This window comes from Bacillus yapensis, assembly GCF_005280205.1.
GTDB classification, from domain to species: Bacteria; Bacillota; Bacilli; order Bacillales; family Cytobacillaceae; genus Robertmurraya; species Robertmurraya yapensis.
Genome location: NZ_SUND01000004.1, coordinates 1 through 56900, shown reverse-complemented (window position 1 = coordinate 56900; position 56900 = coordinate 1). Strand labels below are relative to the sequence as shown.

Here is a 56900-nt window from a genome sequence, read left to right as displayed (position 1 = left end):
TTCTGTGCAATCACCGTACCTTCACGATATCCAATAGCCCGGTCAAAATTGCTGTAAATCGGAAGCACCTTCGTACCACTGTTATGAAGAAACTGCACTTCATCTTTCGTTAAAACATCTACCTTTCCTGGGATAGGAGCTAAATATCTTCCCCAATAATTCGGTTTTCCATAATTCTTCAAGACGCAATCATACACGTCCTTCGTTGCTTTTGTCGCAGAATCCACTCCCCAATAATAAGGCAATGTTCTTTCTCCTTTCTCATATCACCAAATCGCGTTCACTCTATATTTTATTAGCAGTGAAGGTTGTCATAGACTAAGAAAATTCAGGGGAATCACAGAATGAAAAAGACCCTGCGTGATTTGCAAGGTCTCATCCATTATTGATATGGAAACTGAGAGGAGTAATTACTAAATTGCTGGTACGCTTGATCGATTTTTTGTTGCTCGGCCGCCTCTAACTTGTACCATCCATTTTGGAACATGAGATTGAACAAATTTCTGGCACTATCATGCGTTTCTTCAAGCATTTGTAAAAGTTCCTTGTATAGCTGTTCATGACTAGCCTCACGTACTGCGATGTTAAGACTATCCGTTAAATATTTACAAGTCGCAAGTCCATCATTAATAAAATCTCGATCATTCATTTCGGGAGTTTTCACTTTTGGTAGTTGCCCAGTAGATGGATTCGCAATCTGATTATTCTGTTGCTGATTCTGCATAATATGTATCCCTCCAAGTTAATGTTGCTGTTGCTGTTGTGATTGATTTGGTTGCGGGACTGTGGACATTACCGAAGTATTGTTTACCTGAAGGTGAGATAACAATCTTTCATAATGGTTCTGATGCATTTGGCCAGCTTGATCAAGGGCTTGTTTTATGCCTTCATTCGTCACATGCTGAGCATAGAAATTGAATTTTTTAAAAGCAAGTAGCTCCCAAGACATCGCATCCTTTAAATACGTCAAATCCTTCGTAGTAACCGCTTGAGGCGGGCTAGACATTGGTGCTTGTTGTTGGTCCATAAAAATCGTCTCCTTTTTCATTATGTAATATGCAACTATTTATTTTCTACTTTTCCATCGTTCCCTTTATCAAGACCAGTGGCATTATTTATCACTTGAGATATAAGATTAGTCCCTTGATCCATCGCATTCATGGTATTTGCTTTCTGTCCCACAGTCGATTTATCTTCTTTTCTCAATCCTTATTCACCCCCACATTTTTAGAATGCCAATTTGAAATGGAAGTATGTATGAATGTGCCTCTTCGCGAATATATTACCGTGATCCACTGCAAAAATGAGGTGTTAAAATGGAGTTCACTCGAGAAAAAGCACAGTTTTTAGCAGAAAATGTAGCTTCCTTTGTCAAATTTGTAAATCGACAATATGAGGTAAATTCCGTTCTTTCTGATCCAAATATGTTATTTCGCTTAAAAAGTCTTGTTGAAGAATACCGTTTGCAATTATTAGCAAGTGAGCTTCTGAGAGTGAATCGTTTTGTTTGGGAAAAAAGAGATTCTGAGATTTTAATTGATCGGATAAAAAAGGGGATCACTAGTATCGATGAGTATGTGGAAAATAATCATGACGGTTTATTTATTTTCACAGCTAGACTTTACACATTAAAGTCAATTTGCCCATCCATTAATGAATAATTCTAGCTTCCTATTGGATTGTTTCTGTATAATAGATACGGTACAAAACGAGAAGGGGAGTTCAGACTTGAAAACAAAAAGAATTACTTTGATGATGCCGATCATGATTATAGTGGGGATCGCCGCTTTTTGGATGCTTGACACTGGATATTCAGAAATCAGTTCATCGATTCAGTTAATAATCACTCTTGGTGCTGTTGTATTATCAGGAATCATTTCCTATTTTTTATTCCCTGAAAATGAGAAAAAGTAACTGGATGAAACTTTTTGTTTTATCCTTTTTTGATTTTTGGAAAGGCTTTTTTGCAAATATTACTGCATTTGCGAAGTTGTCGATTCGAACATTTAGTTTTTTTCGAAAGTAAAGAAGAACCGCTTAGGAAAAATGTGATTCAAGTTTCCTATTAACCTTAAACGGATTGCTTATGTAACGATAGAACCCCCATTTACAAATATAATTTGTCCAGATATGTAGGAACCATCATCCGAAGCAAGCAACACATAGGCCGGAGCAAGTTCAAAAGGTTGAGCCGGTCTTCTTAGTGGCACCTCCGTACCAAAAGTGGTAACTTCTTCTGATGTGAATGCAGAAGGAATTAACGGGGTCCAAGTAGGGCCTGGCGCAACTGCGTTCACTCGAATACCTTGATCAGCAAGGGAGAGAGCTAAAGAGCGAGTAAAAGAAACGATCGCACCTTTGGAAGCTGTGTAATCTATCATAAAGCTCATCCCTGAAAAGGCAGTGTCTGAAGTTGTATTAATAATAGAGCTTCCTGGACGAAGATAGGGGAGTGCAGCTTTCGTCATATCAAAAAAAGAAATGATATTTGTTTGGAATGTGTTCATCAGTTGCACTTTTGTGATTTCCAGTATGCTATTTTGATGATACTGAACGCCATGATTATTGACGAGTACATCCAATCGACCAAAATTCCTCAATGCCGTATCCACAACATAATGACAGTTTTCCTCATATCTTAAGTCGACAGCTAATGTTACACATTGACGTCCTAGTTGATTAATGAAATGTTTCGTATCATTCGCATCCTGATGCTCGTTTAGATAGGGAATGACAAGATTTGCTCCTTCCTTCGCAAAAGCAATAGCTACAGCCCGCCCGATCCCACTATCACCACCTGTAACAATCGCTACTTTATTTTTCAATTTTCCGCTTCCTTTATAGGCTGGATTATGCGATAAAGGGGGAGGATTCATTACATATTCCAATCCTGGATGTCTGTTTTGATGCTGGGGTGGAAAGACAATTGGAACCATAGTGCATTGTTGTTGCCAACTTATATACGGATACATGAAATTTGCCATACTAGACTCCTTTCAAAATCATTCTCTTATTACAAGATCATATTCCTTTCCTTTTCGAAAATTCGTGGAGTATAAGAATCATTTAGTTCTAAAATAACTAGACCTTTTAAGTTTATTTTTGTACACTAATGACTGAAATGTTGAAATAGAGAGGATGATGTTATGTTCAACCTAGAAAAGATAGACTGGGAAGGTCTTTCCATAGATGCAGGATTGATCGCTCTAAAAATCGTCGGGGTCATCGTTGCGTTTATTTTAATAAGAAAAATTGGTTATAAAATTATCGACCGAACGTATGACAGAATCTTGAGTCGAAAAGAGATTACCGAAGGTAGAACATTAACCTTACATAAGCTGACGGAGAATATTTTCTCTTATGCTTTAATTTTCATTGTCGCTGCCACATTATTTAGCATTCTTGGAATTCCAGTAGCTAGTCTAATTGCCGGAGCAGGGATCGTCGGACTTGCAATTGGTTTTGGTGCACAAGGTCTTGTCAGTGATGTCGTTACAGGATTTTTCTTGTTACTCGAAAGACAAATTGATGTAAGCGATTATGTCACAATTGGCAATTTTGATGGTGTCGTCGAAGCAGTTGGATTAAGAACAACACAGTTACGTGGACTTGATGGTACGTTACACTATATTCCTAACCGTGAAATTCTAACTGTAAGTAACCATTCACGCGGAAATATGAGAGCCCTTGTCGATATCAGCGTCTCCTATAATGACGATTTAGACAAAGTCACCGATGTGATGAAAGAAGTATGCGATCGTATCGCATCTACAAATGATAAAATTGTTGAGGGGCCTAATGTTCTTGGTGTACAAGCCTTTGGAGCGTCCGATGTTGTGATCCGAGTCATTGCGAAGACCGTAAATGGCGAGCAATTTGAAGTCGAGCGTCAATTGCGTAAGGAGTTTAAAGAAGCATTTGAACAACATGGGATTGAAATACCGTTCCCACACCAAGTGTTTGTTCATAAAGACGGTGGGAGTAAAGAAAAATCATTAGGATAATAGAAGAGGGGATAGGCCACTAATGGCTTATCCCCCTAATTTTTACTAAGTCGGAAGCTTCCGATTCTTATTGGAACGATTTTTAACTTCATCCATTTTTTCATAAAACGTTTCTTCCAAATCAATTTCAAAGAAATTAGCGAACTTACAAATATAAGCTATACAATCAGCTAATTCCTTACCTACATCTTTTTTGATAAGCGATTTTGCTTCGGCAAATGCCGCATTTGGATCCATTCCATTTTCCGCTTCCTTGTACACCATATTAAATGCCTTTCTGAATTCCTCAGCAACCTCTGCGACCTCGGTTGTTAAAAGCATATAGTTATGTAAAAGGGATTCCTTCGTTTGCTGATAATTTTCGTCGTTTATATGCCAATTTAATTCTCTCTGATAGCTTTCAGTAAATTTCTGTAGTTCTCGCATGTTTTCACCTCTGAAAAATTAATGAATCTCATAAACGAGCCATTCCGATAGTTGACCGCCCATCTTATTATACAAGCCTTGAGCAACAACATTATCCTTAGCTGTTTCCCATGTCATTGAAGCAAAATCATTGGCACGAATATAGTCTACGTTTTTTTGAAAAAGAGCTTCTCCGATCTTTATACCTCTTGCACTCGGAGAGACGAACAGGTCGTTTAAGATAGCCGCTTTTTTCACCTTTAACGTGCTAAAAGTGAAATACAAAGTAGAAAAACCAAGCAGCTCACCATTCTCTTCTGCCACAAACTGTAATCCTGAAGAAGGATTGTTGATTAAATGGTGGATTAACCCAACTAACTCATCTTCATTTGGTTTCTGTTGATGATAAAAATCAACAATGTACGAAAGCATTAAGTCCTTTAATTGAGGAACGTCTGCTGTTGAAGCTTGTCTAATCATGAAACTAGTCAAATTCTATTTTCCTCTCTTTCTATAAGTAAAGGCATTTCTTAATATCTAGTATCACTTGCAAATGCATGCCCTCATGAAAAATCGTACGGATTAAAACTTGTTCAATCGTATGCATCCCCATTTCAGTAGGTGCCAGTTCCTCCTCTAACCGCTCCCCATAAGCTTCTCTAATATCTTCTGGTTGCTTCTGGAGTATTTGAATTAACTCTTCCAATGATGGAGTTTCCTCAGTAAAGTCAGCAGGGGAAGTGCCGTAACCAAACCAACTTTGAAATCCAGCAGGTACGCTTGCCTTTTCTTTGGTTACCGCTTGGATCCAGAGATACTGATCCAAATAGACATGCCCCAAATTCCAACGTATGTTGTTATTAAAGCCATTCGGAATACTTTCCGCTTCCTCAGCAGTAACCGATTGTGCAACACCGATTAACTCACTCCGGTAAGTTGCCAATTGGTTAAATAAAACTTCGTGCCTTTCATTCATCTTTGAACCTCCATGACATTTTTCATTTATCTTACAGGAAAAACTATCCATTTTCTAGAATATTTAATCAAAAGAGAATATTAAATTAATAGGAGGATGCAATGAAGGATATTAATGAGGTACTTGTCGATTACACCCAAGCATGGAATAACGGTTTTATAAGTAAGGACGGAGATATGATTCGAGAATTCATGTCCAAAAATTTTATCGGATACTGGTGTCACGGTAATTTAAATAAGCCCGACGAATATGATTACCATTATGATATTAATGGAGTTTTACAGCAATATGAGAATGCTGAGAAAAGCTTTGAACCATATTCCATTACAGAACGAAAAAATGGTGAGGAGTATTTAATTTTGGGTAGAGAGTTGAATCGAATAAACGGAGAGCCCTTTCCAGCACAATGTATGTTCATTTGGAGAAAAGAGCAAGAAAACTGGAAATTACTTAGAGAATATATTGAATTAGAAAGATGAAAGAATGGTTGAGGCCAAACTTGGTGATTCAGTTCATCAAGTTTTTTCATTTCAAACCATTTGACATCAATAGACGAATATGGTCCTAATATATTATAGGAAAACATTGGAGGGAAGAAAATGGCAGATTTAAGTACGTTGATGACATGGACTTTTTATGAAGAAACACAAGTACCTACTGATATCTATAACGTCTTAGTTGATGGAGAAAAACCAGAAGTAGCCTACAAGACAGTGCGCGATGTAGCTGTGGTTACAAATAAACGTATCATTATCGCGGACCGACAAGGAATTACAGGAAAGAAAGTCGAAGTCTATACCATTCCATTCAAATCCATCATCATGTATTCCTCTGAAAATGGAGGCATGCTTGACTTAAATGCAGAGCTCGAATTATGGACGAAAGCAGGAAAATTCAAACTGAATTTAAACAAAAAAGTGGATGTTCGAAAACTAGATCGAATTATCGGGACATATATTTTATAACAAGAACTTTAAAAAGGAGTACACTTATGCAAACATACAAATCTAGAGAAGAAGTACCAACAGCAGAAAAATGGAACCTCGATGATATTTATTCTGACATACATAAGTGGGAAGATGATCTAAAAACGATTGAGCAGCTCTCTAATGAACTTAAGAAATTCGATGGAGCTATTCAAACAGGGCAGGACTTGTTTCAGTTTTTGCAAAAGCAAGAGGAACTATCGTATACATTTAATCATGTCTTTGCATATGCAATGTTAAAAGTGGATGAGGATACGAGAAAAACAGAATCCCAATCGTTATTGGATCGAGCGCGAAGCCTCAGTGTGAAGGTAAGTGCAAACACTTCCTTTTTCATGCCATTTTTACTAAGTCTAGATGAAGCAACTTTAAAAGGATATATCACTGAGGAAAAAGGTCTCGAATACTTTGAAAAAGATTTATTCGAATCCTTCCGTTATAAAGAGCATGTTTTAACAAAAGAACAAGAGGAGATTCTCTCCCAGTTGGGCGAAGCACTCTCAGCACCTTCAACAACCTTTGGCATGATTAACAATGCTGATATTAAATTCGGTGAAGTTACGAATAAAAAGGGAGAATCGGTTGAACTGACAAGAGGGATGTATTCGAAGTTGATTGAAGATGAGGACCGTGAAAAACGAAAACAAGCGTACAAAGCTTACTATAAGCCTTATCTACAAATGAAAAACTCGATTGCTTCAACTCTATCAGCTGCTATTAAAAATAATGTCACCACATCAAAGATTCGTCACTATCCGTCCGCTCTTGAAAAATCGCTCTTTGGAGACATGGTTCCAAAAGAAGTATATGAAAATCTTATTAAAGCAACTAAGGAAAATATTGCACCTCTTCATCGATATACCGAGCTTCGTAAAGAAATACTCGAGCTTGATGAGTTAAGACAATATGATATGAGTGTTCCATTGGTGAGTGGAGTGAAGCAGGATATTTCTTTTGACGAAGCCTATGAAACAATGCTAAAAGCATTAGCGCCACTAGGTGAAGATTATGTCGAGACACTGAAACAATTTAAGAGTTCTCGTTATTTTGATGTAAGAGAAACACCAGGGAAACGTTCAGGTGCCTACAATTTAGGTGTTTACGGTGTTCATCCGTTCATTTTACTAAACCATCAGGATGATCTGGATAGCCTATTTACGCTTGTCCATGAATGCGGACATGGTGTTCACAGCAAACTGAGCTCTCAGTACCAGCCACAAATTTCAGCGCGCTATAGCATCTTTGTCGCAGAAGTCGCTTCAACAGTGAATGAAGTGTTATTAATTCATTACTTGCTCGAACAAGAAAAGGATGAAAAGCTCAAGCGATATTTATTAAATCACTTTATTGATAAATTTAGAGGAACATTCTTTACGCAGGTTATGTTTGCAGAATTTGAAATGCTTACACATGAAAAAGCCGAGCAGGGCCAACCATTGAATGTAGAGGTATTCAATCAAATTTACGAAACCTTATTCAAGGAATACAACGGAGATGCATTAGTATTTGATGAGGAAGTAAAGTATGGGTGGTCTAGAATTCCACATTTCTACCGACCATTTTATGTCTATAAATATGCAACAGGATTTGCTTCAGCCATTCATATTGCGACAAAACTGCTTGAAGGTGATCAAGAAACGCTAGAATCTTATCTTGAGTTTCTGAAAAGTGGAAGCTCGGATTATCCACTAGAATTATTGAAAAAAACAGGTGTCGATTTGACAAATCCTGAGCCGATCAAAAATACATTAACGAAGTTTACAGAACTAGTAGAAGAGTTTGCAGGACTCTAAAGACGAACCGAGCCAAAGTCAATGAACTTTGGCTCGGTTTATTTAATATTCAATCTTGGTCGAGTACCATTTAATACGACTTCAGCCATAAATGGGGAGTAAGTTTTGATTAACTTACTAGATTCATCTTGCAAAATACCACCCATATAGTGATATAGTCGTTCTTTAATATAAGGATTTGAATTGATAAACAGTTCCATTTTCATATATTTGTCTTCGACCGAAAAGACAACGTGGCGGATGTTTGCCATGACAATCGTTGTTAGACACATAATACATGGCTCAACAGTTGTATAGATGACGCATTCTCTAGCATGTTTATTTAAAAAGGCAGCACAGTTATGCATCGCGTTTGTTTCAGCATGAGCAATATTACTAGATTTTGTTTCAATTCGATTAGACCCTCTCGAAATGATCTTTCCATCGTAAACAATGACTGCTCCAATTGGTCGATCGCCACGTTGTCCTGCTTCATTCGCTTCCTTTAACGCTTCGCCCATATAGTACTGGTGATCAAGTTCATCAAATGCGAGCATCTTAATATCCCCCTCGAAATATATATGGGAATATTATCCTATAAAAACTACACTCGCTCAAGCACAATCGTTATTTATCTTTCTCTGAACCATCGTGTACCATATTCTTCACATCCTCTACCATTTCATCAAAGGTTTGATTGACCTTATCCATCAACTCTTGTTCATTATTTTCGTTATCTTTCTTCATTTAGATCACCTCCATCTTTATTTTTCCATCAGGAGGGTAAAATTATTTCTCAGTCATGTTATACTAACTTTCATGAAGCATGAGGAGAAATATTATGGATAGAAAAAATAAATTATATGAAGTCGATCTCTTTAAACCGGTACAAAAACATTTTAATAGTCTGGGGTACGAAGTCTATGGGGAAGTAAACGATTGTGATGTTGTTGCCGTAAAGGATGAGGAGCTCGTCATTATCGAATTGAAGCTGAATTTAAATGTGGATTTACTCATTCAAGCAGCCAACAGACAACGATTGACGGATCAAGTCTATATCGCCATTCCCAAACCGAAATATAAGCGAAATTCTAAGAAGTGGCATGATATGTGTCACCTCATTAAAAAACTTGAGCTTGGACTTATTATGGTCACCTTTTTAAAAACGAGTGCAAAGCTAGAAGTAATTTTTCCACCTGGTCCTTTTAACAGTAGATACAGTGTTCAAAGCTATAAACGAAAGCGGCAAAAGCTTCTTGAAGAAATTCAGGGCCGTAATCTCAATGATAACGTTGGCGGGAGTAATAAAACGAAGCTAATGACGGCGTACAAAGAAAGTTGTATACATATCGCCTATTGCTTACAGAAATATGGACCATTGGCTCCCAAAACTCTTAGACAAATGGGAACAGGGGAGAAGACCCTTTCCATACTTCATCAAAACTACTACGGCTGGTTTAAAAAAGTCGAGAGGGGAATTTATACTCTCAGTGAGCAAGGGAAGAGAGAGTTAAAAGAATTCCCACAGGCGATTGACTACTATGCTTCAAAAACAGATGAATTAGATACTAAAAATCCTTAGCGAATACTAAGGATTTTTTTAATACTTCCAACGATAATGTCCTGCGATGGGGGTTTTAAAGGAACTGAGTTTCACTTCTGCAGCAAATGGGGGATTATTATGTATGAAGTATGGAGTTCCATCTTTTGCTCGCTTATCCGATACAATTCCGACATGATGATAGCCATCCAGAAAGACAATAATATCTCCTGGCTGCCATTGTTGCAAATTTTCCACATCACCAGCTTTAAGCTCGGTTGTTAACGATTCTGCAAATCTTTCAAAATAAACGTATTGATTGGGCACTCTGCGAAAATCAATATTCGGATCAGGAATTCCATCCACTCGTGGATATAGCTCTAAATTGTTGGCAATGTCTTTGTCGATCAAATCCTTTAAGAGAATGTTTGCGCCCATTAAACCTCGCCAAATGACATCCGTACAGACACCTTCACCATCAGGAGGGTAACCACCATCATAATAATTGCTTTCATACTTGGTCCGTTCCTTTACTTCTTTGCGTGCTGCATAAACAATATCAAGAGGGTCTGGGATATCATTATGATTCCTGTCCACTTCGGCATAAAGAGCAGGTACCTGAATTTCTTTAACAAAAGGATTTTCTAGATGAATCCCGACATAATCAAGAATGATTCCTTTGCGAAACAATACGATTGTCGATATTAAAAGGATAAGAACAACTGTTATGATTTTGGATTTTATTGACAAAAGATCACCTCCAATAATAAGACGTACCAAGACATATAATAGTTTCGTGAAGAAAATCTATAATATTTTTATTATTTATAGTATAGTAATAATCTCGGTCTTTTTTCATATAAATATAGTAAAATTATGCAATTCTAAAAATATTCAATATATTTCAGAATAATATATTGTTTTTTCTGAAAAATAAATGTAAGATAACATTATTCAAAAATGTTTTAAAACTAAGGAGTTATTTTTATGAAAAACAAGCTATCATTCTCATCTTATTCTGTCATCGGAGTTATGCTATTTGCCTTATTCTTCGGCGCAGGAAACCTTATTTTCCCTGCTCAATTAGGGCAAAACGCAGGTTCAAATATTTGGCCAGCAGTGATTGGATTTTTGGTAACAGGAGTAGGGCTGCCACTATTTGGCCTTTTAGCCATCGGTTTTTCTGGAAGTTCCAATCTACAGGAGCTAGCAAGTCGAATTCATCCAAAATATGCTGTCTTTTTTACAGCGTTACTATATTTAACGATTGGACCGTTTTTTGCAACACCACGAACAGGGACTGTTGCTTACGATATCGGGATTGCACCGTTCATAAGCGATGACTTCACACAAATTGGATTATTAATTTTCACATTCGTATTCTTTGGCATCACACTTTGGTTATCTTTAAATCCAGCGAAGATTGTTGACCGTGTTGGGAAAATTCTATCGCCAGCGATTATCGTGCTTTTGTTTGTACTACTTGTGATGGTGCTAGTAAACCCAATGGGTTCGATTGAAGCACCGCAAGCTGCTTATTCGAGTGGAGCATTTGCAAAAGGATTTATTGAAGGTTATAACACAATGGATGCCTTAGCATCACTTGTATTTGGAATTATTGTCATTAATGCGATTCGGGGAATGGGCATCACATCAAAAAATGAAATTCTATCGGCAACGGTTAAAACAGGTATCATTGCAGTTTCTTTACTAGCTATTATATATGTAGGTGTTGCTTACTTAGGAGCAACAAGTGTAGGAAAAATTGGCTTATTTGAGACTGGAGGACCAGTTCTTAGCGAGGCATCGTCCTATTACTTCGGAACATTTGGTTCTATCATGTTGGCTGTTATTATTATCTTAGCTTGTCTTACAACGAGTATTGGTTTAATCACAGCTTGCGGCGAATATTTCCATACCCTTTTTCCAAAGGTAAGTTACAAAGCCTTTGTATGGTTCTTTTCTGTATTCTCATTTGTCATTGCGAATTTCGGATTAGCGAACATCATTACATTCTCAATTCCTGTATTGATGTTCTTATATCCATTGGCCGTAACATTAATGATTTTGGCATTTTTATCACCACTTTTTAATCACGCAAGAATCGTCTATGTAGCAGGTACGGCTGTCGCATTTATGATCAGTTTTGTAGATGGACTAAAGACTTTATGTGATTCTCTAGAGATTGCTTACTTCAGTTGGTTACAAGCAATCATTAATTTTTATGAGAAAGTACTACCGTTGTACAACCAAGGGCTTGGTTGGTTATTGCCAGTCTTAATTGCAGTTGTCATCTTCGGTGTCGTTCCTCGTATTCAAAATTTGAAACCAGTTGAAATCAATTAAATATATACAACAAAAATGACGTATAGCTTTATGCGTCATTTTTTGTTGTATTTAGATTGGCAACTCAAGAAATAGAGAATATAGTAAAATAAAAATAAATGGGAATAAAGGAAGCGAACAGATGGAAAATATCGTTCAAAAACTTAATGAAATCAAAAACAAGTTACATCGACCATTTCCATATCGTGATTGCGATCGTATACACGAAGATTTTCAAGCTGAGTTTTTAAAATTAGCCGAAGAGGAGAACTCTTTAAATGCTGACTTTAATACCTATTGTGCAAATATTGAAGGCACGTTAAGTTATGTTCTAAAAGGGAAAACAGCTGAAATTCCTGAAGGACAAATAGCTCTTTTAGAAATCTCATTCTTTGACTTCTTTCAACAGTACAGATTTTTCGAAACTCATATTATACGTTATACAGACTTCTTAGAACAATATAAGTACCACGAAGAGGCTAGAAAATTATTATTACAAGTAGTAAGAAGTTAAGGAGGCAAAATGGAGGAGCTATTCAATATACTTAAGAGCAAGAAAATGAGAATAACAGAAATCGATAGATGGGGGACATACTTAAGAAAACAATGGGAGAGTCATTTTGTTGGTCATTTAAGCAATAAGGAGAAAAACAAGATCTTTTTATACGATGATAGATGGGCCTGTGGATACCTTTGGCATGTTTTCAGTTATAAAAGAAGAGAATGCCTAGAAGGCGAAAGAGCCGAGCAAGCCTTTGACCTAGAACAAAAGGGAGCGTGCTACATTTTTTATCAGCATTCAGATTACGCTTTACTGATTGAGGATGCTAGACTTTTAAAAGCCTCCGATTTAGCCAATGAAGAAGATGTGTTCGTAGTTGATAAAGGTTTTAACTGGACATTTGTTAATACTCATGAAAGAGGTTGGCTCGGACCATATTTTAGCCGAAATAAATAGAACAGAAGAAAGCTTGCCAATCTAGCGGTAAGCTTTCTGCTCCATTAATCCATATGACTAACATGATTAGCCTCGGGCCATTTCTTCTTGATTAATTCATAATAGAGCGCGGTTGTTGTTTGAACAATTAGGAAAACAACGACTGAGTAGTAAATATGATAGCCACTTTGATAGTGAGTAACCCCCATAAAGGAAGAGACTTTTTCCATCACTAACCCGATACAAGTCCATCCAAGTATATAGAAAATAATCTTTACGTTCTTAATGCGAAGCACCTTGTAAAAATAAACAAAAAAGTAACTAAAGGTCGCAAATAGGAAGTAGGTTAATAAATCCGATAGCTCATATTTGTTTGAATCATTGACTTTGTAGTAATCAAACAATCCTCCCCCAAGGGTAAAATCAAAGATAGTTGATGTCGCAAAGCCCCATACTAAAAATAGGAGCATAAGGGGAGGTGAAAGTTTTTTCGGAAAAATATAAACGGCTAAATAAGCACCGAGCAACATCATAATAATGTAGATCTCATTTTTATCATACGATTCCCACAGCATCATATTCCTTCCACCACACCCTTCATCACTCGATGCATTATTTTGTAAGCCCCAATAGCACATACCATTAGTACAAAATAATAGATGAAATCAAAGCCATAATTCCAGTTCAAGTATTTAGTAATCTTCAAGCTTGTCGATATACTCGCTAACGCAACGAATAGGATAACCGCAGAAACAAGTAGCATCGCTTTTTGAATAAGCGTTGGAATCCTAGTGTATAGATTAACAAATATGAGCGTAAGAATCGGAATCCCTATGCTTCGATTTATTAAATAGGCGAGATATGGAGCTCGCTTTTCACTAAGGCTTATGACATTGAATTCATCTATCACTAGCCAGGAGTAGTTAATACTAATAATAAGAATGACGAGATACACAAATGTATTCTCAACGATATTTAATCGTTTATGGAGTACCGCAAATATAGAAATATATAGCCAGACGAGAAAGAAATAGACAACGAATTCCATTGATTCCTCCACCGCTTTTTATTCTTTAGTATGGCAATATGACAAAAAAGGAATGCATTAAAAATGTTAGTGTATTCCAAAGTCTGCAAACTTTTCTTTCTTGCTAACTTCATGTATGATAAAGACTGATTCATTTAGTTTAAAGGAGTTGTCATTATGGCGAAAAAAGGATACATACAAATGCAAAGTGGGGAAAAAATCGAATTTGAATTGTTCCCAAATGAAGCACCAGGAACTGTTGCAAACTTTGAAAAGCTAGCAAACGAAGGATTCTATAACGGTGTAACATTCCACCGTGTTATCCCAGGCTTTGTAAGCCAAGGGGGAGATCCTACAGGCACTGGAGCTGGCGGCCCAGGTTACACAATCAAATGTGAAACTGCTGGAAACCCACATACACATGGAGTAGGAGCTCTATCTATGGCTCACGCTGGTAAAGACACAGGCGGAAGCCAATTCTTTATCGTGCACGAGCCACAACCACATTTAAATGGCGTTCACACTGTTTTTGGTCAAGTTACTTCCGGAATGGAAACAGTACTTAACCATAAAGCAGGAGATGTTATGGAAAAGGTCGAAGTATTCGACGCTTAATAACATAAAAACGAGAGAGCTAATGAGCTCTCTCGTTTTTCGTTAACAATTAATACCTTGCTGTCTTCCTTGCCCATTCCGAAATATAATCCGAAATCCACACAAGAATTAAATAACACAATAACAGTAAAGTAATGTCCGTATAGTGGAAGAAGCTCATGCTCAGCTTAAATTGCTGACCAAGCCCACCAGCACCGACAAACCCAACAATAATCGTTGTTCTCATGATGACTTCCCAGCGGTATAAAATATATGTCAAAAACTGAGGCAAAACAGAAGGGAGGACACCGTATAAGAGAATCTGCGCCTTACTTGCCCCAGCTGAGGCCAAATGACGAATCGGACGAGCATCCAAATCTTCAACAACCTCTGCACAAAGTTTTCCGAGAATCCCGAAATTATGTAGTGCAAGTGCAAGTGCTCCTGGTAAAATCCCTGGTTTTAGAATGAAGATAATCGCCATCGCCCAAACAAGTTCAGGAATTGCACGACTGAAAATATAGCTTAAACGGATGATACCAAAAGAGATCCATTGATACCAACGACTTGTTAAAGTTAATTTTCCATTAGCCACATTACGTGCTGCAGGCAATACCGTTAAAAACATAACAATGGTAGCAAATCCAATTGCCATTACGCTCATACGTAACGTATCATACGTTAACGACAACGCAGTCTTCCAGCTTTCCCAATTGAAGAATGCCGGATTTTCTTCACCAACACCAAACATCCCCGAGAAAAACTTTTTCGCATAAGCCACATTCTTTTCTGAAAAAAGCTCCAAAAAGCTTGCTTTGTCCACCACATAAATATAGCTCCAAGCTCCAATTAACAAGACAAGCGTTAACAGAGAAGAGAAGGGAATAAACCAATGCTTCGTTGTATGATTCAATTTGCTTCGTAAATGACTACTCCACCAATCAATTAACACTACGACCGCAATCAAGAAAAAGATAAACGTCCACACTTCATGATAGTGCAAATCATTTAGTGACAATTGAATTTGATAACCAAGCCCACCAAGACCAACAAAACTCATAATCGCAGAGGAGCGAATTCCGCATTCAAATCGATACATCGTATAGCTAAGAATACCTGTTCGCACATTCGGAAAATAGCCATAAAAGAATAATTGCCACCTTGAAGCACCTGTTGATTTAAGAGCTTGAATCGGTTCTTCAGGTACATCAGCAAGCATATCGGCAAATATCCGACCTAGAATTCCACCAAAAGGTAGAGCGAGGGCAAAAACAGCCGCATAAGGAGACAGTCCAAAGGAGGCCACAAACAACCAAGCCCAAACTAACTCATGGATCGCTCGTAAAAATCCGAGTATCCCGCGAAAAATGGCCTTCAAAATGCGATTTTGAAAAAAGATGCCAGATGCCAGGATACCTAGAAAAAACGCGATAATAATTGCTAACATCATCCCAGCAACTGCATAAGAAACGGTAATCCACGTCGATTTTAACGCTAATAATAAAATTTCACTTGATAAATCAGGAGTAAACAACGCACCTAGCATTTGACCTAATGTGACGAAGCCACCAGAGTGGAGGAGGTCACCGTTCCAATTGACGGCAAACAAGCTCCAGACAAACACGCCCACTAACACTACGGTTAAAAAAGATTTCTTGTGTAGCTGAAAAATCGATTTTCCCATTACATATGCTCCTTCAACTGATATAAAGAAGCCAAATCTTCAGCTTGTATTTCATCAACAGGTAAATCAAAGAAAACCGCTCCATCACGCAAGGCAATTATTCTTGTGAAATATTTCTTTGCGTATTCAACAGAATGGAGGCTTGTGATTAATGTTTGATTTTCTTCCATAACAAGCTTCGTCAACATCGATAAAACATCTTCAGCTCGCGCCGGGTCAAGAGAGGCCACAGGTTCATCTGCGAGTATGATTTCAGGAGATTGCACGAGTAACCGAGCTAACGCCACGCGTTGCTGCTCACCACCTGATAGATTTGCTGTTTTTTCATAGAGCTTGTCCTTTAATCCGACACGTTCTAAAGCGCGAATGGCAATAGCTTTCTCTTGTGGAAAAATCAATGACCATAAGGATTTAAAAAATCCCCATTGTCCTAATTTACCTGCCAACACATTATGAACAACAGGAAGCTGATGAACTAAATCAAATTGCTGCCTAATCATCCCAATTTTTCTGGCAAGCTTTTTACGATCATTCAACTCACTAGAATCTACTTGATCTATCACAAGTTGGCCATCACTTGGCTTAATGAAAGTAGCAATGGTGTTTAAAAGGGTTGTTTTACCAGCACCACTAGGACCAATTAGGGCAACACGTTCTCCTTTTTTCACAGAAAAAGAAAGGGAAGATAAGGCTATCTTCCCCTCAAAGTTGATTGTGATATTTTGTACTTCAATAATCTTTTCAGATGCCATTGCATCCTCACCTCTATACTACTTTATAATCCCCAACTGCTTGGCCACTTTTTCAATAGCAGCATAGTTTTCGTTCTTTGTTTCAATAAATTTATCCGTTTCAAAAATATCGAGCATTTCCTGTTGCTCAGCACCCATAGAAAGGAGGGCTTCCTTTACTTTATCCTTCGTTCCATCACCGAATACATCATCAACTGTATTAATTGTCCAGTTATAATCGAAGTAAGAAGGAGTTGTGTAGAAAACATCAACCTTCTTTAAGTCAACTAGACCATCTTCAACAGCACCTTCCCAAACAGCCTCGTTCAATGCACCTGTTTGGAACGTACCAGCTTCTACAAGCTTATACGTTTTATCATGAGAACCCGAATAATTCGGTTCACCATCAAAATCCTTCTCAGGATCAATGCCATTTTCCATTAAATAATATCTAGGCATTAAATGTCCAGAAGTTGAGCTTTCACTACCAAATGTAAAGCTTAAACCTTTAATATCTTCAATCCCCTTTAGGTTAAGACCTTTTTGCGCGATAAAAACAGAATGGAACTCTTCATCACGAGGTCTTTGAGCGATAGCTTCAGAACCATCCACTAAACTCATTGCTTGTACACTTGTTAATCCACCAAACCACGCTAAATGAATTTCACCCCGTTCAAAAGCTGTTACTAGAGCAGCGTAATCGACAGAGGGAACATACTCAACCTCTAAATCCGTTTTTTCTGCTAAATATTCCGCAATTTGATCCATGCTTCTATTTAAATCCGCAGCGTTCTGATCAGGAATAGCACCAATTTTAAATACTTCTTTTGGTTTTGATTCTTCTGTTGCTTTCTCATCTTCTCCAGAACAAGCAACTAGCCCGAACATAACAAGAAGAATAAGACTCATAGATAATAATTTTTTCATATAATCCTCCACTAATGTATAAATTCATCCCCTTTGTCATTATAGAAGAATAGAGTTTAGGTGAATAGAATTTTTCTATCTTTACCCATAGGAATTATCGATAGGTTAAAAAGTTACGCACAGATTTTTTCGATACCGTCTAAATAAAGTAGGGAGGAATGACATAAATGCACCTTCATTCCTCCAAATTCATCCTTTGTCCAAGCAGTCTGAAAGAATCAACATAATCTGTTACAAAATTTTAAAAAGGCAGGTTATATTAAATGGGTCTTTTGCTCAGTCATATATGTACCAATCCTAATTGTAACAGTCTTCCATTAAAAGAAAGACCAGAATCCATACTTTGCTACTTCGATGCACATGAATATCATCCAGGCATCATCATCCCCGTCTCCGAAAATACGATTACAATGATGGAAGTAGAAATTATAACAACAACGAACGACCAACGAGTGAGAATCGATGGGTCTTTGAATTTGGATATCATTACGATATCAACGCTAACATCATTAGGAATGAATGTGACATTACAAAGGAATGAAGTAGAACTATCAAAGATATGCATCCTTGGAAACTTCGAAAAAACTATTTATCCTTTGTTCTATTATGAATGGAAACCACACTTCACTTTTATTGATAAACCTGGCACAACAGGAACTTATCGTTACCGAATACTAGTATCTACTCATGAACCAAGTTTCAATGTAACAGGGAGTATCGTTTGGAATCGACAACTAAAAGCCATGTTATATCCGCCTAAGCCAAATGAATAGTTCCCTACAAAAAAATCTGTCCAACACTAACTTTTGGACAGATTTTATCATGCGTGCAACTGTCCATTCCACTTTTCCTGAATCATGGATTAATTGCTTGGTGATAATATTCATTAGCGTGGATTTGGATTTACCGACACCATTCGTACCAACCAGTCACGTGATCTTCAACTAAATGACGAAATGATAATATCCAAATATTTAAGAAAACCTACATATTCCATACTAGATTCCGCTGGGGATGACTAAACTGTTCCACCAATTTACAAAAAAATACAATTAAAAACCGGTCAAATTTCTGTCCTTTTTAAGTGTACTTCTGAAAAATTTGTGATAAAGTATATTATCATAAACATAATCATATCAAGGGTTACAAGAATTAGGAGATGTCTACATAGCGTGGACAGTTGTCTATATATGAACAAATAGGAGGAGTTATGTATGTCTAGTAAAAGCTTAGATTCATTTTTACAACAAAACTTGGATGATTTAAAGGATAAGGGTCTTTATAATGTCATCGATCCTCTAGAAAGTCCAAATGGACCAATGATCACAATTGGCGGAAGAGAATTAATCAATCTGTCTTCAAATAACTACTTAGGACTTGCTACTGATCAACGCTTAAAGGATGTAGCAAACCAAGCAATTGAAAAGTACGGTGTAGGAGCAGGAGCTGTTCGTACAATCAATGGAACACTAGACCTACATGTTCAATTAGAAGAAAAACTAGCTGAATTTAAACATACAGAAGCGGCGATTGCTTATCAATCAGGCTTCAATTGTAATATGGCTGCTATTAGTGCGGTTATGGATAAAAATGACGCCATTTTATCTGACGAGTTAAATCATGCATCCATTATTGACGGATGCCGTTTGTCAAAAGCAAAGATCATTCGTGTTAATCATTCGGATATGGATGATTTACGTGCAAAAGCAAAAGAAGCGACTGAATCTGGCCTTTACAACAAAGTCATGGTTATTACGGACGGAGTATTCTCAATGGATGGGGACATTGCGAAGCTACCTGAAATTGTGGAAATAGCTGAGGAATTCGATCTAATTACTTATGTTGATGATGCTCACGGATCAGGTGTACTAGGTGAAGGTGCAGGAACGGTTAAGCACTTCGGTCTATCAGATAAAGTTGATTTCCAAATCGGAACATTATCAAAAGCCATTGGTGTTGTCGGTGGATATGTAGCAGGGAAGAAGGACTTAATCGACTGGTTAAAGGTTCGTAGCCGTCCATTCCTTTTCTCAACATCATTGACTCCAGCCGATGTAGCTGCAAGTAAGAAAGCCATCGAAATCCTGATGGAAAGCACTGAGCTTAATGAACGTTTATGGGAAAATGCTAATTACTTGAAAAAGGGCCTAGTTTCACTTGGCTTTGATATTGGTGCAAGTGAAACACCAATCACTCCTTGTATCATTGGAGATGAAGTAAAGACTCAAGAGTTCAGTAAACGATTGAATGAAGAGGGAGTATATGCGAAATCAATCGTATTCCCAACTGTACCAAGAGGAACTGGCCGCGTGCGTAATATGCCATCTGCTGCACATACGAAGGAAATGCTTGACAAAGCAATTGGCATCTATGAAAAAGTAGGAAAAGAATTAGGCATTATTTAATCTATTTTAATGAGGAAAGCAAGGTTTGGAGGACTAGCAAGATGAAACGAATTCTAATTACTGGGGCGCTCGGACAAATCGGTTCAGAGCTGACCGTTAAACTAAGAGACATTTATGGAACAGACAATGTTATTGCCACAGATATTCGACCTACTGAAGGGGAAGAGACAGGACCTTTCGAAAGACTTGATGTGTCAGATGACTATAAAATGTATGAAATCGCAAAGAAGTACGAAGTGGATACAATCATGCATATGGCTGCCCTTTTATCCGCAACGGCAGAAGCAAGACCAGTATTTGCTTGGAACTTAAACATGGGTGGACTGATGAATGCCTTGGAAACGGCTCGTGAGTTAAATTTACAATTTTTCACACCAAGCTCTATTGGCGCTTTCGGTCCAACAACGCCTAAGGATAATACGCCACAAGACACGATTCAACGACCAACAACGATGTATGGCGTTAATAAGGTTGCTGGAGAACTACTAGCAGATTACTATTATCATAAGTTTGGTGTCGACACGAGAGGTGTTCGATTCCCAGGATTAATCTCATATGTTACGCCTCCAGGCGGCGGAACTACAGATTATGCTGTTGAAATTTATTACGAAGCAATTAAAAACGGCAAATATACTTCTTATATCGACAAAGGCACATACATGGATATGATGTACATGCCAGATGCTTTGAACGCTATTGTAGATTTAATGGAAGCAGATCCAGCTAAGCTTAAACATCGCAATGCCTTTAACGTGACAGCGATGAGCTTTGAGCCTGAGCAAATTGCAGCTGAAATTAAAAAGCATATCCCATCATTCGATATGTCCTATAATGTTGATCCAATTCGCCAAGGAATTGCCAACAGCTGGCCAAATTCCATCGATGCAACATCTGCTCAAGAAGAATGGGGCTTTAAAGCAAAATACGACCTAAAAGATATGACAGTCGATATGCTCGAAAAATTAAAATTAAAACTAGTTTAATATAACTTGAAAACAAGTCTACCTCGTGTAGGCTTGTTTTTTTGCTTTTATGCTATGTTAAAGTTAGTTGCTGTTACGATAATCTGCTGAATAAGTTGGCAATGCATCTCTCGTCAGAGCATTTAACAAATGAGTTGCATTATAATCATTTTCTATAACAATCCCAAAGTTTTCATAAATTTCTCTATTTCCTCATTTGTTTCTTTAAAAGGCTTATTGTCAAATGTTCCATAATTAAAGAAACCATGTGACATTCCTTCATAAGTATGAAAAGTGCATTGGTTTCCATATTCAATCCATTTTTCATAAAATTCTTTATTACTTCCATATATAATGTCATCCGTCCCTATAAACAAGATTAAAGGTGGTAAGTCGCTTACAATATTATGTAAAGGTGACAAGTTTTCTGCTTTATCACTTAACTCTGGGAAAAGTCTATTCAATACCTCTACACCATCTACTCCTGGATTGAACATAACTAAGGCATCGGGGATATTATTCGTATAGTCTCCTTCCAACTCAAACACATCTTTGACTAACACAGAACAAAGCACTGTAAAACCACCAGACGAAGCTCCACAAATAATTATTTTGTTGGAATTAACCCCTAATTCTTGATGATGTTGCCGAACCCATTGTATGGAGGATTTTGCATCAGATATAGCATAAAGAGGAGAAAAGGCTTCAGTATCATTAGTTGTTCGATAATCTACACAAATTGCTACAATACCTTTTGAAGCATATAGTTCAGCATGATGTTCAAAAGCTAAAGGTGTTCGATCACTCTTAACATAGCTACCACCATGAAAAAATAGAATAGCCGTCCTATCTAAGAGTAAATTTTGAGGATTAAAGATATATAACTTTAAATCTCTATTTTCTACATTTTTATAAATCCTTTCTTCCACTGTAAATTCGAATGATTTCACTAAAAACATTCCTCCTCTTCTAAGCTAAATTTTTATAGAAAATATAGTAGACTTCTTTTCTAACCGATTTTAACATATTGTTCAAATTATCAAAATTAGAAAATTTTCTATATGGTCGAATACTGTTTTTTTTCAAAAAAGATAGATTTTTATAAAAAAAAGAAATATGATATAAACATAAGTTTAAAAATATAAACAAATGTTTGGTGGTGAGGTGAGAAAATGTCAGAACAATTATCAGAAAAAGAACAATTTTTGCTGAATGAAATTCGAAGGAATCCCTATATTACACAACAAGAGTTGGCTAATTCCTTAAATGTTTCACGACCGACCGTAGCCAATATGATTTCAGGATTGATCAAAAAAGGAAAAATTATTGGCCGAGCATACGTAATCGCTGAAAACGAACCGATTGTTTGTATTGGCGGGGCGAATATCGACCGAAAATCCTACTTAAATGAAATGGTTCGGATCGGGACTTCCAATCCGACAAAAACGACGCAAAGTGCTGGTGGTGTGGCAAGAAATATTGCCGAGAACCTCGGTCGATTAGGTATGGATGTTTCCTTAATCACTTGTAGCGGGGAAGATGCAGACTGGAATTATATCAAAGAAGTTTCGTCTCCTTATATGAACTTAGACCAAGTTACACAGATTACTGACGAATCTACGGGTTCCTATACTGCTGTGCTAGATTCCACCGGAGAAATGGTCATTGCATTAGCCGATATGGAAATCTATGAAGCTATTACTCCAGAACTATTATACAAGCAAGATGCCTTGCTAAGGCGGGCAAAATGCATTATCGCAGATTTGAATATTCCTAAAAGCACGCTGGAATACTTGTGCGATTTTGCAAAAAGGGAGGAAAAGCCACTTATCCTTATCCCAGTATCCTCACCGAAAATGAAAAGATTACCAAGTGATTTAAGCTGCGTGACATGGTTGATTGCCAATCGCGATGAAACTGAAGCCTATTTTAATAAAGATATTCGCGGTCATGAGTCTTGGAAACAAGCTGTAGAAAAGTGGTTATCTTTAGGCATCAAGAATGTCGTGATTACAAAAGGAAAAGAAGGGGCTATGATCGGAAATCAAAACGAAGTCATTCATATCCCAGCGATCGTATCAGAAAAAATTGTCGATGTAACAGGAGCGGGAGACGCGTTTAGCTCAGCGGCAATTTACGCATGGCTAGAAGGAAAAGACCTAAGGGAAATTGGGCAAACCGCAACGGTAAATGCTTCTAAAACATCTCAATCACCATATACGGTACGGCCAGAACTTTCAGCAATTCAATTACAACAAGATATGGAGGAAATGAAATAATGGAACAATATATCGTGTTATCAGAAGAGGTAAAAGCTGCCAAGGAGCAAGGAAAACCAATTGTCGCGTTGGAATCAACGATTATCTCTCATGGAATGCCTTATCCACAAAACGTGAAAACTGCTCGTGAGGTAGAACAAATCATTCGCGAGAAAGGAGCAGTTCCAGCAACCATCGCTTTAGTAAACGGGAAGATCAAAATTGGACTTTCTGATGAAGAGCTCGAAATGTTTGGAAAAAGTACAGATGTGGCCAAAGCATCTCGACGTGACTTACCATACTTACTCGCAACGAAGAAAATGGGGGCAACTACTGTAGCCGCAACAATGATTTGTGCTGATTTAGCAGATATTCGCATTTTCGTAACTGGTGGAATCGGTGGCGTTCATAGAGGAGCGGAGACTACAATGGACATTTCTGCTGACCTTGAAGAATTAGCAAACACAAATGTGGCAGTTATTTGTGCAGGTGCGAAATCCATTCTTGATTTAGGTCTAACAATGGAATACTTAGAAACTAAAGGCGTACCAGTAATCGGCTATCAAACTAATGTATTACCTGCGTTCTATACAAGAACGAGTGATTTTGCCGTCAATTTTCAAGCTGATACAGCGGAAGAAATTGCAGCAACCTTAAAGACAAAATGGGAGCTGAATTTGAAGGGGGGAGCGGTCATCGCCAACCCAATCCCAGAAGAGCATGCAATGGATGAAGAGGAGATTACCGAAGTAATTGAATCTGCCTTACAGGAAGCTGAGGCAAATCATATTTCAGGGAAAGATACTACGCCATTCTTACTTGCGAAAGTGAAGGAACTAACAGATGGTAAGAGCCTATTGTCGAATATAGAATTAGTGAAAAACAATGCTCGCTTAGGCGCAGAGATTGCTTTAAGCTTTTATACAAAATAATCTCTAGTTAAACAAATATTTATGTTCAATTTACAATAGCTAAATATTTTCATGTTACATTTAAAATGTAATCGGCATAATATTCTTTAGAGAATAGGATGTGTTGGATAAAATGGCTATTAAAGTGGGCATTAATTTTTTCCTTATCATGATGCATTTTTACTTACTTTAGATTCTAAATTATCAATAACGTCATGTTATAAGTCAGCAGTTAAACTGCTGGCTTTTTGTTTTGATATAATAAGAAAGAACCCTGCACGGTTTACAGAAGCAATCGAAAATTTTGATATAATATGTATAGATGGCGTTCAGACCGGCATCAAAAACATGTTAAAACTTTACTTTATATACGAAACGTAACTAAGATAGGTTTTACCTATAATCTATTTTTCCATATCCATTAAATTAGACATCTGAGGTTTTAAAATGAAGAAATACAAATTGAAAAAAGCTTTTAAAGGGAAGAGGAAGGGTACTCGCTTTTACCTTGTTGCCGAGTCAGAGTTTATCGGTGTAAAAGAGTTTGTCTTACGGACAAACGATTTAACTGAACGGATCAGTATCTCAGAAGCTGAGTTAAAAGAGTACTTTATCTTTCTAGGATATATTTAAATAAGCCGGTGACGAAGAATAAAAAGGACATTACATTTAACACGTAATGTCCTTTTGCTTCATTAACGATTCACATAGATTAACTTATCTTTTTTCTCCGTCACTTTTCCAATGATCGTAGCAATTTCAAGACCCGCTTCATGTAGAGCCGTTACATATTGAGAAGCTTCCTCCTCAGATAGTGCCACTAAAAGTCCACCAGAAGTAATCGAATCACATAAGATCAATTGTTCTTCTAGTGAGATACCCTCGTAATGAACATCATTTTCTAGCCATTTATGATTAGATTTTGAGCCACCAGGGACGACACCTTGCTTTGCTAGATCTAGTGTACCTTCTAAAATCGGAACAGCGGATAATGAAATTTCTAAAGTTACATTGCTTCCAGTTGCCATTTCACTCCCGTGACCTAAAAGGCCAAAGCCAGTTACATCTGTTACAGCATGTGGAGAGAATTGGTGTAAAGGTTCAGCAGCCAGCTTATTCAAGCTTGCCATCACATCTGTCACGATTTTCTCTTGTTCCACGGTAACAGCTTCACGCTTAATACCAGTTGTCATAATGCCGACACCAATTGGTTTCGTTAAAACAAGCAAGTCACCAGGCTTAGCGCCAACATTTTTCCAAATACGTTCAGGATGTACAATACCTGTCACGGAAAGTCCGAACTTCGGTTCCTGGTCATCGATAGAATGGCCACCGATTGTTACCGCTCCAGATTCGACAACTTTGTCACTTGCTCCACGTAAAATCTCAGAAAGAATATCTGGACCAAGTTTTTTCACAGGATAGCCAACAATATTCAGTACTGTTTTTGGTGTGCCACCCATCGCATAAACATCACTTAAAGCGTTCGCCGCAGCAATCTGTCCAAACATATATGGATCATCCACAATCGGAGTGAAGTAATCAAGGGTTTGTACAAGGGCAATGTCTTCAGTTAATTTATAAACCCCAGCATCGTCACTCGTTTCATGACCGACAAGTAGCTCAGGGGTAGGGTCGTGCTTTGGTAAAAGACGCAGAACCTGCGCCAGGTCCTCTGGACCAATTTTACAGCCTCAACCAGCTTTCGTTGAAAATGAAGTAAGACGAATTTTTTCTTCTTCTCGCATGTTGTCCACCTCCAATAATAAGTATAACGTTTGTGAAGGGGAAAATCACTTTTAAAGGATGCGATTAGTATTTCAATAACATCGCAACAAGCTGATAACCGCCACCAATGGTCCAGAAGAGAACCGTATCGCCACGTTTAATTCTACCTGTTTCAATCCCGTCATAAAAAGCCATTAATGGACTCGTTGTCCCCGTGTAACCATAGCGGTCACCTACATACATAATCTTATTTTCATCTAAACCATAGTGTTCTTGAATCGTTTTAATATTCGCGATCGAAAATTGAGAGAAGCAATAAGCATCTAAATCCCTCATCGTATAATTATTTCTTGATAAAATTGTTTCAAACATTTCGTAGGTAGGAGGCATTGCAATACTTCCATCAAACGGAATCCATTGCATCGATTGATCTTGTTTTTCCTTAATTGCACCTGATAACCCGTGACGAGGGAAGTTTGTATTCGTGCTCGTAACAGAATCAGTAAAGTAAATGGAATCCATAAAACCTTTACTTTCTTCTGTCTTTTCTAAAATAACAGCACACGCCGCGTCACCAAAGTTCGCATATGTAATTTCTTCTTCCGGATTGCTCATAAGTGTATTGTAATCAGAACCAACCACGAGCGCAGTTTGGACATGAGGGTTTGACATCATATATCGGGATGCATAATCGATTGCGACGAGCATTCCTGCACAGTTTGCATTCGTATCCAACACTTGTGTTTTATGACCCGCTTGGAGCTTGGCATGTAATTGAATAGCATTGGATGTTGCTAAGTATTCAGGTGTTTGCGAGGAGAACATGATGATATCTAATTCTTGACCTGATAGATTTGCTTTTTCTAAAACAAGTTTCGAAGCTTCATAAGCCATCGTGAGACTTGATTCATTGTTATCATTAATCACATAGCGATTTTCTCGCCCTAGAATATTTTGAATGAAATTCGTGGAATCACGACCTTTATTTTTGAAATGATCGATAAAAAAGTCATTATCGACAGCATGTTCCGGGTGATAAATAGCCATTTCTCTAATTTTTATATTTACCATTATGCATAACTCCTTTTCTATTGAAAAAAAACAAGACTGCTAGAGCCTTGTTTCCAATATTAATAATGTCTCATCTTTAGCGAACTGCTAATGAGAGCAAGCTTAAGTTTAGATTTCTTTTACTTCTGCGTTTGTGAAGCCAGTGTTCTTAAAGATTCTATTTAACTGCATTTTAAGAATTGGGTTTTTCTTAATTGAAACAACCAGTTTTTCAAACCCAGTTTGTTGATACATACGAATGGTATTTTCTAAAGCTGGTACCATTTCCTGAGTAAGAACATCCATGTCCGTTGAATCTGCATTCAAAGTAAATTCACTTGCATTAATACTTTTTGCTTTTGTAGTATAATCAGAAACAAATTCTTGAACTTGCTCAGGAGTAAATGTACCCACTATTACTAGATCAACTGTTTTTTCTGCGCGATTGACATTAATAGAGAAAGATCCTTCTTTAGCCATATTCCAAAACCCCTTTAATATGTATTTTTTAGAGAAAATTTCCTACTCCAATAATTGCTAATTATATAAAACGGAGGAGTCCATTGGAATAACGTTTTGACAGAATATTATCTCAGTAGAATAATTGATACATAAGTCGTAGTATAAAAGATGGATATTTATAATTCATTCGACCTATTTTTTGTTCAAAATCCAAAAATTTGTCACAAGTTGACCATTTATCATACAATAGCGGTAATCACATCTATGAACTTTTTGTGAATTTTTTACGGATTACGAGGAGGAGCATTACATGAATCGTTATGAGGTAACCGTTGAGTTTTGTATGCAGTGAAACTTTGCACCAAAAGCCGCGAGTCTCGCGGAAGAATTATTTACGCATTTCCGTTCTGAAATTAGCAACATGAACCTTATTCCTAGCTCTGGTGGGGCTTTTGAAGTAACGGTAAACGGTGAGAAAATCTATTCCAAGCTCGATATAGGATTATTTCCAAAGAGCGCCGATATAATTGCTAAAATGGAAGCTTAAATACGAAAGAACCTCGTCCGATGGATGGAGGTTCTTTTTATTTGGTATAATGGGGCTGGGGATAGCATTTGATGGAGGGTTCTGAATATGAAGCAATTAGTACGCTACTTACCGGCTGTTCATGAAATACAAAAAGATTATCGATTTCATGAACTAATTAAGGAATTTGAAATTACAGAACAGCATTTAACAAAACTAGTAAAAGAAACACTCGAACAATACCGCAACTTATTATTACAGGAAAAATGGACTAGTCCTGAGCCAGGAAATCAAGATTTCATCGAGTTCTTGTTTAAAGAACTCAATGAGAAGCTTACAAATCAATTCCAATACACATTAAAACAAGTCATCAATGGAACCGGCACGATTTTACATACAAACTTAGGTAGAGCACGAATGAGCGACAAGGCCATTGAGCATGTCGTTGAGACAGCAAAATCCTATTCAAACCTTGAATATAAGCTTGAAGAAGGAGAGAGGGGCTCTCGACATGCACATGCCGAAAAATTAATAAAGGAAATTACTGGTGCTGAGGCTGCAATGGTCGTGAATAATAACGCAGCTGCAGTTTATTTGATTTTACGAGAACTAGCACATAACAAAGAAGTCATTGTATCCCGTGGGGAGCTGGTCGAAATTGGTGGCTCATTCCGCATTTCTTCTATTATGGAGGAAAGCGGGGCTAACCTTGTAGAAGTTGGCACAACAAATAAAACACATCTACAGGATTACGAAAGAGCTATAAATGAAAACACAGCAATGCTGATGAAAGTACATACGAGTAATTTTAAGGTAATCGGTTTTACAAAATCAGTAGGTACAGAAGAGTTAGCCCAGCTTGGAGCTGCTCATGAAAATGTTTTATTTTATGAAGATTTAGGAAGCGGGGCTCTTTATAATTACCAGAAGCATGGCATCGGAGAGGAGCCTGTCGTTAGTGAAGTTCTAGCCAAAGGAGTCGATATCGTATCCTTTAGTGGTGATAAGCTTCTTGGTGGACCTCAAGCTGGCATCATCGCCGGAAAAAAAGAACTCATTGATCGTTTAAAAAAGAATCAGCTCGCTCGTGTACTTCGAGTAGACAAATTAACATTAGCTGCGCTAGAAGGAACGTTAATTGATTATCTAAAAGGGGAAGAGAGCATCAAAAACATCCCTGTTGTACGCGATCTGTTAACGAGTAAAGAAACGTTAAAAGAAAGAAGCGAGTCTTTTATCGAATCATTACGAGCCATAACGAATATATTTATTGCCCATAGCGAAGAAAGTGTTAGCCAAGTGGGAGGGGGCACAATGCCTGATGTGGAGCTCCCAACATACGTTGCTGTCCTAAGGCACCAGTCACTGTCTGCCGAACAGGTAGCACGAAAACTAAGAACTGAATTTACACCAGCAATCATAACGAGAATCCAAAAAGAAGAAGTCGTTATCGATTTAAGATGTATGACCAAAGAGGAAGAGCAGTTTGTTCTTCAAGCATTAAGCACATTATAAAAGGGAAGCTGTTGTATGTTGTAAACAACAGCTTCTTTTTCTTTACAAATCATGATGTTGATTATTTTTTGCTCGAGTATGGTTACGGTTTTTTACCTTCTTAGAACCGCTTAATGGTTCTGGTTGACCTGAATTATGTCCTTTTGGTGCGTTTTTACGCATATCTTTGCCATCGTTTTTGTTCATAAAAATAATCCCTCCTAATAATTAGAATGTAGTTGGAAAACTGTATTTATACCGAATATTTTCGTACAGAAATGCGCAATTTAACGACAAATATCTATAAAGGAGAATGACAACTATGCCATACAACAAGAATAAACAGCAAGCTTTTCAAGCGGCTCAACAAGGAGTAAATGAAGCAAAGGATTTATATCAAGAAATAGTACGAGATAGCGCCAGTTACGGACATCAATTGAAGCACCTGAAAAATGAAGTGAACGAAGCATATCAACAAATCGAAAATGCATTAGAAGTAGCCTCAGACACGCAGAAAGCTCAACTTGAGCAATTCCAACATGATTTGAGTTCCATCGTTAGTCAGGTTAACGAGACAGATTATTAAAAAAGGCTCTTTTCGCAGAAATTGTTTATTTTCTTTCGAAAAAAACTTGTTGCTTTTGAATCGTAGTTTGGCATACAAATCCCCTGTTTTACCTAAAAAAACATATGGGAGAAGCGAAAAGTGCCGTGCAAAAATAATGTGTGACTCTAAACCACCCAAGGGGTGGCAGCGCCCAGTAGGGAGTGTAAATGTCGGCCTTAGATTTTTTTCGTAGAAAAAAATTAGGACATTTACGAAAAAAACCACAATCATTGCGAAAACAGCGTTAAAAAAAGACTCATCATGAGTCTTTTTTTCTTACTGATTTTTCTTCCTCTTTTTATTATTTTGCTTTTGCGCTGCAGAAAGAGGCTCATTGGCAAACTCTTCATTATATCCAGCGCCTTTTCCTTGGGCGCTTGCTGCATTCATTCCCACTGTTACATGCTTCGATTTCCGTTTCGACAAATTCCATCACCTCCATCTATTACTGTATCCATCTACTACGAGCTCATTCTTGCTCGTTATCATTTTTCTGAAATAACTTTCACAACGAACAGAGGTCTCAAGCACAAAAATTTTCCCATGTAAAACCGAACGTTTTTACGATAGCAAATGTGAGAATTGTTAATTAAATAAGTAAAACTTATCAAAAACAATAACTTTCTTGTTATTTACTTATATTGTTGACTGTATTAATATAGGATTGTAAGAAAAGTGTGGATGGGAGCAATATTCAAACTTTTCAACCGGTATATGAGGTAAAGGGGGAAATTCATATGTCAAAAAATGAAGTTTTGTCAAAAACTGATGTTTTTAGCGCTCGTAAATCATTTGAGTTAAATGGCAAGCGCTACAACTACTACAATTTAGCCGCTCTTGAAGAAGCAGGTATTGGAAATGTTTCAAAACTACCTTATTCTATTAAAGTTTTACTAGAATCAGTGCTTCGCCAATATGATGGCCGTGTAATCACAAAAGAGCATGTTGAAAACTTAGCAAAATGGGGAACAGATGAAGTAAGAGACGTAGATGTGCCATTTAAGCCTTCTCGCGTAATTCTACAAGATTTTACAGGAGTACCTGCAGTTGTTGACCTTGCATCTCTACGTAAAGCAATGGCTGACATGGGTGGAGACCCAGATAAAATCAACCCAGAAAAACCAGTTGATTTAGTAATCGACCACTCTGTACAAGTTGATCAATATGGAAATGCAAATGCATTAAAAGCAAATATGGACCTTGAATTTGAACGTAATGCTGAGCGTTACCAGTTCTTAAGCTGGGCACAAAAAGCATTTGATAACTATCGTGCTGTTCCACCAGCAACAGGTATCGTTCACCAAGTTAACCTTGAATTCCTTGCAAATGTTGTCCATGCTGTTGCTGGCGAAAATGGCGAATTCGAAACATTCCCTGATTCACTAGTAGGTACTGACTCACATACAACCATGATCAATGGTATCGGTGTTCTTGGTTGGGGTGTTGGTGGTATTGAAGCAGAAGCAGGAATGCTTGGCCAGCCTTCATACTTCCCAGTACCTGAAGTTGTTGGTGTAAAGTTAACAGGTGAGCTACCAAACGGAGCTACTGCAACTGACCTTGCATTAAAAGTAACGCAAGTTCTACGTAAACATGGGGTAGTAAATAAATTCGTTGAATTCTTCGGTCCTGGAGTAGTTACACTTCCATTAGCAGACCGTGCAACAATTGCCAACATGGCTCCTGAATATGGAGCAACTTGTGGATTCTTCCCAGTTGATAATGAAGCTTTAGACTACATGCGCTTAACTGCACGTTCAGAAGAGCAAGTACAAATCGTTGAGACTTACTGTAAAGAAAACGGCTTATTCTTTGATCCATCTTTAGAGCCAGTTTATACAGATGTGATTGAAATCGACTTAGCTGATATCGAAGCAAACCTTTCTGGTCCAAAGCGTCCACAAGACTTAATTCCACTTTCTCAAATGAAGGAGGAGTTTAACAAAGCTTTGACTGCACCACAAGGTAACCAAGGTTTCGGTTTAGAGGCTTCTGAAATCGAAAAAGAAGCAGTTGTGAACTTCGCAAACGGCGAAACAACAACGATGAAAACTGGTGCCATTGCGATTGCGGCAATCACTAGCTGTACAAATACATCGAACCCTTACGTTTTAGTAGCAGCTGGATTAGTTGCGAAAAAAGCAGTAGAGCTTGGCATGGAAGTTCCTAAATTCGTTAAGACTTCTTTAGCTCCTGGTTCTAAGGTTGTTACAGGATACCTACGTGATTCTGGATTGCTTCCTTACCTTGAAAAAATTGGCTACAACTTAGTAGGTTACGGATGTACAACATGTATCGGAAACTCTGGTCCATTACTTCCAGAAATCGAAAAGTCTGTTGCTGAAAGCGACTTATTAGTAACATCTGTTCTTTCTGGGAACCGTAACTTTGAAGGACGTATTCATCCACTAGTAAAAGCAAACTACCTAGCATCACCACCATTAGTAGTTGCTTACTCACTAGCTGGAACAGTAGATATTGATCTTCAAAATGAAGCTATCGGAAAAGACAAGGATGGCAACGATGTATTCTTCAAGGATATTTGGCCATCTACAGCAGAAGTAAACGAAGTTGTTCAAAGAACCGTAACTCCTGAGCTATTTAAAGCTGAATATGAAAATGTATTTAGCGATAACGAGCGCTGGAACGAAATCAAGACGAGCAACGATGCATTGTACACATTTGATGAAACATCAACATATATTCAAAACCCACCATTCTTCGAAGGCTTAAAGCCAGATCCAGAAGAAGTGAAGCCTCTTGCTTCCTTACGGGTTGTTGGTAAGTTTGGTGACTCTGTAACAACTGACCATATTTCACCTGCTGGTTCTATCGGCAAGGACACACCTGCTGGTAAATACCTTCGTGAAAATGGAGTAGAAATTCGTGACTTTAACTCTTATGGTTCTCGTCGTGGTAACCATGAGGTTATGATGCGTGGTACTTTCGCAAATATTCGTATTCGTAACCAAATCGCACCTGGTACTGAGGGTGGCTACACAACTCATTGGCCAACAGGCGAAGTGACTTCTATCTATGATGCTTGCATGAAGTACAAAGAAGAAGGTACTGGCTTAGTGGTTCTTGCTGGTAAAGATTACGGAATGGGCTCTTCACGTGACTGGGCTGCAAAAGGTACAAACCTTCTTGGCATCAAAACAGTTATCGCTGAAAGCTTCGAGCGTATTCACCGTTCAAACCTTGCACTAATGGGTGTTTTACCACTTCAATTCAAGGAAGGCGAAAACGCTGATGTTCTTGGTTTAACTGGTAAGGAAACAATCGATGTTCAAATCGATGAAAACGTAAAACCACGTCAGCTTGTAAAAGTAACAGCAACTGACGAAAATGGCACGAAGAAAGAATTTGAAGTAGTCGTACGTTTCGATTCTGAAATCGAAATTGATTACTACCGTCATGGTGGAATTCTTCCAATGGTTCTACGTGAAAAACTAGCAAACTAATATTTATCCAAAAGACACTTGTAATCCATTACAGGTGTCTTTTTTTATCCATAAAGAATATTTTGTGAACATTCATGGGAAGTTGTTGTTATATTTATTATTACAATGTACAACTTAATAAGTACTAACTTATTAAAGGAGCACTTCTATGATTAAAAAAATCATTCCTTTTGTGTTTTTGTTCGGCTTATTAACCGTTGCTGTTGTAAATGCTATGACAAATGAAAAATCGGTTGATCCAAATCAAATTCCACCTGAAAAAATTCCCGGTCTAGCCATTGGAGAAAAAGCACCAGACTTTGAATTGCTCAATCTAGAGGGGAAACCTGTACGGCTATCAGAGTTCAAAGGCAAAAAAATCATGCTAAACTTTTGGGCAACATGGTGCCCACCATGTAAGGAAGAGATGCCAGCAATCCAAAAGTTTTATACTGAGAAAGGCAATTCTGTACAAATATTAGCGGTGAATCTTGATCCTGATAATAACGTGAAAGAATTTGCGGAGAAGCTTAAAGTTAACTTTCCCATCCTATTAGATAATGATGAGGAAGTTATGAGATCCTATAAAATCTTAACGATACCTACAACCTTCTTTATTGACGAAGAGGGCATTATCCAAAACAAATATTTAGGACCGTTGTCTGTAGAGCAAATGAAGAAATTTACAAACGAACTCTAACCTTAGCCAAAGCTGCTAAGGTTTTAATTTTGCCTTTTTCGGGCATGAATGAACTATAAATTTTCAAAAAGTTGTAATAATTAGAACAGTTACTGGAGATAATGACTGTTACTATAGTGGTAAGGATGGTGAGTGAGCATGAGAAAGCCAAGAAAACGTTCATTTTCAGAACTCGTTTTAGAAAACAAGCGTCAGCTTCTACAGGATCAAGAAGCTCTTGAAAAAATTGAAGAGCGCCTAGAGAAAAAACGCTTAGGTCAAGCAAGATAAAATTTTATATAAATTTGCCAGTCATGATTTTTTGAAAATGATCGATCCTAATAAGTAGGAGGGGATCATGATGAGCAAAAGTGTTTCGCACAGAAGAAATAGTAATCACTACACTCCGAACCACATCGGAACTCAAGGTAGAGGTTTTGGAGGTAATAAAGGCAAGAGCATGCAGGATACTTCCGGCAAACATGCCCAAGTGATTCAGACTAAAGGAGAATAACCTAAAGTGGGCTCGTCTTGATAGGCGAGCCCACTTTTTTTACATAATTTGATTATTGTAAACTAACGACTAAATTAGCTATTCTTTCCCTCATAATTTCTATAGATAGATGCAAACTATCTCTGTATCCATTCAACTAATATCGGAGGGAAGTAAGATGGCGAATAATCAACCAAAACCAGATGACCGAAGTGATAACGTCGAAAAGCTTCAAGAGATGGTTCACAATACAATTGAAAACATGGAAGAAGCAGAAGCAACTGCAGAGTTTTCCAACGAGAAGGACAGAGCCGATATTGAAGCGAAAAATGAAAGAAGACGTGAAAGCATTGCTGGCATGCGTGAAGAAATAAAAGATGAGTACAGTGCTCAACACGATGAATAAATAATGACAGATGGACCCGATTACATATTCGGGTCTATTTTTTTGCTCACTCGCCGAGTCACACATCTTTTTAACAGAAAAAGAAATATGATAAGATGGTATGTGAAATTAGGAGAGAAGTGATAAATATGAATCAACGGGAAGCCCAGCAAGAAAGTATTAAAAAGATGATTTTAGCATGGGAAAATGAAATTCAAGACAATGGTTACATAACAGATGAAAATAGATTGTTACAACAAATAAAAATTGAAACCGATAATGCGGTTCTTTCAACCCTTTTATCGATAGCTGCACTGTCTAGAACTAAAAAAGCAGGGACCGATGATTCGCTTTCAAGTGCCTGGATGGAGCGGGCCAGAAAGCTTAATCCAAACAATGCATATGCTAAAAGGTATTTAGCACAATTTCATTGGAAGACGAAGGAAGACGTTCTGAACACTCTTGCATTTCCAACAATCCGCGAAACAGACAATCGACAGCTGAAGAAGAAAACCGCTGAGACGATCATTGAATTATGTAATGTCTTTTTAGACGATTGTGAAAATCATATAGAGGACTTAGAAAAGTCTTTGAAAAATATAAAAGACCTAGAAGAAGATGCACTTACTGAAAAGTATAGGCTTTTGATTGGTATGTTAGAACAAGCAATAGAAGGAGTTGCTGGAGTCAAAACAGCTGCTGAAGAATTCGAGCAGTCCATTTCTGGCGCCTTTTATAACACAACCTATTTCTTCGATATGAAAGCCCATCTCGTTAATATAGACAGAATTAAGGGAGAATGGGCAGAAGTATTTCAAGAAGTGGATTCTGAAGCAAATGAAGAAAGCCCATTAAAAGAACTCGATGCGATGATAGGTCTAGCAACAGTAAAGCAGCGGGTAAATGCCCTATATCAATTTCTAAAATACCAAAAAACACGTAAGAATTTTGGCTTTCAAACGAAGGACGAAATGAGTCTTAACATGGTCTTCACGGGGAATCCTGGAACTGGAAAAACGACGCTAGTACGGTTACTCGCCAAAATTTATCATGAACTAGGTGTATTGCCACGTAAGGACGTTATCGAAACGGACCGCTCCCAGCTCGTCGGTGCATATGTGGGACAAACCGAAGAGAACGTTCGAAAAGTGGTAGAGAAAGCCGTAGGTGGCATTCTCTTTATTGACGAGGCCTACAGTCTGAAACGTGAAGGACAAACAGGCAGTGATTATGGACAAACAGCCATCGATACACTTGTCTCACTCATGACAGGAAAAGAATTTGGCGGAAAATTTGCTGTCGTTCTTGCAGGCTATCCGGATGAAATGAGACAGTTTTTAGATGCGAACCCTGGCCTACGTAGTCGATTTCCAAGATCCAATCTTATTCATTTAGAGGATTACACGGATGATGAACTCCTTTTAATTGCAGAGCAATTTGCTCATGACAATGATTATGTTTTAACAGAAGAAGCGAAAATTCAGCTACGAAAATGTCTTGAAAAAGAACGAGTCGATGATACTTTCGGTAACGCGAGAACCGTACGGAACTTAGTACTCGATGCAATTTTCAAAAAGGGGTCAAGGCTGCCAGGAAACGAAAACATCCTCGACTATAGTCTTCTTGAGAAGGATGATTTTGAAGTGGAGGATGATACGGCTGATGTAAGCTCTAGTGAAAGACTCGATGAATTGATCGGTTTAACTGAAGTGAAGGATGAAGTAAGAAGACTTATCTCATTTGTGAGAATGCAACAAATCAGAAGAGAAAATAACCTTCCTGTTCTTCCACTCCAGCTCCATTCTGTCTTTATGGGGAATCCAGGTACCGGAAAAACTACCGTGGCAAAAATCTATGCTGATGCGTTAAAAGAATGTGGAATCCTGAAAAGAGGACATTTAATTGTCACAAGCCGTGCTGATTTTGTAGCAGGCTATGTCGGACAAACGGCCATTAAGACTAAAAAAGTGATTAGAGAGGCGCTTGGCGGTGTCCTTTTTATCGATGAAGCATATTCTCTTCTTAGTCACACTTCTGGAGATTTCGGAAAAGAGGTCATTGATACTTTAGTGGATGAGATGACAAAGCATAATGAGAATCTTGTCATTATCCTCGCTGGATATCCGAATGAAATGGAACAACTCCTAGAAAGCAATCCGGGCTTGAAATCTCGCTTTAAAAAGTTCTTTCATTTCCATGATTATTCAATTACAGAGCTTATTAAGATTATGGAACATTATGGGGCTCATTTTCAGTACAAGTTATCGAAAAAGGCGAAAGCTTACTTAAAAGAAGAACTAGGCAAAATGAGTATCGGCGGAAACGGGAGATTTGCGACAAATTTAATGGATGAAGCGATACAGGCGCAAGCCATGCGATTACTTAAGGAGGACAATCTCAACGTCGCAATGGACAAGGTAACTGAAATTACCGAAAGCGATATAGAGAAATCACTAACTAAGATGAGAGAAGGGGATGCATAATGTTAGTATCAACGAAAGAAATCGATGTTCGCTATGCAGAAACCGATCAGATGGGTGTCGTCTATCATGCTAATTACTTGGTTTGGATGGAGGTTGGCCGTACAAACCTGATTAAAGACATGGGCTTTAATTATGCTGAAGTAGAAGAGGACGGAATTATTTCACCTGTTTTAGATGTCCAGGTATCCTATAAAAAACCGTTTCGTTACGGGGAAACTGCAACTGTTCAAACATGGATTGAAGTATACGATGGCATTAAAATCACTTATCGCTATCATATTTTAAACGCGGACGGAGATGTTTGTGTTACCGGTGAGTCTAAGCATGTTTGTGTGAAAAAAGATAGTTTTAGACCCATTTCCATTAAGAGAAAATATCCAGATTGGCATGAGGCATATGAAAAAGCCAAGAAACAGCCTATTGAAAGCTAATAGAAATAGAGAAGGGGTGCTGCCATGGCTTTTGGGATCAAACGCGAGGAAGTAAAGGCATGGAAGGATGCCATTGATCGTGGGGAGATCGCCTTTTTAACCCACTACTGGTTAGACGACCGCTTTCCAGGATGTAATACTGTTACAAAAGTAGGTTGTAAAGATTTGCAGCGATTGGCCAATTGGGGACGCCAGTACGGCTTGAAAAAAGAGTGGATTCACATCCGCAAAGACGGCTACTCCCATTTTGATTTAATCGGAGAGCACGAAAAAAGAATACTGAAAGAAGAAAATAAGAGATCCCATTTAGTTTTTAAATAGATCGCTATACGAGGTGGAACATGTTCAAAATAACAGAAAGTGTCTATAACTTCTTACGTTCCGTTTTAGAGCAGGAAAACGAAGCATTATATGTAAGAGTCACGATGGGGATTGGCTGAGGCGGTCCACAAATTAAGTTGTCTCTGGAAGAGCGACCATTAGAAAAAGATGAAGTCTATTCATTTGAGGATGTAAACATCTTAATTCACGAAAAAGATAAGGTGTATTTTGACCATACGAAGCTTGACTATGTGAAAGATCCATTAGGTAGAAACAAGCTTCAACTAATAAAGCTATAGGCTATGACAAAAGCGGATTCTCTTTGCGAGGATCCGCTTTTGTCTATCAATTAGAGAGGGCTGGTTTGTATGGCAAGTAAATAAAAAAGTCCGTACCAACACCAGGCTGACTTTTGATTTCAATTTCTCCACCAAGTTGATGAATGATGTCATTGCATACAGAGAGTCCTAGCCCTGTTCCTGTTGCTTTTGTCGTATAAAATGGCATAAAGATACGCTGGACGGTCTCATCACTCATGCCACAGCCATTATCCCCAATATGAAACAATACCATTTCATCTCGAACTTCTGTACTCAGTATAATTTCTCCACCTGTCGCAGGAACAGCCTCGAAAGCATTTTTTACAACGTTGACTAAGACCTGCTTTAATTGATGTTCTTCGAGAAAAAGAGAAGGATTCTCCGGCCCTAAATTTGTACAGATCGTAATATTCCGCAAGTGCGCTTCCCCTTCAAACAAAATCGTAATTTCTTTTACTAGACGATTCACATCTATATGTTTCGCTTCATTAACATGTGGTTTCGCTGCATTCAAAAATTCATATAATATCGTATTAGCACGTTCAATTTCCTCTAGAGCAATGGTCGCATACTCTTCTTTTTCAATTTCTACTAAATAGGGTTTCATCAATTGAATAAAGCCTTTAATCGTTGTTAATGGATTTCTAATTTCATGGGCAATGCCAGCAGCTAACTGACCGACATTTGCTAAATACGACGATTGCAGCGATATTTCGTCAAATTCCTTTTTCAGCTTTTCGAAACTTGCAAGCTCGATATCTGATTGTTTATATTCCATTTTTCATCCATCCTTATCACAAAATACATTTTGTATATATCTATGGCGAAAAACATCAAAATATGTATAAATATTTTCATATGTTCATTATACAGAACAAATCATTCTTTATCAATAAAGAACATGAAGTTCTTTTTATAGAACACCAATCAATTAAAAAGGCTCTTTTCGTAAACTTTGTTGCTTTTGGATCTAAATTGGTAAAGAAATTACCTATTTAACCTCAAAAAACAATATAGGAGTAGCGAAAAGTGCCGCGCAAAATTAATGTGTGCCACTGAACCTAGTTGGAGGCGTAAATGTCGGCTTCTGGACATTTACGAAAAAACCACAATCATTACGAAAACAGCAATTAAAAAAGACCGTCTTTTATGCGGTCTTCGATACGGCTATAGCCATTTTATTTTAGGTTCTGTTTTATTCTTAATACGAACAATATTTGCGCGATGACGATAAATGACAAAGCCTGCTAATAATGTAGCAACGATAATAAGTGGGATGTCTCCTCCGCCAAATACAATCGCATAAATGAATGCTGTTACTGCTGCAATAATAGAAGAGAACGACACATATTTTGTGATATATAAAGAAATCAAGAAGACCACAACGATGACAAGAAACATGAGTGGCACATAACCTAGTAATACTCCACCTGAAGTTGCAACTGCTTTTCCACCTTTAAAAGAAGCAAAAATCGGGAACATATGACCAACAACTGCCGCTAACCCTGCGACCAATGCATGAGTTTCATCCGTTTGATGTAAAAGGAAAGGAAGTAATGTTGCAAGAGTTCCTTTTAAAATATCTACCAGTGTCACAATTATTCCCGCTTTTACGCCCAATACGCGGAATGTATTTGTTGCTCCTAAATTTCCACTTCCATGCTGCCTTATATCAATCCCACGTGCTTTTCCAGCAATAAGGCCAGAAGGGATAGACCCCAATAAATAAGCTAAAATGATAATTCCAATACTGATCATAATCTTTCTCCTTCGCTAAAAAGCTGTTAGTCCATAAGAATAGCGAAAACGCATTTTTAAAATTAGGACCTACTATAACATTGTACTATTTTAACACGGAATTATGTGAGATCACCATCATATTTCGTGAACCATTCTATTTTTAACATAATGACAATTCTTTACACCATGAAACTTTTTGTCGATGAAAGTCGTTAAATAGGATAGGGATATAGAAGTTTTCCTTTTCAAGCGTAGGTGAATTCGTTAGGATGGAAGACAGGGAGGATTTGGAGAAATGGCTCGAATTGAATATCACAAAAAAACTGCAATACCTACTAGGTGGATCATTGGAGGACTATGTCTCTCAGTCATTTTGATTGTATCTAGTATTCTATTACTTTTATATCCATTTGCTACAAAAGAGAAGGTTGATTATTTTTCAGGGCAGAATCCGATTCTGTTTGAAGGAAAGCAGCAAGGAAATGCGATTATCGATGGGGACAGTGTATATGTACCCTTAACCTTTATGCAGGAGAATATTGATGAGAGCATTACGTTTGATGAAAAATCAAATTCAATCATTATTACAACTGCAGACAAAGTCGTACAAATGCCATCTGAATCATTAACTTATTACGTGAATGAAAAGCCTGTTCAACTGCATTTTTCACCGATAAAAGATGAAGAAGGTGAACTTTATCTTGCTCTAGAACCGGTGATTGACTTATATCCGATTCAGTATTCTGTCTTACCAGAAATCTCAAGTGTCTGGATTCAGAAAAATGGGGAAGAACTTGTTCATGGCACGATTACAGGTGAAGATGTACATAAAGAAAAATTACGTCTAAGAAATGATGCTACGCTCCGCTCTCCTTACACGGCTGAAACAAAAGGGAACGAAGAGATTTTTGTAGAAGGTGAGAAGGACGATTATTATTACGTTCGAAAGGTCGACGGTACAGCAGGTTATGTTCATAAGAAGCTCGTGAATAAAGGAAAAACAGAACAGATAACTGTCGTTCAGGAGCAAAAGGAAGCGACACTCCCGAAAATTGAAGGACCGATTCAACTAACATGGGAAGCTGTTTATACGAAAAACCCTAAAACCGATAGCATTCCGCAGATGCCCGGCGTGAACGTCGTATCGCCAACTTGGTTTGAGCTTGCTAACGAGGGTGGCGAAATCAAAAATCTTGGCTCCCTTGATTACGTCAATTGGGCGAAGAGTAAAGGCTATCAAGTGTGGGGACTGTTTTCCAATGCCTTTGATCCTGATTTAACATATAAGGCTTTCAAGGATTTTGAAACGCGGCAAAAAATGATTCGTGAGCTTTTACATTATAGCCAAATTTATCATTTAGATGGAATCAACTTAGACATTGAAAACGTCAATCCTGAACATGGTCCATTAGTGACACAATTTGTTCGAGAAGCAACTCCGTATTTTCACGAAGCGGGACTTATCGTTTCGATGGACATTACATTTATGGCGAGCGGAAATTGGTCTGCTTTCTATGAAAGAGAAAAATTAGCTACAATCGTCGATTACCTGGCTGTTATGGCCTACGACGAGCATTGGGGCTCTTCGCCAGTAGCAGGAAGCGTCGCGAGCCTACCATGGGTGGAAAATAATCTTCAGGACCTGTTAGAGCTCGTACCAAACGAAAAGCTTATTCTTGGTGTCCCACTCTATACCCGTTTATGGGCAGTTACGGATTCTGGTGACGTTTCTTCTACAGCATTAGCGATGGATGAGGTAAGAGAATGGTTGGATACGAATAAACTTACACCTACCTACGATGAAGCTAGTGGACAGAATTATGCAGAGCTATATGTCACAGAAGAGCAAACGACCTACAAAATTTGGCTTGAAGACGAATTATCTTTGAAGAAAAGAGCGGAATTAGCCATGAAATATGAATTAGCAGGTGTTGCAAGCTGGTCACGATATTTTGCTGATGAAACAGCCTGGCTTGCACTGAACATGGAAAAACAAGTAACACAAGAGACCAAATAAGACGTATTTCTAGAAATTTCTATATTAAAAACGTACAATTATTACAACACTATTTTTATGCTAAAACTTGAGAGGGGACCTATTAATGGCGATCGAAATTCCAAGTCGTGAAGAGCTAGGAAAAATTTTAAAAAGAGTAAAGCGTATTGCGGTTGTTGGCTTAAGTGGTAATCCTGATAAAACATCTTACATGGTTTCAAAAGCGATGCAGGATGCAGGCTATGAAATCATTCCCGTTAATCCGACAGTGGACGAAGTGCTAGGAGTAAAAGCGGTAAAAAGCTTAAAAGAAATTGAAGGACATATTGATGTTGTCAATGTCTTCCGTCGTCCAGAACACCTTATGGATGTGGCTCAAGAATTTGCTGATATCGATGCTGAAATTTTTTGGGCACAGCAAGGAATCGTCAACGAAGAGGCTTATCAATTTTTAATAGATAAAGGTTATACGGTCGTTATGGACCGTTGCATTAAAGTGGAACACGCTTTAACAAAATAGTACTTTCGAACGAACTGCCGAGTCATCTCGGCAGTTTTTATTTACAAATGAACATTGATGTATCATGGCTTTTGAATGCTATTTTTCAATTACCTATTTGCTAAATCATTATATTTATATAAAATAAGGCATAGACGTGTTTTATTGTAAGGGTTTAGCATTAGCCGAAATTAGGTAAAAACTAGTATATTTCTCCATCGGGCATGCTCACCCTCATAGATTTCAATAAATTTTTAAATCAAAAAACCTTTAAGTATGATAAGATGATCTTAAGGAACACTCGTTCTAACAGTGAAAATACCTAATACATAAAGGGTTTTCGAATCTTTTGCAGAATAAGAGAGTGGATTCGAAAAATATTATCCAAACAGACAGAAATAACGTAGGCTAGAAATGTATTGATCCTGGGAACGATTCATTCCCGTGGTTTGCAGTAGATGAAAGGGGTATATAAGTGGCAAGTAATCAACAAACCTTTGAATATAATGATGATGCCATACAAGTACTAGAGGGTCTCGAGGCTGTTCGTAAACGTCCCGGTATGTACATTGGTAGTACAGACTCACGTGGTCTTCATCATTTAGTATATGAAATAGTAGATAACTCCGTGGATGAGGCCTTGGCAGGGCATGGCGATCATATCATTGTCAAAATACATAAAGACAATTCGATCTCGGTTCAAGACAAAGGGCGCGGGATGCCAACAGGGATGCATAAGATTGGCAAGCCCACGCCTGAAGTTATCTTTACAGTCCTTCATGCCGGAGGAAAATTCGGCCAAGGCGGCTACAAAACAAGTGGAGGCTTGCACGGGGTTGGTGCATCCGTAGTTAACGCCCTTTCTGAATGGCTAGTCGTAAAAATTAAGCGAGATGGTTTCGTTTATGAACAACGCTTCGAAAACGGTGGAGTCCCAGTGACAACACTAGAGAAAGTCGGAAAAACGAATCAAACTGGTACAATCATTCATTTCAAACCAGACAGAACAATTTTCTCAACAACTACTTACAATTACGAAACATTATGTGAACGTTTAAGAGAATCTGCGTTTCTATTAAAAGGCATGAGAATTGAAATAATTGACGAGCGCAACGACTTCCGAGAAGAATTCCATTATGAAAATGGAATTGAAGCCTTCGTTCAATATTTAAACGAGGAAAAAGACGTTCTTCATCCTGTTATCAGCTTTGAAGGTTCTTCAAGTGCCATTGAAGTTGATTTCGCGTTCCAGTTTAACGATGGCTACTCTGAAAACGTCTTATCGTTCGTTAACAACGTCCGTACAAAAGACGGGGGAACGCACGAAGCTGGTGCGAAAACAGCGATGACTCGTGCGTTTAATGAATACGCTCGTAAGATTAACCTTTTAAAAGAAAAGGATAAGAACTTAGACGGTTCTGATATACGTGAAGGGTTTGCAGCCATTATTTCAGTACGTGTTCCTGAAGAATTACTTCAATTCGAAGGTCAAACAAAAGGAAAACTAGGAACGAGTGAAGCCCGTTCCGCTGTTGATTCGGTTGTTTCAGAACATTTATCATACTTTTTTGAAGAGAACCCGGATATCAGCTCTCTTTTAATCAAAAAGGCCATTAAAGCTTTCCAAGCTCGTGAAGCTGCACGTAAGGCTCGTGAAGAAGCACGTAGCGGAAAGAAGAGAAAGAAATCAGAAGCTGTCCTATCAGGAAAGCTTACGCCTGCCCAATCTCGTAATCCACAACGTAATGAACTATACCTCGTTGAGGGTGATTCAGCCGGTGGGTCAGCAAAGCAAGGACGTGACCGTAAGTTCCAGGCCGTACTTCCTTTACGTGGTAAGGTTATTAATACTGAAAAGGCAAAGCTAGAAGATATTTTCAAGAACGAAGAAATCAATACAATTATCTACACAATTGGAGCTGGCGTTGGTGCTGACTTCAATGTAGAGGATTGTAATTATGATAAAGTCGTCATCATGACCGATGCCGATACAGACGGTGCACATATTCAAGTATTACTTTTAACGTTCTTCTATCGCTATATGAAGCCGCTGATTGAAGCTGGTAAGGTGTATATTGCTCTTCCACCGCTTTATAAGGTGAGTAAGGGCGTAGGCAAAAAAGAAGTCATCGAATATGCTTGGAGCGATGATCAACTCCAAGGTGCGATTAACAAGATTGGAAAAGGCTATATCATTCAACGATACAAGGGATTAGGAGAAATGAACGCGGATCAGCTTTGGGATACTACGATGAATCCAGAAACGCGTACCTTAATTCGCGTCAGAATTGATGATGCAGCTAGAGCTGAGAGACGTGTCACAACGTTGATGGGCGATAAAGTTGAACCTCGTCGAAAATGGATTGAATCAAATGTCGCTTTCGGTCTTGAAGAAGATGGAAGTATTTTAGAAAATGAAAATATTATCGTTGAAGAGGAGGTTACTGAATCATGAGTTCAGTAGAAAACATCCGTGACCTCCCGTTAGAAGATGTAATTGGGGATCGATTTGGTCGTTACAGTAAATATATTATTCAGGATCGCGCTTTACCGGATGCTCGTGATGGGCTAAAACCGGTACAGCGCAGAATCCTGTATGCGATGCATGTAGAGGGCAATACCCATGAAAAAGGCTTCCGTAAGTCAGCGAAAACGGTTGGAAACGTAATTGGTAACTACCATCCACATGGAGACAGCTCTGTGTATGAAGCAATGGTAAGGATGAGTCAGGATTGGAAGGTCCGCAACGTGCTCGTTGAAATGCACGGGAATAACGGAAGTATCGACGGAGATCCGCCTGCAGCGATGCGTTATACTGAGGCGCGATTATCCGCGATTGCTTCAGAATTGCTAAGAGACATCGATAAAAGAACCGTTGATTTAGTTCCAAACTTTGATGATACAGCTAATGAACCAACTGTTTTACCAGCGATGTATCCGAACCTATTGGTAAATGGTTCAACAGGGATTTCTGCTGGATATGCAACAGATATTCCACCACATAATCTTGCTGAGATTATTGATGGGGTTATCATGCGTATGGACAATCCTTCTACAACTGTCGATGATCTTATGACCGTCATTAAAGGTCCTGACTTCCCAACTGGCGCGATTATCCAAGGTGTCGATGGAATTAAGAAGGCATATGAAACTGGTAAAGGTAAATTCATCATTCGTGGAAAAGCTGAAATTGAAAACACGCGTGGCGGTAAACAACAAATTGTTATTACTGAAATTCCATACGAAGTGAATAAAGCCAATCTCGTAAAGAGAATTGATGAGTTCCGCTTAGACCGCAAAGTCGAAGGAATTTCTGAGGTTCGTGATGAAACCGACCGTACTGGCCTTCGCGTTGTGATCGATTTGAAAAAAGAAGCCGATGCAAATGGCGTGCTAATGTACCTTTATAAAAATAGTGACCTTCAAGTGACTTACAGCTTCAATATGGTTGCAATTCATAATAGACGTCCAGAGCTAATGGGCTTAATTGGACTATTAGATGCTTATATCGAGCATCAAAAAGAAGTAGTTACGAGAAGAACACAATTCGACCTACAAAAAGCAAAGGACCGTCAGCATATTGTTGAAGGTCTTATGAAGGCACTTTCGATTTTAGATCAAGTTATTGCAACAATCCGTGCATCTAAGGATAAGCGTAATGCGAAGGATAATTTAATTGCTAAATTCCAATTTTCTGAGGCTCAGGCTGAAGCGATTGTTTCCTTACAGCTATATCGCTTAACGAATACGGATATTACCGCTCTGCAAGCAGAAGCTGAAGAGCTGGCGAAAAAGGTTGAAGAATATACTGCCATTTTAGCTAGTGAGAGCAAGCTTTTATCCGTCATTAAGAAAGAGCTGAAGGATGTTAAAAAACGTTTTGCTGATGCAAGACGTACGCAAATAGAAGCTGAAATTGAAGAAATCAAAATCAACTTAGAAGTATTAATCGCCAGTGAGGATGTTATCGTATCCGTTACGAAGGAAGGCTATGTAAAACGTACAAGTACTCGTTCCTATGCGGCTTCTAACGGACAGGATTTCGGGATGAAGGATTCAGACCGCTTGCTTGCTCAATTAGAGGTAAATACGACAGATGTTGTCTTGTTATTCACAAATAAAGGTAATTATTTATACTGCCCAGTTCATGAGCTTCCAGATATTCGTTGGAAAGACCTTGGCCAGCATATCGCGAATATCGTGCCAATCGATCGAGATGAGACGATTATCAAAGCACTTCCTGTAAAAGATTTTGAAAAGGAAGTATTCTTACTATTTGTCACAAAACAAGGCATGGTTAAGAAAACAGAATTAAAGCATTATAAGGCACAAAGATATTCGAAGCCGCTTGTAGGAATTAATTTAAAGGGCTCAGACGAAGTTATTGATGTCTATGAAACTGATGGAACGAAAGAGATCTTCTTAACGACCCATTTAGGTTATGGATTACGTTTCCTTGAAGAAGAGGTCAGCATTGTTGGTGCTCGTGCTGCTGGAGTTAAGGGAATGAACCTGAAGGATGGCGACTATATTACTAGTGGAAGCGTGATTCAGGATTCTAAAAATGAGAGCATCGTGATTGTGACTCAGCGTGGCTCCATCAAAAGAATGAAGCTATCTGAATTTGAGTTAACTGGACGAGCAAAACGTGGTGTCGTGATGCTAAGAGAGCTTAAATCGAATCCACATCGAGTTGCAGGTGCAACTCTTGCAAGGGATGAAGACGAAATCTTTATCCAGTCTGAAAAGGGACAAATCGAAAGCGTCAAAGCATCCGATTTAAGATTTAACGACCGCTATACAAATGGTTCTTTCTTAATGGATGAAACAGATAGTGGAAAAATCATTTCACTTTGGAAAATCGAATCAACCGTTAAGGAAAGTATGGAATAAATAAAGTTCCCTGCTACAAAAATAGCAGGGAACTTTTTATAAATTTTGATATTTAATTTAAAATATGGTTTTATATTCATAACAATTATTAGACAACCAGGAGGAACAGTTGTGGGACTACTTAATTTTTTAAATGACATCATGTGGAGCTACATATTAATAGTCGTCTTAGTCGGTGCTGGTCTATTTTTCAGTATCCGAACGAAATTTGTACAGGTTAAATATTTTGGCGAGATGTTTCGAATTCTCGGAGATAAAGCTCTATTATCCTCAGAAGGCAAGAGAGGACTCTCTTCCTTCCAAGCATTTTGTATTAGTGCCGCTTCGAGGGTAGGAACAGGAAATATTGCAGGGGTAGCGACAGCAATCGCTACTGGTGGTCCTGGGGCAGTCTTTTGGATGTGGTTAATTGCCTTTCTTGGTGCTGGCTCAAGCTTTGTTGAAAGTACTTTAGCGCAAATTTACAAGGTAAAGGATAAGGATGGTTTCAGAGGTGGTCCTGCTTACTATATGGAAAAAGGACTCAAGAGTCGCTGGATGGGGATCCTTTTCGCCGTAATCATTACATTTTGCTTTGGTCTTATTTTCAATACAGTTCAATCTAATACGATTTCGATCGCTTTCAACGAAGCTTTCGGATTTAGTCGTTTTAGTGTAGGGGTTGTTTTAGCCATTATTACTGCTGTGGTCATTTTTGGTGGGGTGAAAAGAATTGCCAATTTTTCTCAAATCATTGTTCCAATCATGGCTACGATTTACATCATTATCGCATTATATATTGTCTTAATCAATATTACTGAAGTTCCAGCATTATTCGCATTAATATTTAAAAATGCTTTTGGAATCGAACAGGTTGCTGGTGGAGGATTAGGAGCAGCGATTATGATGGGGATTAAACGTGGGTTGTTCTCCAATGAAGCAGGTATGGGAAGTGCACCAAACGCTGCTGCTACAGCAAGTGTGTCTCACCCCGTTAAACAAGGTTTAATTCAAACTCTTGGTGTATTCGTGGATACTATCATCATTTGCTCTGCAACAGCGTTTATGATTCTCTTATCAAACGATTATATGTCAGGAGCAACAGGGATCCAATTAACTCAATCTGCGTTAAGCTCTCACTTAGGCGAGTGGGCAAAGATTTTCGTTGCTGTTGCCATTTTCTTATTTGCTTTTACCTCTGTAATCGGGAACTACTACTACGGAGAAACGAATATCGAATTTATCAAGGAAAGCTCACCAATGATTTTCATCTACCGATTAGCCGTTATCGGAATGGTATTGTTTGGTGCAGTTGTTGACCTTGAACTTGTATGGGGCTTAGCCGATTTATTTATGGGTGTGATGGCGTTGATTAATATTTTAGCCATTCTTCTCCTAGGAAAAGTTGCTTACAAGGCTTTAAATGATTATCGTAGACAGAGAAAAGAGAAGAAAGACCCTGTCTTTTATGCTGATAGCATTCCTGAGCTCATTGACCTTGAAGGTTGGAGCAAAAAAGACAAAGAGATGGAATAAAACAAATCCTTATGAAAGCAGTGTGCGAGAGGCACACTGTTTTTTTTATTTTGTTCTGGATAGCTGTAGCCTGGGGGATTTTTTTGCATCTTTTACCAAAAACTGGACATAATATGCGTAATCGTGTAAAAGGGAGGCACTAACGCATGAAAAAAGAAATGTTTTTTCTCGTTTCAGCATTCTTTTTTATGTCCATGACAGCAATTACTGTAGTGTACGCTGTGGAGGAAGAAGCAAAGGAAAAATCAAAAGTTATTGCTGAGTCTGAAGTGGATATATCAGGGGATGGACTTGCTGAGAATATTGTAGTAAAAGGGACCCTTTTAGAAGAGAATGAATCACTTTATAAAAATATCACCATTCATATATCAGATCCTAATGGTCATAATCAGAAGATTGACCTAGAGGACGGATTTAAGCCTAAATTGACATTCAGGGACTTGAATCGGGATGGAGCACAAGACATTTTGGTGGCCGTGCCTACACATGGTAGTGGTGGAGTATCGAATTATTATTTATATACGGCTAAAGACTTTCAGGTAACTGATTTAACAGTACCAGACCCACTTGTGGTCCAGAGCCAATTTTTAAATGGATATAAGGCGAAGATTACAATTGAAAACAATCATAAAACGTATAAATTTAATTTGAAAAATCGAGCAGAGGATTATGAGAGTACAGGCCTCTATTTTCAAGGAAAAATGAATGAGCCAACAGAACTAATGATTCACGCATATAGTAAGCTAGAGCCTGTTAAAGTAAGAGGGAAGAAGGTAGGGTTAAAAGGGACGCAACAAATTAGTGGGGCTTATGACGCTGATGTCATTGGCAGAATCGAATCAACCTGGGTATTTCAAAACGGAAAATGGGAGCTACTCCGTACAAAGGTTTTCGAAACTTCTTACGAAAAAGGGAAAGAATAAATAGGCACATGTCACCTATTGCTAATTTTTAACATACTATAAGGTAGTTCAATACTTCATCATTTAGGGGGACACCTTCTATGAGCAAGTTCATTCCTTCTAACCTCAGTGTGAAATTCTTACCGCCTGCCACCCCTTATAAGCCTGTTGATGAAAGAAAATATACAATGACTACTGATGAGACAGGGGAATTATTTCTAACGATTGGCTATTGCTACGACGAGAGTGCCATTAATGCAAATTTTCGTAATGAGGTTCTAGCAGAATGGATACCACGTATGGGGCAGTATATTCTGAGTGGAAAAGTCTATGTATGCGGTGGGGAGTATGACGAGCAATACGCCAAAATCCGCTTTATGATCTTCCAAAAAGAGTTGAGTTTAGCCTTAACCTCAATCGTCTATGGAGATAGAGGGTTTTATCAGTATTATCCATGGTTGCTTGATTCACCAATATATATCCAGTTTGAGTCAAGCTATCTATTATATAATCAATTATTATATTATGGAACACCACGTCAGTACTTAACCACTGCCTTACAAGAATCTGTTTCTTAACACAGGAAAACCCTGTGTTTTTTGTTTGCATGTGAAGGGATAGGGTATGTATTGACCATAACATGATTATGTTAACTAAATGATTGATTATAAAAGGCAGAATGTATATCTGCCTTTTTAAGGTAGGGTTATTTCCTTTTTTGACTCTTTAATTTGTTCATTTCAAGTTCAGCAGCATATTCCTCTTGAGATTTCCCTTGTTTTTGGCTTTCTGATTGAATTTTTCTGAACTTATTATCGTTTAGATTAGGCATGATTACACCTCCTTATGAACACTGATATTTTGTACCAAGATTAGAGGATTATGCTATTCTAAACGATAAAAGCTAGGGATAGTTAACGTCCCTAGCTTTTTAGTATAGTATTAAAGCCCAATTAATTGGCGCACAGCATGAGCAAATCCATTTTCATCGTTACTTTTCGTAATGATATCCGCTTCTTTTTGAACTTCAGCTGGAGCATTGCTCATAGCAACAGAAGTCGTAGCTACCTTAAACTGTTCCACGTCATTTCCGCCATCTCCAAAGGCATAAATCTCATCGAACTTAGTATCCGTTAACTTCTGATAACGAAGAAGAGCAGTACCTTTATTTGCTTCTATAGAAGTAAATTCCACATTATTTGGATGGGAAGACGCCATAGATATTTCTAATTTGCCTTCAATTGCTTCTTTCACCTGTTGAATTTTTTCTAATTGGTCGTGGCGAGAGACAGCCATGACTTTATAAATTTTGAGATCTTCTTTTTCAAAAATTTGATCATAGTTATATCCAGCAAAAATTTGTTCAATTTCATCATCACTTTTACCACGTAATAATGGATTTCTACAAGGAAATCCACCTTGGTTTGTATAAACCATTACCCATAAACCAAGCTTTTGCAAAGTCGGAAATAACTCTTTATATAGAGATACCGGGATCGATGCTTCAAATAGAACATCTTTGTCCTGTGAATATAAAACAGTTCCATTTATCGTGATAATAGGCGTATTTAACTGCTTAATAGCATCAAATTGAAGGACGTCCTCAAGAGCTCTACCTGTATTAATGATGACACTGTGACCCTGTTCCTGCAATTCATGAAGTACTTTAAGGTTTTCCTCAGGGATTTCACTGTTTGAGTTTAAAAGTGTACCGTCTAAATCAATAGAGAAGCATTTCATTATGTTAATTCCTTTCTGTATTAGCTATGCTAACTATACCAAAGATAGAGAAAATGATAAACTATGCTCTTTTATAAAAAATAAATGGCTGATTCGCTAAGAATGTAACGAATCAGCCAGAAATTGAACACTATTTGATGCGTATTGATTTAGACGAATACGCTGTATTGTAGTTTGCGATAGAGGTAGCAGTCGTTAACTTATAATTTCCTTTTGTTGTGTACTTATTGGTCGCCATTTTGTAAGATGCTTGTCCTTTGGAATTCGTTTTTAATGTTACAACTTTCGCTTTCCCTTTAGGTGGGGTAATTGTTAATTTCACAGCGCTATTAGCAAGAGCTTTCCTCGTTCCTTTGTCTACAACTTTTACGGATACCACGACCGTTTTCCCAACTTTATAGCTGGAAGCAGTAGTAGAGAGCGTTGTGACCATATTTTTCTTTATTGGAGGCTTTACTTCTTGCTTTTTCGGAACTGTGTTTATTACTTGAGGCGTTGGTTGCTTAGCTGGCTGATGTGTATTATTAATTGGCGTTTTCACTTCGGTATTGACTGGAGTTTCTGTAGCTTTTTCTTGTTGTACAGAATTGACAATTACAGGAGCTTTTACAAGCCCATATCCGAAATAAGCATCCTTACCAGCAACACCTAAATCTTGTGTGGATCCAACCAGATTTTTACGCAATTGAATGTTAGTATAGGTCGGATACGCTTGTTTCATTAGCGCTAGTGTGCCAGCAACATATGGCGTAGCCATTGAAGTCCCAGACATACTTACATAACTGTTGTTCAAATAAGTGCTCAAAATTTTCACACCTGGAGCAGATACTTCAACCGAATTACCTGTAGCTGAAAAACTGCCACGTTGATTTAAGTAATCGGTAGCAGAAACTGCAATTACAGACTCATAACGCGCCGGGTATTCAACTGTATCTCCAGTTCCATCGCCGTTTCCATGATTACCAGCAGCTGCTACGACCAATATTCCTTGGTTATAGGCATTATCCACAGCCTGATGTAATGCTACAGAATCCGCAGTGGCAGTTAGGCTCAAGTTAATAATATCCATCTTATTGCTAATCGCCCAATCAATTCCCCTGATGATATCGGAAAGATAGCCAGAACCCGATTTATCTAAGACTTTTACTGCATAAACGTCTGCATCTGGCGCTACACCGACAGTACCGAAAGCATTTCTTTCAGCACCGATAATCCCAGCAACATGTGTTCCGTGACCGTTATCATCAGTATAGGATTTCGTATAAGAAGTAAAGGAAATCCCTCCAGAAACAATAAGGTCCTCATGTGGGGATATTCCCGTGTCTAATACAGCAATTTTCACACCTTTCCCCGTAAGCTGTGAATTCCAAGCAGCTGGAGCTTCGATTGTATTAATACCCCAATCAGGATTCTGTGCCGTAATCGAAACACGCTGGTCAATTTCGATAGCTAATACATCTTTATCACGTTCAAGAATTTCTATGGCCGCCTCTGGAATTTCTCCAGTTACGACTGGCAGGTTGTTAAATTCATCTTGAATCTCACCATTAACGTTTTCAATGGCTTTCTGGTCTATTTCATCTTTAAATACAATAATAACGTTTTCTTTATTTATATCAGCATGAACCGGTGGGCTCATAGAAATTAAGAGTGAAGTTAATATTAGAAAGAATAATAATTTCTTCATTTATCTGCCTCCCAGAAGAGAATTAACTAGATATATAGATAAATATAGAGAGTAAATGCAGAATTTAATAGAGGTATGTATTGGGAAAATAGAAGGGAGGAGACACGTTTAAATTGGTGTATATAATGTTTTTTTATTAGATCGATAGCCAGTATATTTGCTTTGAAGTTATTAATACTAAAGTAAACTGAAATTCTTTACTGAATAAAAACGAGCTTTAAGATTAAGCGCTGCACAGAAGTAATCAATTTAGAAAATGAAAATAAGTAAAACGAAAAAGGTTTATGTGAAAATTAGAATTCATTTTACTGAGGAAGAACCAAAAGAATTGTAAGTTATGAAGATTCGTTAGAAATCCTAGAATTTTTTCGTTTTGTCTCACTATCTTAAGTATACTTTGGTATTGAGACGTGGTTTATCTCTTTTTATTCAATTACTCATAATGTATATTATGTAAACTAGAAAAAATGAATTTTATAAGAGGAGCGAAATCTATCCCTCCCCTTTGTACAAAGACAAGAAAGTCTAAACAATTCGGACATAAAAGTCTAAACTCCTTCCTCTATATATTTTCGAGACAAAAAAGTCTAAACCAATGTTTTATTTTATTCTCCTTGACTAATAAAAGGATCAGAAAATAGTAGCTCTTCTGATCCTTTTAATGTTACTCATTAGGTACTAATTTATTTTCTATCAAGTGGCTTTCTTTTCTTGAGTATTATTCCCGAAGCCGTAAAAACTGTGCCTGTACTTGCCAAATAGTAACTATCTAAAACTTCAGGTAAGAATTTAAGGAAATTACCTATTGTAGATAAGAGTATGAGGAAAATACCTGATACAATCAAAATATTACCTAATTTATACATTTTACTGCTCCTTCCTTTATTTTTCAAATCTATTTCACCTTTATCACAGATCCCTCTATTAGTTTTAAAATTCTCTTTTCCTATAAAAATTAAGTGAAACAAAATACGAGCAAATAAGTATTAGAACCAGTGGAACCATTAAAATTATAAATATTTCAATATCTGATCTATTTTTCAAGAAAGTGATTAAATCTTGACTCAACATCAATTTATTGTTTTCACTTAAATAACTTACCAACCCGGTTCCTCCAAATACAAATACGAAGAAAATAATTAAGTTTGCCATTTTTGCCTTTAAAAAGCCATACTTAAAAATTAAAGGAAAAGAAATCGAACAAAATAAAGTGACAGCAATAATCGCACCAATTAGGCCAGTAAAATTAAAAGGAATATCAAGGCGAAGATTTAATAAGTTTATAATCAAATAAGCCAAATAAAATCCCAGAATTGCATAAGCGGCATAAAAATAGATAGATACGTATTTAGATAAAACAATGGTAGTTCTCTTAATCGGTAGGCTAATAAGAATGATATCACTATTATTCTTGTCTTCTAAAGCACTTGCTCCTAAAGCTAATTGATATGTTATAGCCAATACTCCAATCGTCAATCCAGCTGGACCAATATTTGAAAGTGTGAAAGTAAAAAAGATTATTAAAAGAATAGATAATTTTAAAGCTCTCTTTTGCATTAAAATATCCTTTTTAATGAGATGATACATGATGATCACTCCTTCTTGTATAAAACACCATTATATCTTCGAGTGTCGGTTTTTCAATCATTATGGAATCCCCAAATTGTTTAATTACTTCTTTTTTATTTTTACTTAATGCTTCGAAGCCAAAATCATTTTGTTTTAAGCCAATAAAGTTTCCTTGATCATTATTTAATTGTTTTTTACTCCCTTTTACGATACAGTGTTCTTCTAAAAGTTCATCCTTTGTTTTGCTCAATATAATTTCGCCATTATTAATTAAAGTAATAAAGTCGGCAATTTTGTCTAAGTCGGAAGTAATATGTGTCGAAAAGAAAATTGACTTGTTTTCATCTTGTAACAATGACTGTAAAACATCTAATAGTTCAGAACGTATAAGTGGATCTAATCCTGAAGTTGGTTCATCCATTATTAAAAGTTCAGCTTGATGTGAAAGAGCAATGGCTAAAGAGAACTTCATCTTCATCCCTTTTGACAAATGCTTAATTTCTTTATTTAAAGGGAGTTCAAAATCTTTAACGTATTTATTGAAAATTCTTTCATCCCATCTGCTATAAAATGGACTTATGACATCCTTCATTTCTTTTACAGTTAATTCCTCGTAAAAGTGATTTTCATCATAAACAAAGCCAATTCTCTCCTTAATCGCAATATTATTTTGTTCGTTGTCTAAACCAAAAATTTTTATGTTACCACTATTCTTTTTAATTAAGTTCATTATTAGTTTTATGGTGGTGCTTTTTCCAGAACCATTTGGACCGATGAAACCCATTATATAGCCTTTTTCAAGGGTAATATTGATACCTTTTAATGAAAAGTCTTTATAGCTTTTAGATAAATTGGAAACTTCTAATATCTTATTCATCTTTACCACCCCTCATAAATTATTTTGAGCATATCTTGCAACTCTTCTAAAGTTAAGCCCACCAGTTTTGCTGTATTGATTGCTTCAGTCATTTTTTCTTCAATTACTTTTACTTTGGTTTCACGGAACATTTCCTTGTTGATTGCTGCAACATATGAACCTTTTCCGGCAACAGTAACGATAAACCCTTCTTTTTCAAGCTCATCATAGGCTCTTTTGGTTGTAATAACACTAATTTTTAGCTCTTTGGCTAAATTCCTAATTGATGGGAGCGATTGTGATTCTACCAGTTCTCCCTGAACAATTTGTTCTTTCAATTGATCTACTATCTGTAAATAAATTGGTTCATCCGAAGTGTTTGAGATAATAATATTCACTACATAACATCCCTCTTTTGTTATATCTGTATATAATCAGTATACACACATATAACAGAGGTGTCAATCTCTTACAACGTTGTTCACCTTAGATGTAATAAAATGTTGATTTTTAGACAATCGAGTAGGAGGGGGTGACTAACCCCCGACCTCTCACACCACCGTACGTACCGTTCGGTATACGGCGGTTCGAAAGTTTATGAAATCACATTTGTTAAGAATTTCAAACCTTGCTCTTG

65 protein-coding genes and 2 pseudogenes (1 of these 67 running past the window's edge) are annotated in these 56900 nt (G+C 37.7%); 36 read left to right on the top strand and 31 right to left on the bottom strand.

Going from position 1 to position 56900, the window contains the following annotated elements; all coding sequences use genetic code 11:
* The 4 genes from FAR12_RS06500 to FAR12_RS23345 form a co-directional block, all read right to left on the bottom strand.
* Positions 1–245: the start of a glycoside hydrolase domain-containing protein gene (locus tag FAR12_RS06500; protein WP_126407551.1), read on the bottom strand. It extends 403 nt beyond the left edge of the window; the window shows 245 of its 648 coding nt (coding positions 1–245); the start codon lies at positions 243–245; the stop codon falls past the left edge of the window.
* Between the two features lie 137 nt (positions 246–382).
* The gene (locus FAR12_RS06495; RefSeq protein WP_126407549.1) at positions 383–724 is read right to left on the bottom strand and encodes a spore coat protein; all 342 of its coding nucleotides are present in this window, start codon (positions 722–724) and stop codon (positions 383–385) included.
* An 18-nt stretch (positions 725–742) separates the two neighbouring features.
* The gene (locus tag FAR12_RS06490) at positions 743–1027 is read right to left on the bottom strand and encodes a ferritin-like domain-containing protein (protein ID WP_246010309.1); all 285 of its coding nucleotides are present in this window, start codon (positions 1025–1027) and stop codon (positions 743–745) included.
* Between the two features lie 35 nt (positions 1028–1062).
* Positions 1063–1206, bottom strand: a complete 144-nt coding sequence (locus FAR12_RS23345) for a hypothetical protein (RefSeq protein WP_170972121.1) — start codon at positions 1204–1206, stop codon at positions 1063–1065.
* 110 nt (positions 1207–1316) lie between these two features.
* Between FAR12_RS23345 and FAR12_RS06485 the strand changes: the two genes are divergently transcribed.
* Positions 1317–1661, top strand: coding sequence for a hypothetical protein (locus FAR12_RS06485; RefSeq protein WP_126407545.1), 345 nt, complete (start codon positions 1317–1319; stop codon positions 1659–1661).
* Positions 1662–1728: 67 nt separating this feature from the next.
* On the top strand, positions 1729–1914 hold the full coding sequence (locus tag FAR12_RS06480; RefSeq protein ID WP_126407543.1) for a histidine kinase: 186 nt from the start codon (positions 1729–1731) through the stop codon (positions 1912–1914).
* Between the two features lie 170 nt (positions 1915–2084).
* Here FAR12_RS06480 and FAR12_RS06475 read toward each other — a convergent pair whose 3' ends face one another.
* A complete protein-coding gene (locus FAR12_RS06475; protein WP_212734378.1) occupies positions 2085–2984 on the bottom strand; it encodes an SDR family oxidoreductase in 900 nt (299 codons plus the stop codon).
* 162 nt (positions 2985–3146) lie between these two features.
* Between FAR12_RS06475 and FAR12_RS06470 the strand changes: the two genes are divergently transcribed.
* Entirely contained in the window at positions 3147–4004 is an 858-nt protein-coding gene (locus FAR12_RS06470; RefSeq protein WP_126407541.1) for a mechanosensitive ion channel family protein, read from the top strand.
* A gap of 45 nt (positions 4005–4049) precedes the next feature.
* Here the strand turns inward: FAR12_RS06470 and FAR12_RS06465 are convergent, their stop codons facing one another.
* Genes FAR12_RS06465 through FAR12_RS06455 form a run of 3 tightly spaced genes read right to left on the bottom strand, consistent with a single transcriptional unit; the run spans position 4050 to position 5385 of the window.
* Positions 4050–4430 carry a MazG nucleotide pyrophosphohydrolase domain-containing protein gene (locus FAR12_RS06465; RefSeq protein ID WP_126407539.1) on the bottom strand — a complete coding sequence of 127 codons (381 nt, stop codon included), beginning with the start codon at positions 4428–4430 and terminating at the stop codon, positions 4050–4052.
* Positions 4431–4448: 18 nt separating this feature from the next.
* Positions 4449–4889, bottom strand: a complete 441-nt coding sequence (locus tag FAR12_RS06460) for a GNAT family N-acetyltransferase (RefSeq protein ID WP_126408004.1) — start codon at positions 4887–4889, stop codon at positions 4449–4451.
* Positions 4890–4920: 31 nt separating this feature from the next.
* Positions 4921–5385, bottom strand: a complete 465-nt coding sequence (locus FAR12_RS06455) for a DinB family protein (protein ID WP_126407537.1) — start codon at positions 5383–5385, stop codon at positions 4921–4923.
* 101 nt (positions 5386–5486) lie between these two features.
* On the opposite strand from FAR12_RS06455, the gene FAR12_RS06450 reads away from it, so the two are divergent.
* From FAR12_RS06450 to pepF, 3 genes are all read left to right on the top strand, one after another.
* Positions 5487–5864 carry a nuclear transport factor 2 family protein gene (locus tag FAR12_RS06450; protein ID WP_126407535.1) on the top strand — a complete coding sequence of 126 codons (378 nt, stop codon included), beginning with the start codon at positions 5487–5489 and terminating at the stop codon, positions 5862–5864.
* A gap of 120 nt (positions 5865–5984) precedes the next feature.
* Positions 5985–6350 carry a PH domain-containing protein gene (locus FAR12_RS06445; RefSeq protein ID WP_126407533.1) on the top strand — a complete coding sequence of 122 codons (366 nt, stop codon included), beginning with the start codon at positions 5985–5987 and terminating at the stop codon, positions 6348–6350.
* A 26-nt stretch (positions 6351–6376) separates the two neighbouring features.
* Positions 6377–8164, top strand: coding sequence for an oligoendopeptidase F (gene pepF / locus FAR12_RS06440; RefSeq protein ID WP_126407531.1), 1788 nt, complete (start codon positions 6377–6379; stop codon positions 8162–8164).
* Positions 8165–8202: 38 nt separating this feature from the next.
* Here pepF and FAR12_RS06435 read toward each other — a convergent pair whose 3' ends face one another.
* Positions 8203–8700, bottom strand: a complete 498-nt coding sequence (locus tag FAR12_RS06435; RefSeq protein WP_126407529.1) for a nucleoside deaminase — start codon at positions 8698–8700, stop codon at positions 8203–8205.
* 284 nt (positions 8701–8984) lie between these two features.
* On the opposite strand from FAR12_RS06435, the gene FAR12_RS06430 reads away from it, so the two are divergent.
* On the top strand, positions 8985–9725 hold the full coding sequence (locus FAR12_RS06430; protein ID WP_126407527.1) for a DUF2161 domain-containing phosphodiesterase: 741 nt from the start codon (positions 8985–8987) through the stop codon (positions 9723–9725).
* A gap of 18 nt (positions 9726–9743) precedes the next feature.
* On the opposite strand, the gene FAR12_RS06425 is transcribed toward FAR12_RS06430, so the two are convergent.
* Complete coding sequence (locus FAR12_RS06425; protein WP_126407525.1) at positions 9744–10433, bottom strand: DUF1287 domain-containing protein; 690 nt, start codon at positions 10431–10433, stop codon at positions 9744–9746.
* A gap of 237 nt (positions 10434–10670) precedes the next feature.
* Here FAR12_RS06425 and brnQ point away from each other — a divergent pair, with 237 nt between their 5' ends.
* From brnQ to FAR12_RS06410, 3 genes are all read left to right on the top strand, one after another.
* Positions 10671–12029 (top strand): branched-chain amino acid transport system II carrier protein, encoded by a 1359-nt coding sequence (gene brnQ / locus FAR12_RS06420; protein WP_126407523.1) that lies wholly within the window; start codon positions 10671–10673, stop codon positions 12027–12029.
* A gap of 121 nt (positions 12030–12150) precedes the next feature.
* A complete protein-coding gene (locus tag FAR12_RS06415) occupies positions 12151–12522 on the top strand; it encodes a YxiJ family protein (RefSeq protein WP_126407522.1) in 372 nt (123 codons plus the stop codon).
* A 9-nt stretch (positions 12523–12531) separates the two neighbouring features.
* Entirely contained in the window at positions 12532–12966 is a 435-nt protein-coding gene (locus FAR12_RS06410) for a DUF4275 family protein (protein WP_126407520.1), read from the top strand.
* 44 nt (positions 12967–13010) lie between these two features.
* Here FAR12_RS06410 and FAR12_RS06405 read toward each other — a convergent pair whose 3' ends face one another.
* Both FAR12_RS06405 and FAR12_RS06400 read right to left on the bottom strand, forming a co-directional pair.
* On the bottom strand, positions 13011–13523 hold the full coding sequence (locus FAR12_RS06405; RefSeq protein WP_126407518.1) for a hypothetical protein: 513 nt from the start codon (positions 13521–13523) through the stop codon (positions 13011–13013).
* The gene (locus FAR12_RS06400; protein ID WP_126407516.1) at positions 13520–13993 is read right to left on the bottom strand and encodes a hypothetical protein; all 474 of its coding nucleotides are present in this window, start codon (positions 13991–13993) and stop codon (positions 13520–13522) included. The genes FAR12_RS06405 and FAR12_RS06400 overlap by 4 nt, the downstream gene beginning before the upstream one ends.
* 156 nt (positions 13994–14149) lie before the next feature.
* Between FAR12_RS06400 and FAR12_RS06395 the strand changes: the two genes are divergently transcribed.
* Positions 14150–14587, top strand: coding sequence for a peptidylprolyl isomerase (locus FAR12_RS06395; protein WP_126407514.1), 438 nt, complete (start codon positions 14150–14152; stop codon positions 14585–14587).
* A gap of 49 nt (positions 14588–14636) precedes the next feature.
* On the opposite strand, the gene FAR12_RS06390 is transcribed toward FAR12_RS06395, so the two are convergent.
* From FAR12_RS06390 to FAR12_RS06380, 3 genes are read right to left on the bottom strand one after another with little or no spacing between them, the layout of a single operon-like run.
* Positions 14637–16250, bottom strand: a complete 1614-nt coding sequence (locus tag FAR12_RS06390; RefSeq protein ID WP_126407512.1) for a PhnE/PtxC family ABC transporter permease — start codon at positions 16248–16250, stop codon at positions 14637–14639.
* Complete coding sequence (locus FAR12_RS06385) at positions 16250–17002, bottom strand: phosphonate ABC transporter ATP-binding protein (protein WP_126407510.1); 753 nt, start codon at positions 17000–17002, stop codon at positions 16250–16252. The genes FAR12_RS06390 and FAR12_RS06385 overlap by 1 nt, the downstream gene beginning before the upstream one ends.
* A gap of 18 nt (positions 17003–17020) precedes the next feature.
* Entirely contained in the window at positions 17021–17908 is an 888-nt protein-coding gene (locus tag FAR12_RS06380; protein ID WP_126407509.1) for a putative selenate ABC transporter substrate-binding protein, read from the bottom strand.
* Positions 17909–18171: 263 nt separating this feature from the next.
* Here FAR12_RS06380 and FAR12_RS06375 point away from each other — a divergent pair, with 263 nt between their 5' ends.
* Entirely contained in the window at positions 18172–18681 is a 510-nt protein-coding gene (locus FAR12_RS06375) for a hypothetical protein (protein WP_126407507.1), read from the top strand.
* 60 nt (positions 18682–18741) lie between these two features.
* Here FAR12_RS06375 and FAR12_RS23755 read toward each other — a convergent pair.
* Positions 18742–18837 (bottom strand): annotated as a pseudogene (locus FAR12_RS23755) (ATP-binding cassette domain-containing protein); the annotation flags it as partial.
* A 285-nt stretch (positions 18838–19122) separates the two neighbouring features.
* On the opposite strand from FAR12_RS23755, the gene FAR12_RS06365 reads away from it, so the two are divergent.
* Both FAR12_RS06365 and FAR12_RS06360 read left to right on the top strand, forming a co-directional pair.
* The gene (locus tag FAR12_RS06365; protein WP_126407505.1) at positions 19123–20313 is read left to right on the top strand and encodes a glycine C-acetyltransferase; all 1191 of its coding nucleotides are present in this window, start codon (positions 19123–19125) and stop codon (positions 20311–20313) included.
* 41 nt (positions 20314–20354) lie between these two features.
* The gene (locus FAR12_RS06360) at positions 20355–21296 is read left to right on the top strand and encodes an L-threonine 3-dehydrogenase (RefSeq protein WP_126407503.1); all 942 of its coding nucleotides are present in this window, start codon (positions 20355–20357) and stop codon (positions 21294–21296) included.
* A gap of 152 nt (positions 21297–21448) precedes the next feature.
* Here FAR12_RS06360 and FAR12_RS06355 read toward each other — a convergent pair whose 3' ends face one another.
* Entirely contained in the window at positions 21449–22225 is a 777-nt protein-coding gene (locus tag FAR12_RS06355) for an alpha/beta hydrolase (protein WP_170972120.1), read from the bottom strand.
* Between the two features lie 222 nt (positions 22226–22447).
* Between FAR12_RS06355 and FAR12_RS06350 the strand changes: the two genes are divergently transcribed.
* The 3 genes from FAR12_RS06350 to FAR12_RS06340 all read left to right on the top strand — a co-directional run bounded on the left by FAR12_RS06350 (position 22448) and on the right by FAR12_RS06340 (position 25077).
* On the top strand, positions 22448–23554 hold the full coding sequence (locus FAR12_RS06350; RefSeq protein WP_126407499.1) for a carbohydrate kinase: 1107 nt from the start codon (positions 22448–22450) through the stop codon (positions 23552–23554).
* The gene (locus tag FAR12_RS06345) at positions 23554–24465 is read left to right on the top strand and encodes a pseudouridine-5'-phosphate glycosidase (protein WP_126407497.1); all 912 of its coding nucleotides are present in this window, start codon (positions 23554–23556) and stop codon (positions 24463–24465) included. The genes FAR12_RS06350 and FAR12_RS06345 overlap by 1 nt, the downstream gene beginning before the upstream one ends.
* 426 nt (positions 24466–24891) lie before the next feature.
* Complete coding sequence (locus tag FAR12_RS06340) at positions 24892–25077, top strand: hypothetical protein (protein ID WP_126407495.1); 186 nt, start codon at positions 24892–24894, stop codon at positions 25075–25077.
* Positions 25078–25139: 62 nt separating this feature from the next.
* On the opposite strand, the gene selD is transcribed toward FAR12_RS06340, so the two are convergent.
* From selD to FAR12_RS06325, 3 genes are all read right to left on the bottom strand, one after another.
* Positions 25140–26192 carry a selenide, water dikinase SelD gene (gene selD / locus FAR12_RS06335; RefSeq protein ID WP_126407493.1) on the bottom strand — a complete coding sequence of 351 codons (1053 nt, stop codon included), beginning with the start codon at positions 26190–26192 and terminating at the stop codon, positions 25140–25142.
* Between the two features lie 64 nt (positions 26193–26256).
* Positions 26257–27243 (bottom strand): ketoacyl-ACP synthase III, encoded by a 987-nt coding sequence (locus tag FAR12_RS06330; RefSeq protein ID WP_126407491.1) that lies wholly within the window; start codon positions 27241–27243, stop codon positions 26257–26259.
* A 108-nt stretch (positions 27244–27351) separates the two neighbouring features.
* Positions 27352–27702, bottom strand: a complete 351-nt coding sequence (locus tag FAR12_RS06325) for a hypothetical protein (protein ID WP_126407489.1) — start codon at positions 27700–27702, stop codon at positions 27352–27354.
* A gap of 346 nt (positions 27703–28048) precedes the next feature.
* On the opposite strand from FAR12_RS06325, the pseudogene FAR12_RS06320 reads away from it, so the two are divergent.
* Both FAR12_RS06320 and selA read left to right on the top strand, forming a co-directional pair.
* A pseudogene (locus FAR12_RS06320) lies at positions 28049–28231 on the top strand (Rdx family protein); the annotation flags it as partial.
* 87 nt (positions 28232–28318) lie between these two features.
* On the top strand, positions 28319–29725 hold the full coding sequence (selA, locus tag FAR12_RS06315; protein WP_126407488.1) for an L-seryl-tRNA(Sec) selenium transferase: 1407 nt from the start codon (positions 28319–28321) through the stop codon (positions 29723–29725).
* Between the two features lie 42 nt (positions 29726–29767).
* Here selA and FAR12_RS06310 read toward each other — a convergent pair whose 3' ends face one another.
* Positions 29768–29911, bottom strand: coding sequence for a small acid-soluble spore protein P (locus FAR12_RS06310; RefSeq protein WP_126407486.1), 144 nt, complete (start codon positions 29909–29911; stop codon positions 29768–29770).
* A 115-nt stretch (positions 29912–30026) separates the two neighbouring features.
* Between FAR12_RS06310 and FAR12_RS06305 the strand changes: the two genes are divergently transcribed.
* Positions 30027–30290, top strand: coding sequence for a hypothetical protein (locus FAR12_RS06305; RefSeq protein WP_126407484.1), 264 nt, complete (start codon positions 30027–30029; stop codon positions 30288–30290).
* Positions 30291–30587: 297 nt separating this feature from the next.
* Here the strand turns inward: FAR12_RS06305 and sspO are convergent, their stop codons facing one another.
* On the bottom strand, positions 30588–30737 hold the full coding sequence (gene sspO / locus FAR12_RS06300) for a small acid-soluble spore protein SspO (protein ID WP_126407482.1): 150 nt from the start codon (positions 30735–30737) through the stop codon (positions 30588–30590).
* Positions 30738–31048: 311 nt separating this feature from the next.
* Here sspO and acnA point away from each other — a divergent pair, with 311 nt between their 5' ends.
* The 9 genes from acnA (at position 31049) to FAR12_RS23340 (ending at position 38845) form a co-directional block, all read left to right on the top strand.
* Positions 31049–33775, top strand: a complete 2727-nt coding sequence (acnA, locus tag FAR12_RS06295) for an aconitate hydratase AcnA (RefSeq protein ID WP_170972119.1) — start codon at positions 31049–31051, stop codon at positions 33773–33775.
* Positions 33776–33923: 148 nt separating this feature from the next.
* Positions 33924–34454 (top strand): peroxiredoxin family protein, encoded by a 531-nt coding sequence (locus tag FAR12_RS06290; protein WP_126407480.1) that lies wholly within the window; start codon positions 33924–33926, stop codon positions 34452–34454.
* Positions 34455–34592: 138 nt separating this feature from the next.
* On the top strand, positions 34593–34724 hold the full coding sequence (locus FAR12_RS06285) for an FbpB family small basic protein (RefSeq protein WP_126407478.1): 132 nt from the start codon (positions 34593–34595) through the stop codon (positions 34722–34724).
* A gap of 70 nt (positions 34725–34794) precedes the next feature.
* The gene (locus FAR12_RS06280) at positions 34795–34947 is read left to right on the top strand and encodes an acid-soluble spore protein N (RefSeq protein WP_246010308.1); all 153 of its coding nucleotides are present in this window, start codon (positions 34795–34797) and stop codon (positions 34945–34947) included.
* 157 nt (positions 34948–35104) lie between these two features.
* Positions 35105–35332 carry a small acid-soluble spore protein Tlp gene (gene tlp / locus FAR12_RS06275; RefSeq protein ID WP_126407474.1) on the top strand — a complete coding sequence of 76 codons (228 nt, stop codon included), beginning with the start codon at positions 35105–35107 and terminating at the stop codon, positions 35330–35332.
* A gap of 128 nt (positions 35333–35460) precedes the next feature.
* Positions 35461–37794, top strand: a complete 2334-nt coding sequence (locus FAR12_RS06270; protein ID WP_126407472.1) for an AAA family ATPase — start codon at positions 35461–35463, stop codon at positions 37792–37794.
* Positions 37794–38225 carry an acyl-CoA thioesterase gene (locus FAR12_RS06265; protein ID WP_126407470.1) on the top strand — a complete coding sequence of 144 codons (432 nt, stop codon included), beginning with the start codon at positions 37794–37796 and terminating at the stop codon, positions 38223–38225. Before FAR12_RS06270 ends, FAR12_RS06265 begins: the two co-directional genes overlap by 1 nt.
* A 24-nt stretch (positions 38226–38249) precedes the next feature.
* Positions 38250–38546 (top strand): hypothetical protein, encoded by a 297-nt coding sequence (locus FAR12_RS06260; protein WP_126407468.1) that lies wholly within the window; start codon positions 38250–38252, stop codon positions 38544–38546.
* Between the two features lie 137 nt (positions 38547–38683).
* Positions 38684–38845: a hypothetical protein gene (locus FAR12_RS23340; protein WP_170972118.1), complete on the top strand. Its 162-nt coding sequence runs from the start codon at positions 38684–38686 to the stop codon at positions 38843–38845.
* Positions 38846–38891: 46 nt separating this feature from the next.
* On the opposite strand, the gene FAR12_RS06255 is transcribed toward FAR12_RS23340, so the two are convergent.
* On the bottom strand, positions 38892–39644 hold the full coding sequence (locus FAR12_RS06255; RefSeq protein ID WP_126407466.1) for a two-component system sensor histidine kinase NtrB: 753 nt from the start codon (positions 39642–39644) through the stop codon (positions 38892–38894).
* A gap of 389 nt (positions 39645–40033) precedes the next feature.
* Positions 40034–40624, bottom strand: coding sequence for a glycerol-3-phosphate 1-O-acyltransferase PlsY (plsY, locus tag FAR12_RS06250; protein WP_126407464.1), 591 nt, complete (start codon positions 40622–40624; stop codon positions 40034–40036).
* Between the two features lie 277 nt (positions 40625–40901).
* Between plsY and FAR12_RS06245 the strand changes: the two genes are divergently transcribed.
* From FAR12_RS06245 to FAR12_RS06215, 7 genes are all read left to right on the top strand, one after another.
* The gene (locus FAR12_RS06245; protein ID WP_126407462.1) at positions 40902–42623 is read left to right on the top strand and encodes a glycosyl hydrolase family 18 protein; all 1722 of its coding nucleotides are present in this window, start codon (positions 40902–40904) and stop codon (positions 42621–42623) included.
* 85 nt (positions 42624–42708) lie between these two features.
* Positions 42709–43122: a CoA-binding protein gene (locus tag FAR12_RS06240; protein WP_126407460.1), complete on the top strand. Its 414-nt coding sequence runs from the start codon at positions 42709–42711 to the stop codon at positions 43120–43122.
* Positions 43123–43576: 454 nt separating this feature from the next.
* A complete protein-coding gene (gene parE, locus FAR12_RS06235; protein ID WP_126407458.1) occupies positions 43577–45556 on the top strand; it encodes a DNA topoisomerase IV subunit B in 1980 nt (659 codons plus the stop codon).
* Positions 45553–47994, top strand: coding sequence for a DNA topoisomerase IV subunit A (gene parC / locus FAR12_RS06230; protein ID WP_126407456.1), 2442 nt, complete (start codon positions 45553–45555; stop codon positions 47992–47994). Before parE ends, parC begins: the two co-directional genes overlap by 4 nt.
* A gap of 111 nt (positions 47995–48105) precedes the next feature.
* A complete protein-coding gene (locus FAR12_RS06225; protein WP_488154033.1) occupies positions 48106–49509 on the top strand; it encodes an alanine/glycine:cation symporter family protein in 1404 nt (467 codons plus the stop codon).
* 146 nt (positions 49510–49655) lie between these two features.
* A complete protein-coding gene (locus tag FAR12_RS06220; RefSeq protein WP_126407454.1) occupies positions 49656–50432 on the top strand; it encodes a hypothetical protein in 777 nt (258 codons plus the stop codon).
* 80 nt (positions 50433–50512) lie between these two features.
* Positions 50513–50989, top strand: a complete 477-nt coding sequence (locus FAR12_RS06215; RefSeq protein WP_126407452.1) for a staygreen family protein — start codon at positions 50513–50515, stop codon at positions 50987–50989.
* A gap of 128 nt (positions 50990–51117) precedes the next feature.
* Here FAR12_RS06215 and FAR12_RS23935 read toward each other — a convergent pair whose 3' ends face one another.
* The 7 genes from FAR12_RS23935 to FAR12_RS06185 all read right to left on the bottom strand — a co-directional run bounded on the left by FAR12_RS23935 (position 51118) and on the right by FAR12_RS06185 (position 56661).
* A complete protein-coding gene (locus FAR12_RS23935) occupies positions 51118–51243 on the bottom strand; it encodes a hypothetical protein (protein ID WP_264191567.1) in 126 nt (41 codons plus the stop codon).
* 110 nt (positions 51244–51353) lie between these two features.
* Complete coding sequence (locus FAR12_RS06210) at positions 51354–52151, bottom strand: HAD family hydrolase (RefSeq protein WP_126407450.1); 798 nt, start codon at positions 52149–52151, stop codon at positions 51354–51356.
* A gap of 130 nt (positions 52152–52281) precedes the next feature.
* A complete protein-coding gene (locus FAR12_RS06205) occupies positions 52282–53838 on the bottom strand; it encodes a S8 family peptidase (protein WP_126407448.1) in 1557 nt (518 codons plus the stop codon).
* Positions 53839–54521: 683 nt separating this feature from the next.
* Positions 54522–54731: a hypothetical protein gene (locus FAR12_RS06200; RefSeq protein WP_126407446.1), complete on the bottom strand. Its 210-nt coding sequence runs from the start codon at positions 54729–54731 to the stop codon at positions 54522–54524.
* A gap of 37 nt (positions 54732–54768) precedes the next feature.
* Complete coding sequence (locus FAR12_RS06195; RefSeq protein WP_126407444.1) at positions 54769–55425, bottom strand: ABC-2 transporter permease; 657 nt, start codon at positions 55423–55425, stop codon at positions 54769–54771.
* A complete protein-coding gene (locus FAR12_RS06190) occupies positions 55409–56275 on the bottom strand; it encodes an ABC transporter ATP-binding protein (RefSeq protein ID WP_212734381.1) in 867 nt (288 codons plus the stop codon). Before FAR12_RS06190 ends, FAR12_RS06195 begins: the two co-directional genes overlap by 17 nt.
* Positions 56276–56286: 11 nt before the next feature.
* The gene (locus tag FAR12_RS06185; RefSeq protein ID WP_126407440.1) at positions 56287–56661 is read right to left on the bottom strand and encodes a GntR family transcriptional regulator; all 375 of its coding nucleotides are present in this window, start codon (positions 56659–56661) and stop codon (positions 56287–56289) included.
* Between the last annotated feature and the right edge of the window lie 239 nt (positions 56662–56900).

Bases quoted from the DNA above. Each gene is read 5' to 3' on its own strand.
- FAR12_RS06270 (WP_126407472.1), top strand. From the start codon at position 35,461: ATGAATCAACGGGAAGCCCAGCAAGAAAGTATTAAAAAGATGATTTTA.
- FAR12_RS06390 (WP_126407512.1), bottom strand. From the start codon at position 16,250: ATGGGAAAATCGATTTTTCAGCTACACAAGAAATCTTTTTTAACCGTA.
- FAR12_RS06265 (WP_126407470.1), top strand. From the start codon at position 37,794: ATGTTAGTATCAACGAAAGAAATCGATGTTCGCTATGCAGAAACCGAT.
- FAR12_RS06475 (WP_212734378.1), bottom strand. From the start codon at position 2,984: ATGGCAAATTTCATGTATCCGTATATAAGTTGGCAACAACAATGCACT.
- FAR12_RS06460 (WP_126408004.1), bottom strand. From the start codon at position 4,889: ATGATTAGACAAGCTTCAACAGCAGACGTTCCTCAATTAAAGGACTTA.
- FAR12_RS06305 (WP_126407484.1), top strand. From the start codon at position 30,027: ATGCCATACAACAAGAATAAACAGCAAGCTTTTCAAGCGGCTCAACAA.
- FAR12_RS06340 (WP_126407495.1), top strand. From the start codon at position 24,892: ATGAAGAAATACAAATTGAAAAAAGCTTTTAAAGGGAAGAGGAAGGGT.
- pepF (WP_126407531.1), top strand. From the start codon at position 6,377: ATGCAAACATACAAATCTAGAGAAGAAGTACCAACAGCAGAAAAATGG.
- FAR12_RS06325 (WP_126407489.1), bottom strand. From the start codon at position 27,702: ATGGCTAAAGAAGGATCTTTCTCTATTAATGTCAATCGCGCAGAAAAA.
- FAR12_RS06465 (WP_126407539.1), bottom strand. From the start codon at position 4,430: ATGCGAGAACTACAGAAATTTACTGAAAGCTATCAGAGAGAATTAAAT.
- FAR12_RS06205 (WP_126407448.1), bottom strand. From the start codon at position 53,838: ATGAAGAAATTATTATTCTTTCTAATATTAACTTCACTCTTAATTTCT.
- FAR12_RS06410 (WP_126407520.1), top strand. From the start codon at position 12,532: ATGGAGGAGCTATTCAATATACTTAAGAGCAAGAAAATGAGAATAACA.
- FAR12_RS06375 (WP_126407507.1), top strand. From the start codon at position 18,172: ATGGGTCTTTTGCTCAGTCATATATGTACCAATCCTAATTGTAACAGT.
- FAR12_RS06360 (WP_126407503.1), top strand. From the start codon at position 20,355: ATGAAACGAATTCTAATTACTGGGGCGCTCGGACAAATCGGTTCAGAG.
- FAR12_RS06195 (WP_126407444.1), bottom strand. From the start codon at position 55,425: ATGTATCATCTCATTAAAAAGGATATTTTAATGCAAAAGAGAGCTTTA.
- plsY (WP_126407464.1), bottom strand. From the start codon at position 40,624: ATGATCAGTATTGGAATTATCATTTTAGCTTATTTATTGGGGTCTATC.
- FAR12_RS06345 (WP_126407497.1), top strand. From the start codon at position 23,554: ATGGAACAATATATCGTGTTATCAGAAGAGGTAAAAGCTGCCAAGGAG.
- FAR12_RS06255 (WP_126407466.1), bottom strand. From the start codon at position 39,644: ATGGAATATAAACAATCAGATATCGAGCTTGCAAGTTTCGAAAAGCTG.
- FAR12_RS06365 (WP_126407505.1), top strand. From the start codon at position 19,123: ATGTCTAGTAAAAGCTTAGATTCATTTTTACAACAAAACTTGGATGAT.
- FAR12_RS06435 (WP_126407529.1), bottom strand. From the start codon at position 8,700: ATGCTCGCATTTGATGAACTTGATCACCAGTACTATATGGGCGAAGCG.
- FAR12_RS06415 (WP_126407522.1), top strand. From the start codon at position 12,151: ATGGAAAATATCGTTCAAAAACTTAATGAAATCAAAAACAAGTTACAT.
- FAR12_RS06290 (WP_126407480.1), top strand. From the start codon at position 33,924: ATGATTAAAAAAATCATTCCTTTTGTGTTTTTGTTCGGCTTATTAACC.
- FAR12_RS06380 (WP_126407509.1), bottom strand. From the start codon at position 17,908: ATGAAAAAATTATTATCTATGAGTCTTATTCTTCTTGTTATGTTCGGG.
- acnA (WP_170972119.1), top strand. From the start codon at position 31,049: ATGTCAAAAAATGAAGTTTTGTCAAAAACTGATGTTTTTAGCGCTCGT.
- parC (WP_126407456.1), top strand. From the start codon at position 45,553: ATGAGTTCAGTAGAAAACATCCGTGACCTCCCGTTAGAAGATGTAATT.
- selA (WP_126407488.1), top strand. From the start codon at position 28,319: ATGAAGCAATTAGTACGCTACTTACCGGCTGTTCATGAAATACAAAAA.
- FAR12_RS06240 (WP_126407460.1), top strand. From the start codon at position 42,709: ATGGCGATCGAAATTCCAAGTCGTGAAGAGCTAGGAAAAATTTTAAAA.
- FAR12_RS06215 (WP_126407452.1), top strand. From the start codon at position 50,513: ATGAGCAAGTTCATTCCTTCTAACCTCAGTGTGAAATTCTTACCGCCT.
- FAR12_RS06455 (WP_126407537.1), bottom strand. From the start codon at position 5,385: ATGAATGAAAGGCACGAAGTTTTATTTAACCAATTGGCAACTTACCGG.
- FAR12_RS06405 (WP_126407518.1), bottom strand. From the start codon at position 13,523: ATGATGCTGTGGGAATCGTATGATAAAAATGAGATCTACATTATTATG.
- FAR12_RS06430 (WP_126407527.1), top strand. From the start codon at position 8,985: ATGGATAGAAAAAATAAATTATATGAAGTCGATCTCTTTAAACCGGTA.
- FAR12_RS06210 (WP_126407450.1), bottom strand. From the start codon at position 52,151: ATGAAATGCTTCTCTATTGATTTAGACGGTACACTTTTAAACTCAAAC.
- FAR12_RS06485 (WP_126407545.1), top strand. From the start codon at position 1,317: ATGGAGTTCACTCGAGAAAAAGCACAGTTTTTAGCAGAAAATGTAGCT.
- FAR12_RS06260 (WP_126407468.1), top strand. From the start codon at position 38,250: ATGGCTTTTGGGATCAAACGCGAGGAAGTAAAGGCATGGAAGGATGCC.
- FAR12_RS06490 (WP_246010309.1), bottom strand. From the start codon at position 1,027: ATGGACCAACAACAAGCACCAATGTCTAGCCCGCCTCAAGCGGTTACT.
- FAR12_RS06470 (WP_126407541.1), top strand. From the start codon at position 3,147: ATGTTCAACCTAGAAAAGATAGACTGGGAAGGTCTTTCCATAGATGCA.
- FAR12_RS06350 (WP_126407499.1), top strand. From the start codon at position 22,448: ATGTCAGAACAATTATCAGAAAAAGAACAATTTTTGCTGAATGAAATT.
- FAR12_RS06280 (WP_246010308.1), top strand. From the start codon at position 34,795: ATGAGCAAAAGTGTTTCGCACAGAAGAAATAGTAATCACTACACTCCG.
- FAR12_RS06310 (WP_126407486.1), bottom strand. From the start codon at position 29,911: ATGAACAAAAACGATGGCAAAGATATGCGTAAAAACGCACCAAAAGGA.
- FAR12_RS06330 (WP_126407491.1), bottom strand. From the start codon at position 27,243: ATGGTAAATATAAAAATTAGAGAAATGGCTATTTATCACCCGGAACAT.
- tlp (WP_126407474.1), top strand. From the start codon at position 35,105: ATGGCGAATAATCAACCAAAACCAGATGACCGAAGTGATAACGTCGAA.
- FAR12_RS06220 (WP_126407454.1), top strand. From the start codon at position 49,656: ATGAAAAAAGAAATGTTTTTTCTCGTTTCAGCATTCTTTTTTATGTCC.
- FAR12_RS06245 (WP_126407462.1), top strand. From the start codon at position 40,902: ATGGCTCGAATTGAATATCACAAAAAAACTGCAATACCTACTAGGTGG.
- FAR12_RS06395 (WP_126407514.1), top strand. From the start codon at position 14,150: ATGGCGAAAAAAGGATACATACAAATGCAAAGTGGGGAAAAAATCGAA.
- FAR12_RS06285 (WP_126407478.1), top strand. From the start codon at position 34,593: ATGAGAAAGCCAAGAAAACGTTCATTTTCAGAACTCGTTTTAGAAAAC.
- FAR12_RS06400 (WP_126407516.1), bottom strand. From the start codon at position 13,993: ATGGAATTCGTTGTCTATTTCTTTCTCGTCTGGCTATATATTTCTATA.
- FAR12_RS06385 (WP_126407510.1), bottom strand. From the start codon at position 17,002: ATGGCATCTGAAAAGATTATTGAAGTACAAAATATCACAATCAACTTT.
- FAR12_RS06495 (WP_126407549.1), bottom strand. From the start codon at position 724: ATGCAGAATCAGCAACAGAATAATCAGATTGCGAATCCATCTACTGGG.
- brnQ (WP_126407523.1), top strand. From the start codon at position 10,671: ATGAAAAACAAGCTATCATTCTCATCTTATTCTGTCATCGGAGTTATG.
- FAR12_RS06450 (WP_126407535.1), top strand. From the start codon at position 5,487: ATGAAGGATATTAATGAGGTACTTGTCGATTACACCCAAGCATGGAAT.
- FAR12_RS06445 (WP_126407533.1), top strand. From the start codon at position 5,985: ATGGCAGATTTAAGTACGTTGATGACATGGACTTTTTATGAAGAAACA.
- FAR12_RS23935 (WP_264191567.1), bottom strand. From the start codon at position 51,243: ATGCCTAATCTAAACGATAATAAGTTCAGAAAAATTCAATCAGAAAGC.